The organism is Betaproteobacteria bacterium, assembly GCA_016713305.1.
Classification (GTDB): domain Bacteria; phylum Pseudomonadota; class Gammaproteobacteria; order Burkholderiales.
This window is the reverse complement of sequence record JADJPK010000010.1, coordinates 115,344-173,014: the sequence shown is the minus strand read 5'-3', so window position 1 is coordinate 173,014 and position 57,671 is coordinate 115,344. Positions and strand designations below refer to the sequence as shown.

Sequence of the window (57,671 nt, the reverse complement as noted above, 5' to 3'; positions counted from 1 at the left end):
GAACAATGGATCCATCGATTCGGATTCATGGAAAAGGCCGGCGATCGCTGGTGGCCCTTCGCGGGCGGTGTCTATTTTCTGCATGGCATCAAGCGAGTGCAGGGGGCCAAGCTCATCACACCGAAGTGGCGCATGGCGTCGGCCAAGCGCAAGGTGCTGGCGGCCGTGCCACGCCGGCTGGCACATGTGCAACGGGCCCGGCGGGTGGTGGGGCCCTCGACGAAGAATCAGGATGACGAATGACGGAAAGCGTTGAGATCTATACCGATGGGGCATGCAAGGGCAATCCGGGGATTGGTGGATGGGGTGCGCTCCTACGCTTTGCCGAAGCCGAGAAGGAGATCTTCGGCGGGGAGCCGATGACGACCAACAACCGCATGGAACTGCGTGCCGTGATCGAGGCCCTGACCCTCCTCAAGCGGCCAGTTCACGCACGCGTTCATACCGATTCCCAATATGTGCAGAAGGGCGTCAGTGAATGGATGGGTTCGTGGAAGCGTCGGGGTTGGCGAACGGCGGACAACAAGCCCGTGAAGAACGTCGACCTGTGGCAACAGTTGGACCGACTGGCGTCCGCCCATCACATCGACTGGCTTTGGGTGAAGGGCCACGCGGGGCATGACGGAAACGAACGTGCGGATGAGCTTGCCAACCGTGGCGTGCTTTCGGTGAACCGTTCCTGATCTCTCCTGACCATGCGACAGATCGTACTCGACACGGAAACCACCGGACTGGATCCTTCGCTCGGCCACAGGATCGTTGAAATCGCCTGTGTCGAAATCGTCAATCGGCGGATCACGGAGCGAACCTTCCATCAATATCTCAATCCGGGACGGGCGAGCGATCCCGGCGCATTGGAGGTCCACGGGCTGACCGAGGAATTTCTTCAGGACAAACCGCGTTTCGCCGAGGTCTGCGACGAGTTCCTCCATTTCGTGAAGGACGCACAGCTCGTCATACACAACGCGCCCTTCGATCTGGCCTTCCTCAATGCGGAACTGGGCCGACTGGATCTTCGGCCCGTCGATGCACTCGCACCGTCCGTGCTGGATACCTTGCGCCTTGCACGGGACATGCATCCGGGCAAGCGCAACAGTCTCGATTCCCTTTGCGAACGTTACGGCGTGGACAATTCTGCCCGGACTCTACACGGTGCGCTGCTTGATGCGCGCCTGCTTGCGGAAGTCTATCTGTCGATGACCCGGGGCCAGGAAAGTCTCGTGATCGACACGGGTGAATCGATGTCGGCGGTCGCTCACGTCACCCTGGACGTGCGGGATCTTCATTTCATCGTCCTTGACGCGGTGCAGGAAGAACTGGCCGAGCACGCGCGCTATCTGGAGCAGCTGGACCAGGCATCGAAGGGTTCGACGCTATGGCCACGTGCAGGGGAGGCGGAGCCAAATTGACCCGGCTACGGGCGGCGATCTGTGCATTGGCGCTGGGTGTTTCGGGTTGCGCTTCCGGAAAACCACCGGGCAGGGAATTCATCGACGAGTGCGAACGGCGGCTCCCTCCAGGCAGGGTGCAGGTGCGAACGGCCCCGGTGGAGCCTGTCGTCGACAAGACACTTTCGTATCACGAACTGACTCGCATGGCCGGGGAGGATGCAGGCTATCGCTGGGTCCTGGGGCTGACCCGGCCTGCGCTGCGTGTCGAGGCGAAGTGGGGCTTCACGAGCCTTCAGGACCGAAGAACCGGCCAATCGTGCATCCGCCCCGCATTGCAGATGACGCTTCGATATCAGCCGGTGCTCGTATACGTGGGACGCGAATTCGTGGAAGACGCGTGCGCGTTCGATTTCGTCTACGCCCACGAGATGAGGCACGTCGACGTACACGTGCGTCGTTTGCGCGAAGTGTCCCTGCAATTGCAGAGTGAGCTTCAGAACCGCCTGGCTGGCTCCACACACATCGGCCAACGGGACGATCTGGAACGCCGGTTGAAAGCGGAGATCGGCAACTACTGGGTACCTCGTGCCGAGCGCGATCTCAAGGACGTCCGGCGGCAGCACGCCGCGATCGACACACCGGAGGAATACGCACGCGCCCAGACTGCCTGCGACGGGCGTGTCGCGCGTTACCTTCCCCGGCTTCGGCAGGCGGTGGAAGCTCGCTGAGGGATCGAACTGGCGGACGCCATGCCGTGATTCGGATCAATAGACCTGTCTTTGAAGCTGCGCCTGATGCAGGATCGTCGTCGCGAGTTCCTCGATCGAACGGTTCGTGGCATCGATGTAGGGTATCCCTTCCTGGCGCATGAGCAGTTCCGCTCTGTCGATCTCGTACTGGCAGTTCTCGATCTGGGCGTAGTTGCTGTTGGGCCTGCGCTCGTTCCGGATCTGAGCGAGGCGGTCGGCCTGGATGGTCAGGCCGAACAACTTGCGACGGAACTTCTGCAGTTTCGCGGGGAGATTCATGTCCCGGAAATCTTCGGGGATGAGCGGGTAATTCGCGGCCCGGATGCCGTACTGGAGGCCGAGGTACAAACAGGTAGGCGTCTTGCCGCAGCGGGACACTCCGACGAGTACGACATCGGCGTGAGTGAGCTCCTTGGTCGAGACGCCATCGTCGTGCGACAGGACGAAATTCACCGCTTCGATGCGCGCGTGGTACTCATCCAGATTGCGCACGCGGTGCGCTCGACCGATCTCCCGCGTGTGCTGCACTCCCAGTTCCTGCTCCATCGGCAGGATGAATCGCTGGAAGCAGTCGAGATACAGCGCATCGGCCGTTGCGATGACGGAACTCAGATCCGGGTCGACCAGGGTGCTGAAGACCAGAGGACGAATGCCATCTTCTTCGCGCGCCCGCTCGATCTGGCGGACGGCCTGCTGGGCTCGTTCGACCGAATCCACGAAGGGCAGGGTGACTTCCTTGAAGGGCATCCCCTCGAACTGGGACAGAAGACTGTGACCCAGCATCTCGGCCGTGATGCCGGTCCGGTCCGACACGAAAAAGGCTCGTCGGCTTGGCGATTCGCTCATGATAAGGTGCGATGCTGCGCTGCAATACCCGATCCGGTACCATAGCACTTTTTTTGCATTCGGCCAGCGAATTCGTCACGGAGAAAACCCAAAATGACCTCTCATCTTCCCTACGTGCTGGACTTCGAGGAATTGCGAATGACCGACGTGGAACGCGTCGGCGGCAAGAATGCCTCGTTGGGGGAGATGATCAGCCACTTGACCAAGGTGGGTGTGCGGGTTCCCGGTGGCTTCGCCACGACGGCTGACGCATTCCGGGACTTCCTGACCGAAACCGGACTGGTGTCCCGCATCGACCAGGAACTGGCATCGCTCGACGTCGAGGACGTCACCCAGCTGGCGGCCACGGGCAAGCGGATCCGCGCGATGATTTCGGATGCCCCGCTGCCTGCGCGACTGTTGTCCGATATCGCCGAGCATTACCGTCGATTGTCGGCAACAGGGGACGCCACGGTGGCGGTCCGGTCTTCCGCGACGGCCGAAGATCTCCCCGACGCGTCCTTCGCCGGGCAGCAGGAAACCTTCCTGAATATTCGCGGGCTCGACAACGTCATCGAGGCCGTTCGCCACACCTTCGCTTCTCTCTACAACGATCGCGCCATTGCGTATCGCGTCCACAAGGGGTTTGCCCATGCCGGTGTCGCGCTGTCCTGCGGCATCCAGCGAATGGTGCGCAGCGACCTGGGGTCAAGCGGTGTCATGTTCACCATTGATACGGAGTCGGGCTTCGATCAGGTGGTGTTCATAACTTCGTCCTACGGGCTCGGCGAGACGGTCGTCCAGGGCGCAGTGAATCCAGACGAGTTCTACGTCTGGAAGCAAGGCGCCAGGGAGGGCAAGCCTGCCGTATTGCGCCGGGCGCTGGGAGCGAAAGCGATCAAGATGATCTTCGGCGCGTCGGCGACGGCGGGCAAGTCGGTCGTCACCGTACCCGTCCCGGAGGAAGACCGGCGGCGATACTCGATCTCCGATGCCGAAGTGCAGGAACTCGCCCGCTACGCCATGATCATCGAGCAGCATTACGCGCGACCGATGGATATCGAGTGGGGCAGGGACGGCGAGGACGGCAAGCTGTACATCCTTCAGGCTCGCCCGGAGACGGTCAAGTCGAACGCGACGCACGACACCCAGCAGAGCTTCCGTCTGAAGACCCGTTCGGAGATCCTGGTTTCCGGACGCGCGATCGGCAACCGCGCGGGCGTGGGCGTGGTGAGGCTCATCAAGGACCCGGAGGAAATGCACCGGGTCCAGCCGGGAGACGTGCTCGTCACCGACATGACCGATCCGGACTGGGAGCCGGTCATGAAGCGCGCCGCGGCCATCGTCACCAATCGTGGCGGCCGCACCTGTCATGCGGCGATCATCGCGCGCGAGTTGGGCATCCCGGCCGTCGTGGGTTGCAACGATGCGACCAAGGTCCTGAAGGACGGCATGGAAGTCACGGTGTCCTGCACCGAGGGAGATACCGGCTTCGTGTACAGGGGCCGGCTGGAGGTCGAGGTCACGGACCTGTCGGTCCAGACCCTTCCCGATCCTCCCGTGAAGATCTACATGAACGTCGGCAATCCGGAACTGGCGTTCGAGTTCTCCCGTTTGCCCAATGCCGGCGTCGGCCTGGCGCGACTCGAGTTCATCATCGCGCGGATGATCGGCGTTCATCCCAAGGCCGTGCTCGCCTACCCTGATGTTCCCGTGGATGTCCGGCACGTCATCGAATCCCACTCTGCCGCGTACGGCGATCCTGTCTCCTTCTACGTGGAGAAGCTCACCGAGGGCATTGCCACGCTGGCTGCTGCGTTCTATCCCAAACCGGTCATCGTCCGCCTGTCGGACTTCAAGTCGAACGAGTACTCGAGCCTCGTGGGCGGCAAACGCTATGAACCCGACGAGGAGAATCCCATGCTGGGTTTCCGCGGGGCATCGCGCTATGTGTCGTCCAGTTTCCGCGACTGCTTCGAGCTGGAATGCCGGGCACTTCGCAAGGTCCGGGACGAGATGGGGCTGACCAATGTCGAGATCATGGTGCCGTTCGTCCGCAATGTGGAAGAGGGGCGGCGCGTAGTGTCGTTGTTGAGTGACAATGGACTCAAGCGGGGCGTCAACGGACTCAAGGTCGTCATGATGTGCGAAATTCCCTCCAACGCCTTGCTGGCCGAGCAGTTCCTGCAGCACTTCGACGGATTCTCGATAGGCTCCAACGACCTGACGCAGCTCACTCTCGGACTGGACCGCGACTCCGGCATCGTTGCGGACGCTTTCGACGAGCGCGATCCTGCGGTGAAGGCGTTGCTCCGGCTGGCGATTCAGGCCTGCCGAAAGCAAGGCAAGTACGTCGGCATCTGCGGGCAAGGTCCATCGGATCACCCCGATCTGGCCCTGTGGCTGGTGGAGCAGGGGATCGACACCATCTCGCTCAATCCCGACACGGTGGTCGACACGTGGCTCTTCCTGGCCAATTCGCCCCGGAAGCCTGAACTGGCGACGGTCTGACCCGCGCCTCCCGATCTTTCCATCGGGTGCGGCGTGAGGTCTCCAGCCGGGACTCCCGGCGATTCGCCGGCGGTTTGCCGGCCCCGCTCTCACGCCGCGCGCACACGACGTCCGCGAGCGATGCGATCTGGATTATCATGCGAAGGGATATGACGGTGATCGGCGAATGACCAAGTACATCTTTGTGACAGGTGGTGTGGTCTCCTCCCTGGGCAAAGGTATCGCCGCCGCCTCTCTGGCCGCGATTCTCGAATCGCGCGGCATCAAGCTCATGCTCCTCAAGCTCGACCCGTACATCAACGTGGATCCGGGAACGATGAGTCCCTTTCAGCACGGCGAGGTCTTCGTGACCCACGACGGAGCCGAAACGGACCTCGATCTTGGTCACTACGAGCGCTTCGTCCGCACCCGGATGAGCAAGCGCAACAATTTCACGACGGGTCAGATCTACGAAAGCGTGATCAAGAAGGAGAGGCGCGGGGACTACCTGGGCGGCACGGTGCAGGTGATTCCGCACATCACGGACGAAATCAAGCATTTCATCAGGCTGGGCGCGGGCGACGCGGACGTGGCCATCGTCGAGATCGGCGGCACCGTGGGCGACATAGAATCGCTTCCGTTCCTGGAAGCGATCCGGCAGATGAGCCTGCAACTCGGACGCAACAACACCTGCTTCATCCATCTCACGCTGGTGCCGTTCATCGCGTCGGCGGGCGAGATCAAGACGAAGCCCACACAGCATTCGGTGAAGGAATTGCGCGAGATCGGTATCCAGCCCGACATCGTGCTTTGCCGGGCCGACCGACGTCTGCCCGACGACGAACGCCGCAAGATCGCCCTGTTCACCAACGTCGAGGAACGGGCCGTCATCTCGGCGATGGACGTGGACTGCATCTACAAGATCCCGGCGATTCTTCACAACCAGGGGCTGGATGACATCGTCTGCCGCAAGCTCGAATTGACTCCCCCTCCCGCCAGTCTCGTGGAGTGGGAACAACTGGTTTACAGGCTCGAGCATCCTCAGCATGAAGTGGACATCGCGCTGGTGGGCAAGTACGTGGACCTCACGGAGTCCTACAAGTCATTGTCCGAGGCGCTCACGCATGCCGGCATCCATACCGGCGCCAAGATCAACATCCACTACATCGATTCGGAGAAGATCGAAGCGCAAGGCACCGATATCCTGAACGGCATGGATGCGATCCTCGTCCCCGGCGGATTCGGCAAACGGGGAGTGGAAGGGAAGATCCGCGCCATCCGGTACGCTCGCGAAAACGCCATGCCGTATCTGGGCATATGTCTGGGCATGCAGCTGGCCGTCATCGAGTACGCTCGCCACAAGGCAGGCATGGCGGAAGCGCACAGCACCGAGTTCGACCGGAATACCCCGTATCCCGTCGTCGCGCTGATCGAGGAGTGGCTGGACCGTGAGGGCAAAGTGGAGACCCGTTCGGAAAAGTCCGATCTCGGTGGCACCATGCGTCTGGGCGGGCAGGAGGCGGCGCTTGCATCCGGGTCACTGGCGAGACAGGTCTACGGAGCGGATCGCGTGTCCGAGCGGCATCGCCATCGCTACGAGGTGAACAACAGCCACCTTCAGCGGCTGACCGATGCAGGACTCCGAGTGAGCGCCTGGTCGGTGGGGGCCGAGAAGCTCGTGGAGATGATCGAGCTGCCCGAGCATCCCTGGTTCATCGGCTGCCAGTTCCATCCGGAGTTCACTTCCACGCCCCGCGCGGGTCATCCTCTGTTCAAGGCCTACATCGAGGCCGCGATCAGGCGGAAGTCGAATACCACTGGAGCCGGCCGGCCAGCCGTCAGTTCAGCCGCATGAGCATGCGCGGAGCGACTGACGACAGGAACGGGGGCATGGCGCACGGATTCCGGGCAATGGAGGAGCGTCCGTGAGACTGTGCGGATTCGAGGCCGGGCTGGACAAGCCGATGTTCCTGATTGCGGGGCCCTGCGTCGTGGAGTCCCGGCAGTCGGTCATGGATATTGCCGGGCATCTGAAGGAAGTCTGCGCTCGCCTGGGTGTGCCCTTCATCTTCAAGGCTTCCTACGACAAGGCCAACCGAAGCTCATCGAAGTCGTATCGTGGTCCCGGGCGGGAACAGGGGCTGGAGATCCTGGCCGACGTCAAGCGCTCGCTGTCGGTTCCCGTCCTCACCGACGTGCATGGCATGGACGAGCTCGCCGAAGTGGCAGCGGTGGTGGATGTCCTGCAGACACCCGCCTTCCTGTGCAGACAGACCGATTTCATTCGTGCGGCCGCATCGGCGGGCAAGCCCGTGAACATCAAGAAGGGCCAGTTCCTCTCTCCCTGGGAGATGAAGAACGTCGTCGACAAGGCCAGGGAAGCAAGTGGCGGCGACAACGTCCTCGTCTGCGAGCGCGGGTTCAGTTTCGGCTACAACAATCTCGTCTCCGACATGCGCAGCCTGATGGTCATGCGCGAAACCGGCTGTCCGGTCGTATTTGACGCGACGCATTCCGTTCAGCTTCCAGGGGGCCAGGGCAATGCGAGCGGAGGTCAGCGTGAATTCGTACCGGTGCTTGCGCGAGCCGCCGTCGCTGCAGGCGTGGCCGGTGTGTTCATGGAAACTCATCCGGATCCGGCGAAGGCGCTGTCGGACGGGCCGAACGCCTGGCCGCTCGAGCACATGGCCGGATTGCTGGAAACTCTGAAGCAGCTCGACGAACTCGTGAAACGCAGCGGGTTCGCGGAAGACTGGATCACTCACCCTGCCGCGGTTCGCACGTAGAACGGTCGCGGCAGACCCAACACGGAATCAGACAAGATGAGCTCGATCGTAGATGTCGTCGCCCGGGAAATTCTCGATTCGCGCGGCAATCCCACAGTGGAAGCGGACGTGTTGCTCGAGTCCGGCGTCAGCGGACGTGCAGCGGTGCCTTCGGGTGCATCGACGGGCACGCGCGAAGCCATCGAACTTCGCGACGGCGACAAGAGCCGGTTCGGCGGCAAGGGCGTCCTCAAGGCCGTGGAGAACGTCAACACCGAGATCTGCGAGGCCATCATCGGTCTCGATGCGACGGAACAGGCGTTCATCGACAAGACGATGATCGATCTGGACGGGACCGAGAACAAATCGAGGCTTGGTGCCAATGCGCTGCTGGCCGTGTCGCTTGCGGTGGCCAAGGCGGCCGCGGAGGAAGCGGGATTGCCTCTATATCGGTATCTCGGGGGAGCCGGAGGAATGCAGCTTCCGGTGCCCATGATGAACGTGATCAATGGCGGTGCGCACGCAAACAACAGTCTCGATCTGCAGGAGTTCATGATCCTGCCGGCGGGATTGCCGACGTTCCGGGACGCCTTGAGATGCGGTGCCGAAGTGTTCCAGACGCTCAAGAAGCTGATCGACAAGCGCGGCATGCCGACGACGGTGGGAGACGAAGGCGGCTTCGCGCCGAACCTTTCCAGCAACGAATCTGCCCTCGAACTCATTCTCGAGGCCATCGATGCCGCCGGATACACGGCCGGGGACCAGGTGCTGATCGGCCTTGACTGCGCCAGTTCGGAGTTCTATCGCGACGGCCGCTATCACATCGAATCCGAAGGGCTTCAGCTCACGTCGGCGGAATTCGCCGACTATCTGGGCGCGTGGACCGAGAAGTATCCGATCGTCACGATCGAGGATGGCATGGCGGAGGATGACTGGGATGGCTGGAAGATCCTCACCGAACGTCTCGGCAAGAAAGTGCAACTGGTCGGTGACGACGTATTCGTGACCAATACCAGGATCCTCAAAGAAGGGATCCGACGCGGAATCGCCAATTCGATTCTCATCAAGATCAACCAGATCGGAACGTTGTCCGAGACGTTTGCAGCCATCGAAATGGCCAAGCGCGCTTCCTACACCAGCGTCGTGTCTCACCGGTCCGGGGAGACGGAGGACACCATCATCGCGGACATCGCCGTGGCAACGAATGCCCTGCAGATCAAGACGGGGTCCCTGTCGCGCTCCGACCGGCTCGCCAAGTACAATCAATTGTTGCGCATCGAAGAGGACCTCGGTGATTCGGCTTCCTATGCAGGCCGGGACGCCTTCTATCACATCGGATGAGGACATGCGCCTTCTGACCGTCGCACTGATCGGGGTCATCGTCTTGCTGCAGAACCCGCTGTGGTTCGGCAAGGGCGGCTGGCTGCGTGTGCACGATCTGGAGACGCAAGTGGCTGCGCAGCGCGAGGTCAACAGCGGTCTGCGCAGCCGCAACGATGCCCTCATGGCCGAAGTGCGTGACCTGAAGCAGGGATACGACGCCATCGAGGAGCGAGCCCGCGCCGAACTGGGCATGATCCGGAACGACGAAGTCTTCTTTCAGGTGCTCGATACGTCGCCTCAGGTAACAGCCGCCACTGCTCACGAGACGGCGCCTGCATCGAGCGGAACCCCTCAGCCCGTCACTCCTCGCTGAGCCGGCGGCGAAGCCGGCAGTCGTTTCACTCCGACGCGCCGCAACCCGATTCCAGGTCTTCCGGTGTATTCACGTTTCTGAACGCCTCTGGCTCGTCGTCGAAGTCGACGCATACCACTCCGAGCGTGGTCAGCCATTCCTCCATGCGCCGTCCGCCATTCTCCAGATAGCGTTGCAGATTCCCGGCGGTGCTGCGCCGGCAGATGCAGAAGACGGGATGCACGCGGCCGGCCGCACGGGCCATGGCCGCATCTGCCTCGTTCACCTGGACCGCTCGCCGAAGCCTCGACACCAGGTCGCGAGGCAGGTCTGGCGCATCGCACGGCACGCAGGCAAGCCATTCGAAGCGCGCTGCGCGCATGGCGGAATGCAAACCGGCGAGGGGGCCGGCGAAGCCGGAAACTTCGTCGCTGACGACGCGGTAGCCATACGCGGCGTACCGGTCCAGATGACGATTGGCATTCACCAGCAGTTCGTCCACCTGGGGCGAGAATCGCGCGAGGACTCGAGCGACCAGCGGTTGCCCCTCCAGCAGGACGAGTCCTTTGTCCCTGTTTCCCATTCGCCGGCCCAGTCCGCCCGCCAGCACGACACCCGTGATGCCGTCCGGGTGAGGCGCCGCTCCGCCGTTCGAGCCCTCGGTCATGGATTGGCGCAACTGCCGAACTGCGTGACGGAATCGCCGGAAATCCTCGCCCTGACGGGCATTTCTCCGCCTTGTTCGTGCCAAGCGAACACCGGTATCATCTTTCGCCGTCGCACGGCGCAGATCCCATGAGAGGAGGAGCGCCCATTGCGGTGCAACGCGCGGCGTGCGGCCATTGGGGCCGGAAACGAAACGTAAAACAAAGGGAGGGACCGGCCCATGGCTGGCATACTGGACAAGGAACGGATCATCGCACAGCCGGGATTCAATCGCTGGCTCGTGCCTCCGGCCGCGTTGTGCATCCACTTGTGCATCGGCATGGCCTACGGCTACACCGTGTTCTGGCTGCCGCTCACCAAGGCACTGGGCATCACCAAACCGATCGCCTGCCCTCCCGACATGTCGTGGGTAGAGATGCTCTTCACGACGACGTGCGACTGGGACAAGCCCATGCTGGGCTGGATGTACACCCTGTTCTTCGTGTTCCTCGGTTCCAGTGCCGCCATCTGGGGAGGGTGGCTTGAGCACGTCGGGCCTCGCAAGGTGGGGGTGGTCAGTGCCTTGTGCTGGTGTGGCGGTCTCGTGCTGTCGGCCATCGGCGTATACAACCACCAACTATGGCTGATGTGGCTCGGCTCCGGCGTCATCGGAGGAATCGGGCTGGGGCTCGGCTACATCTCGCCGGTATCGACCCTGATCAAGTGGTTTCCGGACCGGCGGGGCATGGCGACAGGCATGGCCATCATGGGGTTCGGCGGCGGAGCGATGATCGGTTCGCCGCTGGCAGACCGGCTGATGAAGGTGTTCGCCACCGAAACGTCCGTGGGCGTGTGGCAGACCTTCCTCACGATGGCGGCGATCTACTTCGTGTTCATGCTGATCGGAGCGTTCGCGTACCGGGTCCCGCCCACAGGCTGGACGCCCGCCGGGTGGACGCCGCCATCCAACCAGAACCAGAAGAGCATGATGACAACGCGTCACGTGCACTTGAACAAGGCGTGGCGCACGCCGCAGTTCTGGCTGCTCTGGGGAATCCTTTGCCTCAACGTGTCCGCCGGCATCGGCGTGATCGGCATGGCTTCGCCCATGCTGCAGGAGGTCTTCGGTGGGCGGCTCATCGGCCTCGACCTCAAGTTCGACCAGTTGAGCAAGGATCAATTGGGTCAGATCGCCGCGATCGCCGCGGGCTTCACCGGGCTGTTGAGCCTGTTCAACATCGCGGGCCGGATCCTCTGGGCGTCCTTCTCGGACTACATCGGACGCAAGGTCACGTATTTCACGTTCTTCGTCCTCGGATGCCTCCTGTATGCGTACGCGCCGTCGGCGGGGCACTCTGGCAGCGTGGCGCTCTTCGTGGGTCTGTTCTGCTTCATCCTGACCATGTACGGCGGCGGCTTCGCGACGATTCCCGCTTACCTGGCCGACATGTTCGGAACCCAGATGGTCGGTGCCATTCATGGCCGGCTAGTCGGCCGCAGGAATTCTTGGTCCGGTGCTGGTGAACTACATCAACGATGCGCAGATCAAGTCGGGCGTGCCCAAGAGCGATGCCTACGACACGACCATGTACGTGCTTGCCGCGCTGCTGGTGGGCGGCTTCATCTGCAATCTGCTGGTACGGCCGGTCGCGGACAAGTGGTTCATGACGGACGAAGAACTGGCGGCGGAACGCAAACTGTCGCACGAGCGTTCGGCGGCCGCCGCGGCATCGACGCGAGCAGCCGGTGACGCTGGCGCCCCGGCCACGGGAGGACAGGGCATTCTGGTTCCGCTGTTCTGGCTGCTGGTTGGGATACCCTTGGCGTGGGGCGTCTGGATCACGATCACCAAGGCGATGATCCTGTTCCGCTGAACCCCACGGTGAACAGGCGAATGCGCTGACCGCCCCGCTGACCGCCCCGCTGACCACCATTGGGTCGGTCGTCATTGCGTCGCGGTACGAAGAAGCCCTGCTGCACACGAAGCGAACGACGGAACGGGGGACTCGCCGCTCCGGCGTCACATGCCTCGTCTTCCTGCGGAGCAAGTCGTGGCCCCGTCCGCCTCGAATGCCCCGGAGGGGTTCCCCGTCGGTCCGCCCCGATCGTCCGGCGTGCGCTTCCCAGGCTCTGCCTGATCCAGCACCCAGATCGACGCGGGCATGCCTGGTCATCGCTCCCTAGTGGTTCTGAGTCTCGGCGAGTCCGCTCCTTTCCTCGAACCGGTGCCTGACTTCCTGCTTCGACCAGTACCGGACCCCATCCAGCGCCGTCTGGGCCCAACCGGATTCGCCAGCGAGCAGGGACGTGGCGCAGGCGTGACCGATCATGTCGGCGAGATCGAAGAGAACACCATGGGCGTACGCGTTCCGGTCACCGTCTTCGGCCATCAGCACTTCGCATTCGTGCTCCTGGGGGCCGAGTTCCCCGCCGGCGGGAACGGCAAAGCATGCGTTGCGTAGCACTCGTCCGACTTCTCCCCAGGCCTTCTGTCCTTCGGTGCTTTCGTCCAGGTCCAAGGGGTACGCCGAGAGATCGATGTACGCGTAGCGCAGCATTCCCGGCACGGAATTGAACGTCTCGATCATGTGCGCGAGGCGCTGCCGGGCCTCCTCGATGCCCGCCGGAGCCAAGGGATCCGCACCGGGTTGCAGCGCCCGGGAATCGAATCGCACCGTGTGCGGCGCGCCCAATGCCGTACGCGCCTTGATGAATGCCTTGCGGGCTCGCGTCACGTCGCGCCGGTGAAAGATGGCGAATGCGGTGACCCCCGACGTGCCGCGCCGGACGCTCGTTCCGTAACACACGAAGGGGGTGGCCCCCCGGGATGCTGCGCTAGTCATGCCGATTCTCCGTTCTCGTTGTCGTGCCGAACCTCCGCATCGTGCGAAGGAGCGTGGCACCGATGGCTGCAGACCCTGCAGCCAACTGCAGTGGAAATGCTTCGGGATAACCGGTCTTGAGTCCCGCGACGAGCGCGATCCCGCATCCGGCCCCGATGAGCGTGATGATCCAATGCGCCGTGGCGCTTCGTCCGCCAAGCCAGCGGCCCGAACCCCACACACCGAATGCCGCACAGGCCCAGCCTCCCGCGCCGCCGACCAGCACGTCCAGTGGCCAGTGCACACCCACCACGATTCGAGACAGGCCCACCAGGATCGCCAAGGCGACGACGGCAATCCGGAGGGTCGCGGACCGGAAGTGAAGACAAAGGAGCGCCGCCGCAAAGAAGATCGTCGTCGTATGCCCTGAAGGAAAAGAGTTGGCCCGATAGCCGGGGCCGATCAGGTGAAATTGCGACGGGTCGAACACTGCCGGCGGGCGCGCCACGTTGAGAAAGGGCTTGAATCCATGCACGAACAACGTGGCGGCGATACCGCCGATGGCGAGAGCCCAGGCGAGATCGGGCCGTCTTGCCATCACCGGCGTGAGCAGGGCGATGGCCACGGCGGTATCTCCCAGTATGGTGATGTAAGGCCAGGGAGCGGATCCCGTCACCTCGCTCCAGCCGTTCACCGCAAGAAACACGGCTCGATCGGTCCCCGTCGCGAACACCCATGCGGCCAGCGACAGCGCAATGAGTGGTACGGAGAGCACGTCGCGCCATGCGAGATGATCGTCAGCCATCGGATGCTCTTCCCGTCACGCGCACCAGCGCGATTCCATGCTTGCGGAACAGGATCTCGTAGCCTGGCAGTTCATGCAGCCGCTTGACCTTGGCCAACGCGATCTCGCCAGGGCGGGGATCGCGCTTCTCCACCAGAGCGCCCGAATAGACGATGAAGCTGGGCGTGTCCAGACCCCACATCACGACCCGATAGCCGCGCTCCCTGGCGATCATCGCCGCTTCCTTGATGGGACTCTGCTGCGCATCGCCTGCCACCGGCAACACGAACAGCGCCATGATCGCCGCCAACCCGGCGCCCGCCAGAAGGAGCTTGGTCTCGATGTCGATGCGCCGCATCGACAGCATGGATAGCAGTGTCGACAGCGCCAGCGCCACGGCGATCACCATGAAGGGACTGCCGAGCTTGCCGGGAATCGCGGCCAGAGCTTCCCGATAGTAGGGGTCCTGCACGCCAGGCGACAGGGTATCGATGAGGGTGGGGATCCCGAGCAATCCGAGGAACAGCAGCAATGCCGGCAGCAGTGACAGAACCGGCGAGCGCAGCCCCGAAGACGTCAGTGCCATCGCCACGAATACGCCGGTGTAGCCGTAGAACGCGTAGTGGGGCAGCTTGGTGCCGGAAAGGGAGAAGAACAGGAACACGAAGAGGAACCACAGCAGGCAGAACCGGCCCGCCTGGTCGCGCCACAAGCTGCCGGCATTTCGCAATGCATGCAGCAGCGGGCTCAGGAAGGGCAGGGTCGCGACAAAGAGCCAGGGCACATAGAAGAAGACACTTCCGCGGAATCCGTGCATCGGAGCACTGAAGCGGTCGACGTTGTGCTTGAAGAGGAACCCGCGGATGAACGCGTCGCCTTCCTTCCAGTATTGGGCGGCATACCAGGGGGCGGCAATCGCCAGCATGAGGCCGATCCCGACCGGATCGAACACCGCGCGCACCCAGACGCCCAGTTCGCGGCGCGTCAGGCTGTAAAGGAACGTTGTCGCGAGCGGTATCAGCACGGCCACCGGTCCTTTCGCCAGAAGACGGAACCCAATCGCCACGAACGCGGCGCGGAGCCATCGCCGGTCCCGCTCCGCGAAGTAGAGATACGCCGATGTGCAGGCCGCCACCAGCAGCATGTTCAGCAGCGCGTCGGCAATCGCGGCTCTGCCGATCACGGTGATCCCAGCGGCCGTGGCGGTGAAGCCCGCCGCCACAAGCCCGGTTCGCGTATCGCGGACTCGCCGCACGAACAGAAACACGAACACGACCCATAGCGTGGCGCACAGCGCTGACGGCAGCCGGAAGGCGAACTCGTTGATGCCGAAGACGATGACCGAGACGGCTTGCAGCCAGTAGATGAGGACCGGCTTGTCGTAGCGGGGCTGGCCGTTGAGGAAGGTCGAGATGTAGTCCCCGCGTTCGAGCATCTCGCGTGTCGCTTCGGAGAATGCGCCTTCATCCAGATCGAACAGCGGAACGCTGCCCAGACCCACGAAAAACGAGAACAGCACTCCGGTGCAGACGATCGCCACGAGCGCGCGATGGCTTGCAATGTCCTGGAGGAGGGAGGTGCGGGGCGGGTGGATCATGAGGGGGGCGAGTGTACGACAGCGCCGCGAGCGCAGGCATTGCGCCCGAAGCGCGTCCGGTCAGCGGCGCACGAGGAACAGGGGCGCGGCAAGCACCCCCTGGATGACGCCCAGCACTCCGTAGAGGAGCCCCGTGGCCACCGCCTGATCCGTCCCCACGCCTGCAGCACCCAGAACGGCAGCCGCGGCGAGTTCCCGTGTTCCGAATCCCGCGACGCCCACCGGCAGTGCCGCCGTGACGAAGATGGGAGCCGCGGCAGCGACGAGGAGCAGCCAGGGGACCTGCACGTCGAGGGAACGCGCACAGCAGGCCAGCGCGGAAGCGGAAAGGATCTGTACCAGAAGCGAAGGACCGAGCGACCGCGCGAGACGGCGTCGCAGCCCGGTGGCCGGATCCCGGAACCGGTCCCAGAGGTCGGCGAGCCTCGCTCCGGCCTTGATGGGGAGATGCCGGAGGATGCCCGCCGGCCACGGGACGAACGGTCCGGCGACAATGGCGGCGAGCAGGGCGCCATAGGTCGCGAGAACCTCGCGTCCGTGAGCCCCGGTGGCGAGCGCGAATCCGGCGAACCACGCGGCAGAAGAGGCCGCGAAGGACAACACGCAGAGCGTCCACAAGCCGCTGAAGCGGTCGAAGGCGACGGACACGGACGATTCCAGCAGCGGATTGCCGAGGCGCGACAGCTCATAGGCGCGCAGCATGTCTCCCGAGAGCGTCGCACCGGGTAGAAGGATGTTGCTGGTGATTCCCCGCGCGTACATGGGAACGAGCCGGTTACCGGGCGCGTCGAGTCCCAGGGCCCGCGCAATCATCGCCCACCGGTGTGCGGACGCGATGTTGGAACAGATGGAAAGCGCGAGCGCTGCGGCGAGCACCTGAGCGTCCACGCGTGTGACCGCATCGAGGAGCTTGCGCGGGCCGACCATCCACACGGTGCCGGCAAGCAGCGCCAGCCCCGCGACGATCCGCAGAAGGAGGCGTGCCGTCGACGCCGCGTTCACCCGGGCGGCGCGTCGCCGGGAACGCCGGCCGCGCGCGGCGAAACCGGACGCGGCGACGCCCGGGTCTGATACTGCCGCCGGCCTTGCGGCTCGTGATAGATGCGCGTGAGCAGTTCCCCCAGCACACCCGTCGCCACCAGTTGCACACCGATCAGCACCAGCAGCACGCCCAGCAGAAGCAGTGGACGCCCACCGATGGAGTGGCCCAGCAGGAGCTTCTCGGCGCCGAGCCAGGCCAGAATGGCTCCGCCCACGGAGCCGAGCCCAAGCCCCAGGCCTCCGAAGGCGTGAATGGGGCGGTGCAGGAATCGCAGCAGGAACTTGATCCAGAGGAGGTCAAGCAGCACGCGGAACGTGCGATCGATGCCGTACTTGGGACTTGCCGCGCGTGCGTGCGTGATGCATCACCGGCACTTCCATGATCCTGCCGCCGACTTCCGCGGCCAGCGCCGGAATGAAGCGGTGCTGCTCCCCGTACAGCCGCAGATCGTGGATGACCTGGCTGCGGTAGAGTTTCAGCGCGCAGCCGTAATCGTGCAGGCGCACGCCGGTCACCTTGGAGATGAGGCCATTGGCGAGCATGGAGGGCAGCTTGCGCGAGATCGCCGCATCCTGCCTGGCCTTGCGCCACCCGGAGATCACGTCGACGTCCGCATGGTGATCGAGCAGATCGAGCAGCCGCGGAATGTCGGCGGGATCGTTCTGCAGGTCACCGTCCAGGGTCACGATGATCTCGCCTTGGGCAATGTCAAAGCCGGCCTGCATCGCGGTGGACTGGCCGTAGTTCCGGATCAGGTAGACCGGTCTCAGCCAGGCGCGCGTCCGGGCAAGTTCCTGGAGGATCCGGGCCGAGGCATCCCGCGATCCGTCGTCGACGCAGATGAGTTCGAAGCTTCGTCCCGTCGGAGCCACGGCGTCGTGCACACGAGCGACGAGATCGGGAAGATTCTCCGCTTCGTTGTAGACCGGAATCACCACGGAAACGGCAACCGGGGGCGCCTCCGCAGGAGGCGCTCCGGCGGGGGCAGTCTCCCGGGAGATCATGGCCGATCTCCTGGACGTTCGCCGCCTTCCGGACCGTAGAAGACGACCCAGACTAGCAGATCGTCCGAGAAATCCTCGAAACGATGCTCCGTGCCCGCCGGGACGAACAGCACATCCCCAGGCCGGAATGGATGCCTCTCGGTTCCATTGGAGAACATGCCCGACCCGGTGGCGACCACATAGAGTTCGTCGCGGACGTGGGGCGTCTGCCGGTCCTGCCCCCGCGGCATGTACAGCTTCACTTGAAGTGAGCCGTGTTCGAAGACGGCAGCCGATGGAAGGGCTCCGGTCTTGCCGGCCGCGATGAGCGGCAGGGCGTCGGAAAGCGCGACTCTGCGGGGAAAGGGGGATCGGGTGAGGTTTCGCTCTGGCGTCATGTTCGACGGCGATGGTGGGCGGCGCCGGCGTCTCCGTCCCTGCCGGAGCGCGCCGTTCTGCTGCGGTGGCAGGCCCCCTGCGGGGGGCAATCCGCGGACGCGGAGGGTAGCCGATCCGGTCCGGTCTGTCGATCAAGCGCCCGGCCGTCCTCCGCCGCGAGCGCGTACTCTAGTCAGATCCTCCCTGGACCTCGCGCCAGCGAAAACAGTCTGTCGTGTGATCGTTGACCAGGCCCACCGCCTGCATATAGGCGTACACGATGGTGGTGCCGACAAACCGGAAGCCCCGTTTGGCGAGATCCTTCGACAGGCGGTCGGATACCGGTGTGCTCCCCGGTACTTCCGCCAGGGTGCGCCGGTGATTCACGATCGGTCTGCCGTCCACGAACTGCCACAGATAGGCATCGAAGCTGCCGAATTGCGCTGCGACGTCGAGCCAGGCGCGGGCATTGGTGACGGTCGATTGCACCTTCAGCCGGTTGCGCACGATGCCGGGATCGGCCAGCAACTCATTCACGTGTTCGTCGGTGAAGCCGGCCACGTCTCGTGGGTTGAACCCGGCAAAGGCCCGCCGGTAGTTTTCCCGCTTCTTGAGGATCGTGGTCCAGGACAACCCCGCCTGGGCGCCTTCGAGCACCAGAAATTCGAACAGGGTGCGCTCATCGTGGACCGGGACGCCCCATTCGCGGTCGTGGTACTCGACGTCCAACGGACCTCCCTTGAGACACCACGCACAACGCACGGGTGTGGCTTCGCCGTCACTCATGAGCGCTTCATCGCCTCGGACCGGCAACGGCGCTCCCGGGGGCATGCATCAATCTTCGGTCTCCATGAGGTTGGACACTTCGATCAGATTGCCGTCGGGGTCGCGGAAGTACACCGACAGGATGGGACCCGTCGCACCGGTGCGTTTCACCGGACCCTCCAGAATGTCGACGCCCTCGGAGCGCAGATGAGCGATGACCCGTTCGAGCGGTGTCGCGGCGATGAAACACAGATCCATCGCACCCGGGGGTAGGCCTGTGGGCCTTGGGGTCGAACTCGGCACCGGCCTGATGGAGATTGATCTTCTGATGTCCGAACACGAGTGCCTTGCGCCCGGCGCCGAACGTCGCGATCTGCATTCCCAGCACCCTGCCGTAGAAGTCGCAGGTGGCGGCGAGGTCCCGGGCCGTGATGACGACATGGTCCAGCCGGTCGATGATGATCATGCCGGTCATCCTCCAATGCGAAAGTTCTTGAACTGCCACGGGTCGGCTTCGTCCAGTTCCTCGGGAAACGGATGCCCTCGTCCCGCCAGCGGCGTCCAGTCGGAATACGTGCCGGCCACGTGCCCGAGATAGGGGGCGCACATCTCCAGGATCTGCTCGTGGGGCAGATCTTCGGGTTCGTGGATTCCGCGATCCGGATGATTGAGCGTCCAGGCCGCTGCGGCCATCAGCGAAGCGGAGCAAAGGAGCGCGCCGGGGCTTGCCCGTGCACAGAGCGATCGCGCTTCGCCCGCCTCCAGCCGGCAGCCGAACCAGTAGGAGCCACGTGAGTGTCCCATCAGCAGAACGCCCAGTTCGACCCGCCCCTCGATTCCTTCGCTCGCCGCGGTTCGCAGCCTGGCGGGAGCGCGGTAATGCAGATCCCGGAACTCGCGCATGGACAACCACGCGTCGTCGCAGGGCCGCACCACGGCGTGACAGGTCGGCCGATACGCCGTCCGTCCGGATTCCCGGATCGTCAACAGATCGGCCACACTCGTCGCCGACGCTCGAGACAGCAGCACCCCGCTAACGTTGCCCAGCGCTGGAGTCCACGATCGTATGGATGTGGACAGGCCGGTTCGTGCCATGCGAATGGCGGCACCGCATCCGTAACCGAAGTCCCGCCCCTCGAGAGGCCAATGGCGTTCGTGCGTTCCCCATCCCAGCTCGGGCGCCATGACGGAGGACGAGGCAAGGGCGCCCGGGGCGGCAGTGTCCACGAACTCGTTCGGCCCGCGCCCCTCTGTGGTGGTCTGCTCGTCGATTTCTGTGAAATGAATGGCCCGGATGCCCAGCGATGCGCAGAGCGTTGCCCAATCGGCTCGCGTTGCGGGTTCCTCTTCCTGGGAACCGGTATCGGACGCCACCTTGATCAGCGCCAGCTTGGCAAAGTGGCTCACCAAGCCCGGATTGCCGCCGTGACCGAAGACAGCGGTCGGGCCCTCCCGGGTAGCGTCGCGCCGGGCAAGCGCCGAATTGCGCATGGCATACGCGCTGCGCCCGTCGAGGGACACCGCCGGTGTGTCGAACGCGTGACTCCATGAGGTCAGCCGGCCGTCACAGTAGAGCACAGCGCGATCCTGACAGAGTGACAGCGCATCGAGCGTGCCCAGAGTGGCTTCGTCGCTGATGAACAGGTCGCCCCCTTGCAGGTGCCGGTCGAACAGGGGAACGAGTTCGTCACGAGTGACCGCATGTCGTTCGAATCGGACGCCCAGATCGGCGGCCTCGCGGCCCGCCTCCGCGTCGGGAGAGACGAGGGAGATCTGTCCCGGCTCGCACTCGATGTGTCTGAGGATCAGGCGCAGCAGTGGACCTGCCGTGGGTGACGATGCCGCCAGAACGATTCGACCGGCACAGGCCGCGAATTTCGGGGCCGGCGCCATGGGTCAGCTCCCAGTGTCGCGGGCGAGACGAATGCCTGTGAAGTGCCAGCGGGCGTTGGGTGAAAGATAGTTGCGGTAGCTCGCGCGAATGTGCGACTGCGGCGTTGCGCAGGAGCCTCCGCGCAGCACGAACTGGTTCACCATGAAGCGGCTGTTGTATTCACCCAGCGCGCCGGCGGTGGGCCGGTATCCGGGATACGGCTGGTGCGCGCTCGTGGTCCACTCCCACGCGTCGCCGAACAGCTGGGCGGCGCCCCAGTCGGCACGCAGTGCCATCAGTGGCGAGGGGTGCAGGCGACCCGACTCGGCGAAGTTTCCGCCCTGAGTCGCGTCGAGCGCCGCGACCTCCCACTCCGCCTCGGTGGGCAGGCGCACGCCGGCCCAGCGCGCATAGGCGTCCGCCTCGTACCAGCTCACGTGGCACACCGGTTCATCGGGCTCGACTTCCCGCATGCCGGACAACGTGAACTGAATCATCTTGCGGCCCTGACGCTCCCAGTAGAGGGGCATCGACCACCCCAGGCGTTTGACGTGCGTCCAGCCGTCGGCCATCCACAACTCGGGGCGCAGGTAGCCACCGTCGTCCATGAAATCCTGGAACTCGCCACTGGTCACCAGGCGCGATGCGATCTCGAAGCCGTTGAGGAATTGCCGGTGCCTGGGCCGTTCGTTGTCGAAGCAGAAACCGTCACCTGGATATCCGATCTCGCGCACGCCCTCCGCGCAGGGAAACCATACGAGCGGCTTCAACGCTGTCGCGGCCTGAAGCGGCAGGGGCCGGAATGCTGGCCGCATCGGGTTGGACCAGAACAGATGCTTGAGATCGGCAACCATCTGTTCCTGATGCTGCTGCTCGTGCTGCAGCGCGAGTTCCAGCGCATCCCTTGCCCCGTCCGGCAACGGCCAGCGCGCGGTCAGGAATTCGGCGAGCGCTTCGTTGACGTGTCCGCGATACGACAGCACGTCGTCCAGGGAAGGGCGCGAAAGCAGTCCCCGCGTTTCCTTGGGAAGCCGCGGACCGAGCGCTTCGAAATGCGAATTGAAGATGGCATCGTAGCTCTCGTTCGCCGAGCGGTAACGCCGGGCGTGGGGAACCAGAACGAAGGTCTCGAGGAACCACGTGCAGTGGCCGAGGTGCCATTTGATCGGGCTCGCCTTGGGCATCGACTGCAACGCACAGTCTTCAGCACTGAGGCCGGCCACCAGAGCCTCGGTCGCCGACCGGATTCCCAGGATGCGGGAGAGAAGTGCGCGGGCCTTGGGATCGGGGGCGGTCACATTGGCGCCTGCAGGGCGTCCGATGCCGGGGGGGAGAACGCCTTCCAGAGGCCGGAGCTGTTCCTCGGCGCTCAGCGGAGCATTCATGTCGGACGATCGCAGGCGCGGAAGCGCATGTGCGGCCCAGTGCAGTGGTTGTCGCCGATCCTGAGTGTCCCCGAGGGGACCGGTCTCCGGACTGTTCTCGTTGTGCCGTCTCGAATCGACCGGTTTGCCGCGGTTACTTGCAGGACCCTCTATCCACCCAGCAAGCCCCCGGACGCGGCAACGGTTCGCGCTCGGTCAGACAGCGCAATGTTAGGTGCTGCGGCCTCCGCGCTCAACACCTGGAGCCATCTTTTTGCCGTTCGAAATGGGAATGTCATAAATCGGCCGGAAATCTGGGGTGGAAAAAACCGACGATCTGGCGATCCTTCCACATGCCGGCGTTGATCCGGGCTCAACTGCGCCCCGTCCTTCGTGCCAGCAGGGCGAGGGCGCCTCCCACGGGAACGGCGAGAAGCGCCAGGAGGCCTGCCGTGCTGTCCTCGAATCGCAACGCGTGCCACCCTGCGAAGGCAGCGATGCCGAAGAATGCCACTGCGCCGATGGTGAAGGCGGTCTGGCGCAGCGCCGTGCGAAATGCCCTGCGGCGGCGGGCCGCGCGTTCCGCCGCGTGAGGCGAGAAGTGCCGCTGAAACCAGCTGATCGCGATCAGGACGGCAGCGGTGAGGAGGAGGAGGCGCAGGATCATGATGTCGTCCACTCTTCCCAGGACACGTCGCGGCCGGGGAATGCGATGCGCCGGAAGGGCCACTCGGTCGAGATCCACCTTCTTACGGATCTATCGATGAGGCGGCCCAGCGGCGTGTTCGCAATGCTGTCCCTGACCCAGTAGAAGGCTTCCGCCTCGTGGCTCGCATGCCGGCTCGGAAAGAGATAGACGCATCCCAGTGCGCGCGACTCCCCGGCATCGACGATGGTGTAGGCAAATGTGGATCGCAGTTCGAACTCCTTCTGATGCCAGGCAATATCGATGAGGTCCTGCTCCAGTGAGAGATCTTCCCCGGGCCAGCCGGAACCGGGTCCGAACAAGCCCCGCAATGTGCGGCGGCTGCTCATCACCGCGTCGTAGTCCTTCACCACGTCGTGGATCGTCAGCGGTCGCACGACGAAGCCTTCTTCCCGAAACCCGGATGGAATATCCGTAGGTGAACGCAGCCACGGCTCTCTCATGGGCGGTTCCATGTGGCGTGATACCACTGCCGGGCCTGACGCTCGAGCAGGACCAGGTCTTCGGCGAGCATGAGTCGGTCGTCGATCAGGCGCCGGGCGGCGGCCAGGACCCTTGCCACGTACTCGTCATCGCCGGCATAGAGATCTTCGCGAGCGGGGCGCGGATCACCCCCTTCTCTGCCCGCCGCGCGGGATCCCGCCAACGGAATGGCCGAACCTAACAGATCGCAAAGATCGCCTTCGCCGAACTCGCGTCGCCGAATGTTCCAGCCTGAATAGGTTGCCAACGGCACTTCCACCAGAGGATGGCGAATGCCCGCGATGTCGTGACCCAGGGAGTCGACCTGGGGCACGAGAATCCGGTGCGGGTAGACGATGTCCGGATAGAGACGGCCGATCACCCCGGCGTTGCCGCGCACGCCCGGACCGAAATCCCGCTCCCCCGACCCGTTCACGATTCCCTCGTAGCGCGTGCCGGGGATGGCCGGCCAGGCCAGTTCCTCGGGAGGCACCAGCGTGCCGTCGGCGATTCGCGGCACTCGGGAAGGGGGCGGTGCCTCGCCGTTGCGGACCCATCGTTCCAGACTCGCCAGGAGAGCTCGCAGCATCGGCCCCGGATGAACCGGGTTGTGCAATTGTTCGCATTGCCTGCCGCCGATCCCGAACCCCGGCGGATCGCCAAGATGGCCGCCGTGCTGGAGACTGGACAGCAGGTAGCGCCTTACTCTGGGATGTTCCGTGAGGTCGATGCGGCCCCCTTCCGTCGTGCCCGCGAGCGACGCCCGGAACTGCCAGTATTCGTTGGACGTGTCGGTATGCACGATCTTCGGGTCGGACATGGGGCGTTTCAGGATGCCGTCCGGCACGCGATCCCGCGGATTGCCGCGGACGCCGTACTGCTGGGGAAAATTGGTGTCCGGCACGTAGCGTTCGCGATGCTGCTGGGAGAAGGGGTTGGGCTGGGCGAAACGGTAGTTCAGGAAAAGCTTGTGGACACCTGCGACATGGATGTGCATGCCGTCGCACACCCGCTTGCCATCCTCGTCTTCGTTGAACCCCTGGTAGAGGAAGTCGCGCAGGTACATTCCGCTCGAGGAGATGCCCAGGCAGAGTGTGGTGTCCAATCCGGGCACGGGATTCGCGCCGCCTGCCTCGTCGCTGCTGGCGCGCCGCAGGAAGGACACGAAGTCCCGCGTCGTGAGATAACCGAGCCCCATCACCGGGGAGCCGGTGGCCCGGTACATCAGGTGATAGTTGCGGTCGTTGCGAAATCCGGTGCGCAGGCAGATGTCGGTCGTGCTTGGCGTGCCCGGCCAGCCATCGGGGCACGAGGCGAACGCCCAGTCCTTGTCCGCCACGCGTTCGCCTCGCGGAATATCCGGTCCGGAAGGACGCGGCGAGTCGCTGTGCGTCACCCGCAATTCCGCCTCGGCGATCCTCTTGTTCGAGGATACGGCCGGAAAGCTGTGAAAGGCGCTTCCTCCGGACAACGGCAGTGTCGTCGGGTTCCGCCGTTGAAATTGCGGTCGCCGAATTCGGTGAGGATCAACTGGGTGACCGGTGCTCCGTCTTCTTCCGTCCTGGGGAAATCGACCGTGAGCCGGTTGTCGCCCGGCGCAATGTCCGCCCCCCAGCCTACCCATGCGATGACATGTCCCTGACGCATGAGGAATCCGTTGCCGAAATCTGCCGGACTCGAAGGATCGTTCATGTCGGCGGAGGAGGGCGTATCGTGAAACCGCATGAATGCGATCTTTCTGCCGCGGTTGTTCACTTCGAACAACAGGGTGCGGCTGGCCCGCGCCATGTCGACCGGTTTGAGAAGATAGAACTCTGCGGAGAATTGCACATGTCCGCGCCCGTCGACCGGCGCGTTCCCGATATCGAAGACGCGGGCGTTTCGGGTGTCCGCCGGATCGGCCTCGAAGTACGCGCGTCCTGCCAGCTTTTCGTACGGCCCGGTGTCTCCGAACGCCAGACCGCCGGCGACGACCTCCCGCTTGCCGATTTCGAGGCGGACGAGCCGGGCGTCGGACGGGGCCGCTGCAGGATCAGGAAGGTCAGGGCGGCGAGGACGGACAGGTGCTTCATGGCGGGCTCCGGGTCTTGCATCGGGTCAGTGTGCCCGCTGCGGTCTTCCGGGGCAACGGCGCGCCGGAACCGGTCGAGGCTGACGCCACTCTGTGGTGAAATACGTCTTTGCAGTCGGAGAGTGCATCATGGAAACCGCCGCCGGAGTCGCCAGACACCTCGAAACGAAAGTCGTCAAGGTGACGTGCCCTCACGATTGCCCGGATGCCTGCTCCATGCGGGTCACGGTCGACACGCGCAGCGAGCGCGCGATCAAGGTCGAGGGAGATCCGACGCATCCCGTCACCCGCGGCTATCTCTGCAACAAGGTCAACAACTACCTCGAACTCGTCTACAACGGCAACCGCGTGCTGTATCCCTGGAGGCGGGTGGGCCCGAAAGGCAAGGGGGCGCGGTTCGAACGCATCACCTGGGAAGAGGCGCTCGCCGAAACCGCGGCGCGTCTGAAGGATGTCGTCGCAGGCTACGGCCCGGAGGCGGTCCAGCCGTACTCGTATTCGGGCACGCTCGGATTCCTCGGCTTCCTCGGGATGGGCGAGCGTTTCTTCAACAAGATGGGCGCGGCCCGACTGGACAGAACCATCTGCACGGCGGCGGGACGGGCCGCCAGTCTCTTCACGACCGGTCAGGTGCACGAGGCGAACATCGAGGACATGCCCGGCATGGATCTCATCGTCCTGTGGGGAACCAACCTCGTGAGCACCGGCGTGCACGCGATGCCGTTCATCGTCGAGGCGAAGGAGCGGGGGCGAAGGTGGTGGCGGTCGATCCACGCGTGACCCGCACCACCGCGTTCGCCGACTGGCATCTCCAGCCGCGGCCCGGCACGGATGCCGCACTCGCGCTCGGGATGATGAAGATCATCGTGGAGCACGGGCTGCACGACGAGGACTTTCTGAAAACCCAGACAGTGGGTTGGGAGCAGTTGCTGGCGCGCCTTCCCGAGTATCCCGTGGAGCGTGTCGCGCAGATCACGGGTCTGGCCCCTGCCGACATCGAGCGATTCGCTCTGCTTTACGCGAGCACCCAGCGCTCGTTCATCCGCCTCAACTGGGGCATCCAGCGGCACGACAACGGGGGGGCCATGACCCGTGCCGTGAAATTGCTGCCCGCCGTGACCGGCGCGATGCGCACGCGCGGCGGCGTGTGCGTCGGAACCGGCACCGAGATACGCAACGTCGATCTGCGGAAGCTGCAACGCACCGACTTCCTGGGGGATCGCCAGCCCCGCACGATCAACATGATCCAGATCGGCAAGGCACTGGAGGACTCCACGCTGGATCCTCCCATCAAGGCGTTGTTCGTGTGGAATTCGGATCCGGCCAATTGCGTGCCCGACACGGTGAGCGCAAGGCGGGGAATGATGCGGGACGATCTTTTCGTGGTGGTGCATGACACGTTCTTCACCGACACGTGCGACTACGCCGACATCATCCTGCCCGCGGACACCGCCCTCGAGCGCACGGATCTCCTGTGCGCGTACTGGAAACTACTTCTATTCGCTGTCGCAGCAGGCCATTCCGAGAAGCTCGGCGAGAGCCTGGACAACAATGAACTGTTTCGCCGGCTCGCCCGGCACATGGGTTACGACGATCCGTGCTTCTCGGACACCGACGAAGCCATGATCCGCGACATCCTCGATCCGCAGTTCAATCCCCTGCTCGAAGGCATCACCTACGAACTGCTCGAAGAGCAGGGCTGGGCGAGGGCCGCGGTGGATTCCCCGCGCCGCCCCGGCATGAACAGCGGGCGCTGGTCCACGCCCTCCGGGAAGATAGAGATCTACAGCGAGAGCATGACGAAGCTCGGTCTCGATCCGCTCCCCGGGCACGTGCCCGAAAGGGAAGGCTGGTTCAGCGAGGAACGGCGCAAGCACTATCCGTTGCAGGTGCTCAGTCCGGCGACGCATTACTTCATCGGAGCGAGTTTTCAGCACGTTCCGAGGTTGCAGGAGATGATGTCGCGGCAGACGTTCGAAGTGAGCGCGGAAGATGCAGCCGAACGCGGCATCGCCGATGGCGACCTGTGCCGGCTCTTCAACGATCGGGGCGAGGTCTACGGCCATGCGCTCATCGTGCCGGGCACCCTGCCGGGCGTTCTCAGTGCGCCCAAGCAGCTTCAGGGTTCCAAGCAGCGCAATGGGGTGAACATCAATGCGCTCGTGAGCCAGGAAGAGGCGGACATGGGGCGGGGACCGGTCTTCTATTCCACGCTTGCCCAGTTGGAAAAGGTGATCGATCCGTCGTCGATCCGGCTGCCGGACGGCATCGAATCGGCCGCCGCGTCGAGCGCCCGGAGCGGCGCCGGAACAAGTTGAACTCTGACGCAGATACCACCAGGAGAGAAATGACTGCCACCCTCATGGACGGCCTGGCCGTCGCCAAGGCCACCCGCGCACGCTGGAAGGAGCGCGCCGACGCTCTCAAGGCAAAGGGCGTGACCCCGGGACTCGCCGTGATCATCGTCGGCGACAATCCGGCATCCAAGGTCTACGTGCGCAACAAGGCCAAGGCCTGCACGGAAATCGGACTGCATTCCGAGATCCACGAGTACCCGGGTGATGCGACGCCGGAGGAAGTCATCGCGCGCATCGTGGCGCTCAATGCGGATCCCCGGATTCACGGCATCCTCGTCCAGCTGCCGCTGCCACCACAGTTCGACGTTGCGGACGTCCTCGAAACCATTTCGGTGGACAAGGATGCCGATGGCTTTCATCTTTACAACCTGGGCGGTCTCATTGCCGGAGAGTCCGTGTTTCCGCCCTGCACGCCCTATGGCGTGATGGCCTTGCTGGATCACTATGGCATTCCGCTGCGCGGCGCCGACGCCGTGGTGGTGGGACGGAGCAACATCGTGGGCAAGCCGCAGGCGCTGATGCTGCTCGCGCGCGATGCAACTGTGACTATCTGCACGTCCAAGACGCGGGATCTCGCCCGCTACACGCGCATGGCCGATGTCCTGGTCGTTGCCGTGGGCCGGGCGAAGATGATCACCGGTGACATGGTCAAGCCAGGGGCCGCGGTGATCGACGTGGGCATCAATCGGCTCCCCGATGGAAAACTCGCAGGCGACGTCGATTTCGACAGCGTCAAGGAAGTCGCGGGCCACCTCACCCCAGTACCCGGGGGGGTCGGACCCATGACCATCACCATGCTTCTCGCCAACACGATCCAGGCCGCGGAGCGGTTCGCCGCAGGGGTTTCGCACGCGCGCCAGACCGCATAGGAAACGGCCTCAACGGAGTTCCATCGGAGGAACACGGCTCGCCGCCACCGCGCCCAGGAGGGCGATGACGGCGATCACCAGGAACGCCGTGTGAAAGGCAGGCAGCAGTGCCTCGGCAGGAAGAAGGGTCGCGTCCTGCGAAAGCCGCGCCGTGTCGGTTTGCGGCATCAGCGTGAACACGAGAGCGCCAAAGAGGGCTGTTCCCGAGGCGGCGCCGAGCGAACGCGACAGCGAGACGATGGACGTGGCGGCACCGAGACGGTCGCGTCCTGCGGCCGTCTGCACCGTCACCTGCATGGTGGGCATCACGGTACCGAACCCGATGCCCACCATCGCCCCGAGCGCGGTGGTACCGTGGGGGCCGGCCTGCAGCAGGCCCAGCATGGCAAGACCTGATGCGGCGATCGTCATTCCGCAGACGGGAATCCAGTGCGGCTTTCCCGTTCGCGCCAGAATCCGGCCGCTGCCCATGGAGCCGGCCGCCATGCCGATCGTCAGCGGGAGAAGCATCGCGCCGGACGCGGCCGCTCCCGTCCGGTGACCCAGCTGCAGATAGATCGGCAGGAAGAAGATCATCGCGAACATGCTCGCGGCGAACAGCGCGGTGGTGAGCGCGCAGAAGCCGATGGCCGGCCGTCGCAGCAGTTCGAGCGGCAGGAACGGATCCGGAAGACGCCGTTCGTGGTACAGCAGCACCATCGCCAGAGTCAGCGAACCGGCGATCCAGGCCATGCTCTCGGCAGACGCCCATGCGAACCGATGACCCGCCGACGTGAGCCAGTACAGCGTGCTCACGATCGCTCCGGAGAAGAGCACGATGCCGGTCAGGTCCTGATCGCGCCGTTCGATCTTTCCGCGAGCTGACGGAAGCGCGTACAACCGCCAGGCGGCCACGGCGCCCAGGGGCAAGTTGGCGAGGAACAGCCATCGCCAGCTCGCGTGGCTCACCACGAAACCGCCGATCACGGGGCCGCCGATGCTCGCGAGACTGAACATCGCGGCGAAGTATCCCTGGAATCTCGCGCGTTCCCTGGGTGTGACCAGTTCCCCGATCAACGCCTGGGAGAGCGTCATCAGGCCCCCCGCTCCCAGGCCTTGCACGACGCGCGCGGCGACGAGCATGGTCAGCGTCTGTGCCGCTGCGCATGCGACAGAGCCCACCGTGAAGACGCTCAAGGCGACGAGCAGCATCTCCCGCCGGCCGAAGCGATCGCCGAGCCGGCCGTAAAGAGGGGTCGTGGCAGCTGCGGCAAGAAGGTATGCCACGGCGATCCACGACGTGTCGCGAAGCCCGCCGAGTTCCTGTGCAATGCGCGGTGTGGCCGTGGCGAGAAGCGTCTGATCCACCGCCGCGAGGAACATGGGCAGCATCACCGAGGTGAAAAGACGCAGGAACTGACGGGTACCCGCGGGTCCCGCGGAAAGCTGCGGAGGATTCATCGTCGTTTCGGGATATTTGTTGTCAGGGCAGCGGAGCCGCGATGGGCGGTTCCCGACCTGCGGACGTCATTGTGGTCCACCCGCCGACGCCGTGGAATCGGTCGCCGCTGCGGCAGCCATCCTTCCCTCTCCGCGGCGATGACTCAGGCGGGCCTGCGCAGGGCCAGCATCGTGATGTCATCCGATTGATTCGTGCCCTGGCTGAACGCACGCACGTCCTCGCTTACAGCCCGGACAACGCTCTCGGCGCAGGTTCCCGCAAGGCGTTCGAGCACGCCGGTGAGGCGTTCGTCCCCATAGCAGGACAACACGGTGTCCAGCGCCTCCGTGACTCCGTCCGTATACAGGAGCAGACCTTCCCCGGGCGCCAGTCGCCCCTGCAATTCCCTGTAGGGCGCGCCAGCCACCAGTCACGCCACCAGGCCCTTTGGCATGGGGAGAAACCCGGTCTCGTGTTGCCGCATGACGACCGGCGGATTGTGGCCCGCGTTGGAGTAGACGAACGTGCCGTCCCTCACGTCCAGAACGAGGACCAGCAACGTCACGAACATGCCGGCATCGTTGTGTTCGCAAAGGAGGCCGTTCAACCGGGACAGGACGGCGGCAGGAGAGGTCTCGGAAATCGCCACCAGACGCAGTTGGGCAATCACTCTCGCCATGAACAGCGCAGCCGGAATTCCCTTGCCGGACACATCGCCGATGACCGCGACCAGACGATCGGGGCCCACGAAGAACGAGTCGTACAGGTCTCCGCCGATGTCGTGGGCAGGATCCATCAAGCCATAGACGTCCACGTCTTCGCGGCTGCCGAACAGGCGGCCCCGTCCGGGCAGCATTCCGGCCTGATGCTGCGCGCGATGTGCAGTTCCTTGTGCAGGTGCTCCAATGCGAAGTGATCCCGGATCCGCGCGATGATGCGTTCGTTGTTGGCGCGCATCCGGGCCGACAGCACCCCGGCAAGGTTGCGTGCGAAGCGTGGACTGCCGGACAACGTATTCCAGAAGACGTCGGCGGGAATCGCCAGCACGCGAGAGGCCTCGCTGGCGGACACGAAGGCAGATACGGGCTTCCCATCGATGATGGATAGTTCACCCAGCGTTCCGCCCGGCCCGATGGGAATGGAGTCGGGCGAACCTTCCTCACCCAGGCGGACGAGGAGGCGGCCCGCCAGGACGAGGAACATCCGGTCGTTCAAGAGGCCTGGCTCGAGCAGCGTTTCGCCGGCATCCAGTTCCCTCGCCGGACACCGTTCGATGAGGTCCTCGAGGAAATGGAAGGGAAGGCCCGAGAAGAGCGGTGACCGGGCGAGATGGCCAAGACTCCTGCGATCCGGAGTGCGCCGGCGCTCTTCTTCGGCGGGCAATGCCGACGCGCGCTCGCGGCGGTCCGGTCCTCTGGCCGTCGGCTCCGCAGCCGGATCGGAGTGCACGCGAGCGGAAAAATCAGTGTCAGCACGTTGCGATTTCCCCGGCGTTCGTAATGCGAGTTCGGCACCAGGCGCCGGATCAGCTTGATTCCCAGCCCCCCCACGCAAGCATCGTCGAGCGAGGCGGGCGGCGCGTGTTCGGGATGGGCGAGGGGATTGAAGGGGCTTCCCTCATCCTCGATGGCCAACTGCAACTCATTGGGCGCGCGGGCGATGCTCAGGAGAATCTCGTGGGGGCCGTCGCCGTCGAATGCGTGGCTGATCACGTTCATCACCGCTTCGTTCGCGCAGACGTCGAGATCCTGCCGGACGGTCTCGGGGAGCCCCAGCGTGGACGTTTCCCGAGCGAGCCACCTGCTCATGCGCCGGAGTTCCGAAATCTCGCTCGCAATCGACAATTCGGACACGTCGTGTCAGCTTCCCAGGGCGGCCTTGGCTTCCGAAAGCGAGTCCCCCAAGGGGATCAACTGGTCCACGCCAGAGGTTTCGAGAACCTTGCGTACGGCATCCTGCGGACACATGAGCGCCATGGCGCCACCCCGCTGGCGCAGCGCCTTGGCAACCAGCATGAGCGCGCGTATTCCATAGGAAGAGAGGAAATCCACGCCTGCCATGTCCAGTACGACCGCTGCTCCGTCGGAGACGGCGTGCGCCGTGAACCGGGTTTCGATGGCCGAGGTGCCTTCCACGTCCATCCGTCCGGCCAGCCGGATCAGGGTGATGCCGCCTTGGATCTTTGTTGCGTCGATGTTCATGAAAGCCTCCGGAAACGCTGCAAAGGTATTGCTGCCTCATTGCCGTGGCATGACAGACAGGGACCGCCGCAGAAGATCCTGCAAACCGGCGCACACGGGCGTTCCTGGAAGTTAACGATGTGATAGATTCGTCATGCGCACTTTCTCGCGAGAAGAGAGGCGGCAGCGTGGTTCCGGATGTCCGGACAAACTTCAGAAGGAGACCAAGAAGATGCCAGGTTTTCGCAGGACTTCGCTCGTCACTGCCCTTGCCGCTGTACTTTGCATCACCGCTTCCACCGCGGAGGCCATCAAGTTCGAGATGCTCGACGCTGACGGCGGAGTCGTAGGCGAGTACGCTCCCCTCGCGACGGACTGGGTGACGGCCCCGGGAAGCGCAAGCGGCGACGTCTCGGCGTTGAACGGCGGGGGTTACAGGATCGACCTCGACCCCGGCAGCTTCGGCCTGTCGGAGAACGGAACCCAGGGGTCGGCCATCTATGGTGCGGGCCTCGTGCTGCCTGCTGCCGAATACGGTTACCGGGTGAGCTTCTCGGCGAACCTCCGATCGTGGGACTCCTACAACGATGGCACAGCCGTGGCCGCCTTCCCGAACGGCTCGCTGGGGTTCTGGGATCTCTTCTCCGTGAATGCCAATTCTTCGGGCTTCTACTGGAATCTCGTGGACACGACGGGCAGCGGAGGCGATGGGGAAACCGAGGCCGCCGCTGTCTCTGCTGCCGGGTTGCTGACGGACTCGCTCGTCCCGAACCAGCCGGCCGGCTCTGTCGTCAAGTACGTCAACTCCGGGTCCGACACGGCGGCACTGCCGGGGACGACTTGGGCCTGGGGAGGCCGGGACTACGCGGCGGGGTACTTCGAATCGGCCTCGACGACGGATTCGATCGAGTTCCGGAACAACGGCAATGTGTATGTGAGTTTCGTGCTCGACACGGCGACCGTGCGCGACGCCGACACGGACTACCCCTCCTGGGGGGCGTTCGGCAGTCCGGGACAACTCGTGGACGTTCCGGACGGAGAGGCGGGCCTGCCGCCCGGATACGTCCCGGGCAATCCTCTGCTGCCGGTGGACGGGGAAGTGTCGGATGGAGAATTCGCGTTCGCTCCCTTCGAAATCGCCGAGGGAGGTCCCGGCATGGAGTCGTTCCTCTACATCGATCCCGTGATCGCCGTCGGCTACCAGTACACCGTGACCGGCGGTCCCAGTTTCATCGAGGTTCTTCTGCCGGCGCTGGGGGATGCCGACGGGTATCTGATCCAACTGGAAGAAGATGGCGATTGGGTGACCGTCGGGCACGTGAATGACGGCGGCACCTTCGGCTTTTCCACGGGCGTGCACCGCTTCCGCGTGATGGGTATCGACGCTTCGCTAAACCTGGATCCGGGCAATCCGATCGCCTTCGTGACCGGACTCAAGTTCGACGGTACGGGAACGGTGCAGTTGGAGATGGAGGCGGTGACGGTGGCGGTACCCGAACCCGGTACGTGGGCGCTTGTGCTGGCCGGCATCGGCGGTATCGCGGCGGTGCAGTGCGCCCGACGTCGTCGAACGGCCTGGATCCCTTGAGCGAGTGAACCGGTCCGTTCCCGGTTTCCGGATGCTCAGTGGCGTTCCAGGCTGTCCAGGGTGGGAGTCTGCGGAACCCGGGGCCTGCTGACAGGCCGGGGTCGGACAAGGGGGTTGTAGCCCGACCCATCCGGATCGACAGACGGCGGGCTGCGGCCGGTCAGGGGTATGGGGAAGTCTCGATGCGGCTGTTTCAACGCGCCTAACGCGCCGTCCCCGACAGCCCCTGGGAACAGACGTCCCGCCCGTCCGCGGGAATCTCCTTGGCGACCAGCTTCTGGATGGGCGCCCAGAAAATCGAGGAGGCGAACCGGCCGATCGTGCCCAGAACGTCGCCGGCCGATACGCCGATACTGAAATCGCCGAAGGTGCCTTTGACTTCGATCGGCGTGGCGAGGCTCAGGAACTGCGGAACCTTGGCCACGGGCTTGAGGCGCAGGTTCATCTTCTCGTCGTGAAAGTCGGCGCTGCCCTTGCCCGTGACGCGCATGCGGGTGGTGTCCAGCACGATCGTGCGGTCGCGCAGCCGGCCGTCACGCAGTTCGAACCGGCCCACAGCGCAGTTGATCTTCGATGCTGTCGACGGATCCACCGCCGGCACCAGCGCCACCAGCACGTTGACGGCCCACAGATCGAAGATTCCCGAGCGCATGTTCCGCGGCCACACGGCGAAGTCGATGTGCCCGTTGCCGGACTCGAGGATGTCGGATAGATAGCGCGTGCGTGAATTCACGTCCACGTCGAGACTGAAGGTGCCTTCCAGGTCGGTTCCCGGTTTGAGGCGACGCGCCAGCACCCCGTAATCGAAACGGTCGACCTTCATCCGCGTCTCCACCTTCACGTCCCGGTCGGTGGGTTCGTACCCGAGCCAGAGCCGTGCCGAGCCGCCGGGCACGTTCACTTCCACCGGACCGACGTCCGCGCGGCCGTTTTCGAGTCTTGCTTCCAGCCGGCCGCTGCCAAGCCTGTCAGACCCCGAAAGCACTTCGTCCACCTGCACGCCGATGAAGACATCCTGGCGTCCGAGGACGGCCGGACTCAGCAGTTTCTGCGCCTCGTCGCTCGCCGTGGCCGCCTTTGCCTTCAGCTCTTCGGCGGTCATCGGCGTGGACGACTCGGGCTTCTTTTCGACGGGAGTCCAGTCGCCGAAACGGAAGTCGTCGAGTTGCACCGAAGGCGCCTTGAGTGCGACGTCGAGGCGCGGTCTGGCTCCAGTCGTGTCGAGCGATCCCCGTCCTTGCAGCGAACTGCTTCCGACGCGCACCGTGAGATCGTCTACCTCGTATCCGCGTGCGGACATGCGGAACAGTCCCGACAGCGCGTAGGGACCCCACGGGGGTAGGGACGCCCGCGCCAGCCCGTTCAACCGGTCGAACCGGCTTCCGCGCACCTCCAGGCCCAGTACGATGTCGCGCGTGCCGACAGGCTTGGCGACGGTACCGTGCAGCCGCACGTCGAGATCCGGCACGCGGGCGGTGAGATCGAAGGGGATACGACCTTCCGGGCGGATCAGGTCGACGGCCTTCGCGGTCTTCAGCCCCAGGCGGATGGGCGTCGCATCGATGCGGCCTTCAAGATCGAGCCGCAACGGCTGCCCGGGCCTGGCGCTCAGTTCTCCCGATTCAAGCTCGATGGTCGCCTGAGCCCTGGTATTGCGGTCGCGCAGCGTGACCGACGCGTCGTCGATGTTGCCGATCAGTTCGGACTTGGCGAGCAGATCCCCCAGCAGACTCGAGCGTGCCGTCAGTGCGAGGCGCACTGCACCCACGCGGGCATCGAGATCAGAGGCAAGACCGAGGCGCTTCAGCAGCTTCCCGACGTCGATGTCGCCCGCGCTCAACCAGAGGCTGCTTTGCGGTTCCGCACCGCGCATGTCCAGGGACACGGCGCCGCGGAACGGAATCCCGGCAATGACGGCGCCGAAGGACGAGGGTTGCATCGCGCCATCGCGTATGCGGCCATCGAAGGCAATGTCGCGCGGGTCCAGCGCCGTTCCGCCGATCCTGGCCACGCGAATCTGCACGTCGGCATCACCCAGGTCGATCCCCTTGGGGAGGATGGGGATCTCCAGCACCGGCCGACCGTGGCCGGCAGCGGCTGCGGGCTTGCCAGGCTTCTGGGGGACGAGCGACTGCAGCTCGCCCGCATCGATGTGCTCCGCGTCCACGCGAAGCCGGAGGGGGGGCGTCTGCGCCGCGATGGACGATGCATCGACACGCACGGTCGACTTCCCGACACGAAGCAGCAGACCCTGCAGTGCCCAGTCGTTCGCCGTCATCGAGGCCTTGCCACGCAGCGCCACGCGGGCCGAGGCACCGGCGGGAATTCCGAGCCAGCGCGCGACATCGTCGGTGCGATCGGCCGAGATGTCGAACGAGACTTCCGGTCCGGAAGTGTCAGTGGGCGCGGCGGCGATGCCCGACAATGCGGCCCGCACCGAGCCGGAACGGATGCGAAGGTCCACGGGCGAGCGCTCGTCCTGCATCACGTGTTCCAGGGTTCCGCCCGACAGCGACATGACGAAAGGCTGACGCAGCAGCGTCCCCCGCGCCGAACCCCGCAGAGGTTTGTGGGCAGGCAGAGCCACTTCGAACTGGTCGAGACCGAATTCCACCGGACGTCCGCCATCGACATTGCCGTAGGTGAGGCGGCCGCCGGCGAGCGCCAGACGCACGTCGAGGCTCGTCATCAGTTCGCTGCCCTGATCGCCTTCCGCCGAAAGCTCCAGCGAGAATCTGCCCAGATGGCCCTGCATGCCGCGTGCGCCCGCCAGCAGTTCGCCAGAGGGGAATCGCGTGTCCCAAGCGCAACACGAAAGCGCGGCGTCTCCAGCGATCCATCCACGAGCAGGTTTCCCGACATCGCCACGCCTGCCATGTTCGCTTCGATGGGCACTTCCAGCCTGCCGTCGGTCAGCCGCAGGTGCAGTTTCACGTCGTGAACGTCACCCGGCAGGCTCAGCCAGCGGTCCACCGCCAACCGGAGGTCGACGTCCGCCGCGCGCAGCGACCGCAGCGAGAAAGTCGCCTTCGAAAGTTCGCGGTAGGTGTCTCTCAGGCTGCGAGGCGGCTCCTCGTCCTCGTCCGGCGCATCCGTGAGAAACGGCCGCAGATCCAGTGTCGGCAGAGAAAGCGATCCGCTGATCCGCGGGCGCTTGCCCGAACGGTCGGCGGTGACCGAGCCGGTCAGCGACGTCCTGCCCATCACGCCGGTGATCCCCGTCACGTCCACGCGTTGCGGTGTGAACGCAACATGCCCCGCCAAGGCGGTGGCGCCCACCTTCGGAAAGGTCGTCTGCAGCAGGCGCTCCAGCTCGCCGAGATTCTCCGTCCCGACTGCGAACTGCACGTCGCCCGAGGTGCCCTGCACACGCCCCTCCAGATTGAGAGCAGTGCTGAGGAACTCCACTCGAAGGTTGAAGGGCCAGGGCTTCTCCGATCCCACGAGGTCGGAAAGAGGGCCGCCTGCAAGGCGGACCTCGTAGGGAAAGGACTTCTCCACGTTGCCCTGCATCGCCAGCGTCAGCGGCTTGCCGAAGGGCGAGCTTCCCTCTAGCCGGGCAAGATCGAAGAAGTGGCTCCTCCGGTCCTGGCCGGCGTACTCGACGCGGATGCGCTGGAGCGAGATGCTCCCGATGTCCAGCATGAGCGCCACGTCCTTGCCGCCGCCACGGCTCTCCGGCGGCGGGTTTGCCGGAGAGGCTGCGGCAGGAAACTGGAATGTCCAGTTGTTCGAGCCATCCGCACGCGCTGAAAGCCGGATCGCTGCGTCCTGCCCCGAAAGTTCCCGGATGTGCAGCTGGTGGTTGAGCAGGGGCCAGAGATCCATGGCGAGCCGCACTTCGCCCAGGGTCGCGAGCGTGCCCTCGCCGAATCCGCCGGGATCGCTCACGTGCAGGCCACCCACTCGAAGCCATGGCCTCGCCGAGATCTCCAGCATCGCCGGTCCGTCGAACCGGACCTCCCGATGCAGCGATTCGGAAAACGCCCGCGCAAGACGCTCCCGCACCGGCGAGGCGTCGATCGTCACGCCGACGAAGACGATGTAAGCAGCGGCTGCAACCAGCAGCGCGATCAGGCCCGCGGCGCCGAGCGCGAGACGGCGCAGCACGCGGCCCGTTCGCCGCTTCCAGGTGCGGCGCTGGGGCGAAAGATCAGGGTTCTCGGATGCCGATGGGGTGTCGGGCATGGTGGTCGTTGCTTGGCAGTTGCTCCCGGCACGCCCATCGTGTCACAGTGAACGAGCCGCACGCAACGATGGCGCGGGACCCGGGTCCGGTGCGTTCGGACCTCTCGGGCGCGTGTGCATCGCGTGGCCCGGCCGTGGCACGGACCGACTGCCGGTCGACCAGGCGTGGTCTGCCCGCGGCGCGGCAGAATCCACTGAAGGAGACACCATGAGAACGATCCTGGGGAGCGTCGCGGCCTCCTGCATCTTCCTGCTGTCCGGCCCGCACGCACGTGCGGCCGAATGGGTGCCTGTCGGAAGCGACGGCGACGTCGTTCATTACGTGGATGCGCAGTCGATCGAGCGCACCGGCGAAGTCGTGCGGGTCACCAAGCGGGCGGTGTATCGCGAACCTCATCCGATTGGCGACGTACCCGGCATGCCTCTCATGAAGGAAACCTCGGGCGTGGTGGAGTGCGATTGCAGGCGGATGCAGCATCGGGCGATGTCGGTGTCGATCGTCGGAGCGGATGGCCAGGTTCTCTACACGTCCGGCGAAATGAAGCGGGTGTGGGAATCCATCGACGAGAATTCTCCGGGGCGCGCCACGCTCGACTATGCGTGCGCGCACGAGCGGCAGTGATCGAACGGGGTGGGAACTCCATCGGGGGAAATGGCTCCCGGAAGCGTGCACGCCCCGGGAGGGCGCTGGCCCCGCCAAGTTCGATCCGCCCTTGCCGGGGATCAGGTCCGACGGTTCATCCTGACCGGAACACGTCTTGGACCGAAAGCGCCGCGGAACCGTTCGAACCTTCCGGCCACTTCCGTGGCGCAGTGAGGGCAGTGGCCTCCCGGGGTGAGGTGATATTCCCGGATGTCGTGCCAGTCCCGCACGATCAGCGACTCGCGGCAATGCGGGCAGTGCGTGGCACCGCCGGCCGGATCGTGGACATTGCCCGTGTAGACGTAGCGCAGACCTTCGGCCAAGGCGATCGCTCGTGCGCGCCTGACGGTCTCGAGCGGCGTTCGCGGTAGATCGGTCATCTTGTAGTCCGGGTGGAAGGCCGTGAAATGCAGCGGCACGTGCGTGCCCAGCTCCCTGGCGATCCACGACGAAAGCGCGGCGAGTTCCGTGTCGGCGTCGTTCCTGCCGGGGATGAGCAGCGTGGTGATCTCCACCCAGACGTCGGTCTCGTGGACGAGGTATCGCAGCGTGTCCAGCACCGGCGCGAGACGCGAGCCGGTGAGCCGGACGTAGAAGTCCTCCGTGAACGCCTTCAGGTCCACGTTGGCCGCATCCATTCTCGAATAGAACTCGCGCCTGGGCTGGGCGTGCATGTAACCGGCGGTGACCGCAACCGTCTTCACGCCGCGGTCACGGCAGGCGTCGGCCACGTCCATGGCGTATTCGGCGAAGATGACGGGGTCGTTGTACGTGAACGCGACGCTCTTGCAGCCCGAGCGCGCGGCGGCGTCGGCGATCGCCTCGGGGCCGGCCTGGTCCATCAGCCGGTCCATGTCCTTCGATTTTGATATATCCCAGTTCTGGCAGAACTTGCAGGCGAGGTTACAGCCAGCGGTGCCGAAGGAGAGCACCGATGAACCAGGATAGAAGTGGTTGAGCGGCTTCTTCTCGATGGGGTCGATGCAGAAGCCGGAGCTGCGGCCATAGGTGGTGAGCACCATGCCGTCGCCTTCCCGCATGCGCACGAAGCAGGCGCCGCGTTGCCCATCCTTCAGCTTGCAGTCGCGCGGGCACAGATCGCATTGCAGACGCCCGTCGGGCAGCGCGTGCCACCAACGCGCGGGGTAGGCGGTCTCGTGCGCCTCGCGCCCGAGTGCCGGAGAGTCGCAGGTATCGGTATCGGTCGTGCTCATGGGCGGCCTTTGCGGCTGGAAATCGATGCGTTCAGCCTTCTGGAAATGGGGGCTTCCGGACGCCTGCTCAATCGCTCTCCGACCATTTCTGCACGCCGTAGCGCGATACGGTGATGTCCGCGGCCCAGAAGTCCGCCGGAAGGCCGGCCTTCTGCTTGAGATGCCTCAGGAAGCTGGCCGGTTCCGGCAGGCTCTCCCACACCTGGGGAAGGAACGTCGCGCGATGACTGCCATGGCGCAGGATCACGCCGTCCTCGCGAGGATTCAGCTGGGAAAGCAGATCGTCCTCGCTGCCGAAGCGCATCGGCACGGGTGGAGTGAGCAGGCTCACCTCCACCTTCACCTGATGCAGTTCCCGCAGGGACAGCGGGCTGAAGCGTGGATCCAGGAACGCGGCCGAACGCGCGTTCTTCTTCACGTCTTCCAGCAGACTGCGATGCGCTTCCAGCGAGCCGATGCAGCCGCGCAGTTCCCCGTTCTTCGTGAGGGTCACGAACGTCGCGCCGTGCTCCTGCAGAAATCCGGCATCCTCGGAAGCCGGAACGGCAACCCCCAGTTGACGCGAGATCGCGGCGCGAGCGAGGCGCAGCAGGACCGCTCCCCGCTCGCCCGCATCGGGGGTGGCCCCGCGAGGCTGTCCCTGGTGAAATGCGATCGATGCGTAACCGACCACGCGAGACTTGTCGCCCGCCGTGTCACCGGAGTTGCGCAGGTCCAGCAGCTTCGGCACGAGCCCCTTGCGCTGTGCCACGAGGAGCAGGCCGTTGACGGGCGTCGCACCGCACGCGTGCATGTGATCGATGTCCGTCCGGCAGGCTAGCATGCCGCGGACGGTCGACTGATCCTCTCGGCGCGCGGTCTCATAAGGCAGATAGTGAGACAGATCCGAACTCACCACGATGAGCGTCTCGTCGCCGCCCCAGAGTCTCTCGAGGACCTCGGCGACCTGCGACGCGGTGGCGTCACCCACCGCCAGGGGCAGGAGGTTGAACTGGTCCAGCACCTCCTGCAGAAAGGGAAGGTGCACCTCGAGCGAATGCTCCAGCGCGTGTGCCGCCGGGCTCACCACCACCTGGGGCAGCCCCCCGAGCGCCGCGACACCGGACGCGTCGATGGCAATGGTCCCCAGCGGCGTCGCGAACGCGTCGGCTCCCGGCAGCGCCAGTCCTTTGACAGCCACCCGATGCGTCGGGCCCAGAAGAACGACCTTGCGGATCCGTGACTTCAGCGGAGCCAGCCGTGCGTACGCCGATGCCGCGACCGGGCCGGAGTAGACATAGCCCGCATGGGGCACGATGAGCGCCTTGGGGGGAGGAAGCGCCCCGGCAGGCTCGGCTTCGTCGAGATAGTTCCGCACTGCCTGATGCAGCGACGCGGGATCGGCGGGATAGAAGGTCCCCGCCACGGCGGCGGGGCGGACAGTGCTTTGCATCGAAGCGACTCCTCGGGAACTGGTCCCCATATGCGGACGATACTCCCGAACCCCAAGCGCTCTTCCCGGTCCCGCCCATGGTTTCGCGGGGTCATTCAGTTCGGCCCGCCCAGTCCGTCACGCTGCCCGGACGGGGATGGCAATGCATGGCGAGACAGGCCGGACGTCCGAATCCGCCGGCGGCCGCTGCATGCGCACATTCCAGGCACAGGGACATACGGGCAAAGGCACGTGTTGCCCGGACAATTCGGGGCCCGGCCTCCGCCTCTGTCGCAACCGCCGATCGGACAGCTCCCCGGGGATTGACCGGCAAGGCGGGGGCACCGTACATTACTGACTGGTCAGTTACTTACTCCATTGTGTCTTCCACTCTCCACCCGGGCGGAAACGCGCTGGACGCGTCGCAAGGAAGCCCGACCGGCGGAGCTTCTGTCGGCGGCGCTCGACATCTTCGTGGAGAAGGGATATGCCGCGACGCGCCTGGACGACGTCGCCAAACGGGCCGGCGTCAGCAAGGGCACGCTGTACCTCTACTACGATTCCAAGGAGAGCCTCTTCAAGGCCGTCATCCGCGGCGGATTGATTCCGGCGATCCAGCGAGGGGAGAAGACGGTCGAGGAACACACCGGCCCCATGGCCGAGCTCATCGAGAAGATCGTCTTCGGGTGGTGGTCCGAGGTGGGTACTTCGCAGCTGGGCGGCATTCCCAAGCTGATGTTCGCCGAGGCCAAGAATTTCCCCGATCTGGCTCAGTTCTATTACACCGAAGTGATCAGTCGCGGATACGCGCTCGTGCAGGGTGTGCTGGAGACGGGCATCGTGCGGGGCGAATTCACTCCTGTGGATCCGGTGTACGGCACGCGGCTCATCCTCGCTCCCCTCGTCTTCCTGCTTCTGTGGCGTCACTCGTTCGGTGCTTGCGACCGCCAGCCGATCGAGCCCGAGAAATACCTGACCATCCACCTTTCCATGGTCCTCGACGGCATGAGAGCGCGCGCGGGCGTGCCGCAGCGGGCTTCACAACGGAGAATCGGCGTCGCGAACTGACTCTTGCGCCGGGGAGCGCGATCTCCGGAACGTACCGCGATCGGGCGCCGCCAGGGTTCGGGCGCCGGTGATCGCGTGCAAAGGCCGGACAGGCCGGACGAAACGGCCGTCACCCGTGGCAGGGCGGCGGCATGAACGATAGAAGAAATGGAGTGCGTCATGAGTACTCGCCCACGGGCAGGCCGCAATGCCTGCGCCGCAGTCGCATTGGTCCTGGCCGGCGGGATCGCCGGCTGCAAGGGGCCTGACAAGGTTCCCGAACCGCCCAGGGCGGTGAATGTGGTCCGAATCGAGCCCGGCAACGGCACGACCAGTGCCGCCTATACCGGTGATGTCCGGGCCCGCTTCGAGACGGCCGCGGCGTTCCGGATCGGCGGCAAGATGACCGAACGCCTGGTGGATGTGGGCGATGCCGTCAAGCGCGGCCAGGTGCTCGCCCGCCTGGATCCGGCGGATCAGCGTCTCGGCGTCGAAGCCGCGCAGCAGGGGCTGACGGCCGCGCGAGCGAATCATGTGCAGGCCAAGGCCGACTTCGCGCGGTTCACCGATCTGTTCCGCCAGGGTTTCATCAGCGCGGCCGAGTTCGACCGTCACAAGGCGGCGCTCGACGTCGCCTCGGCGCAGTTCGAGCAGGCGAAGGCGCAGGTCGAACTCAACCGCAACCAGGCCGACTACACGACACTGCGCGCGACCGAAGACAGCGTGGTGACGGCTCTGCTCGCGGAGGCGGGGCAGGTCGTGGACAAGGCCCAGCCCGTCTACCGGCTGGCGCGTCCCGGCCAGAAGGAAGTCGCCGTCAACATCCCCGAGAACCGCCTGAGCGAGTTTCGCAAGTCGCAACGGCTGCGGATAGGCCTGTGGGCGAATCCGTCGAAGCTCTACAACGGGAAACTGCGTGAACTCGCGCCCAACGCCGACGCGGTGACGCGCACCTACACGGCGAAGATCTCCATCGTCGACGCCGATGACGACGTGCAGCTGGGGATGACCGCCAACCTGTTCCTGGACGGCACCGCCGATGCGTCCGCCATCCACATTCCTTCGACCGCGCTGTTCCAGAAGGGCAACGACACGGCCGTGTGGGTCGTCGATGCGGCGACGTCCACGGTCAACCTGCGTCCGGTCAAGGTGGGCGCGTTCGCCGATGATCACGTGGTGGTGACCCAGGGCCTCAACCCCGGCGACACGATCGTCCGCGCCGGCGTGCAGAAGCTCTTCGCCAACGAGAAGATCCGCATCCTCGCCGCGCGGGCGCCATGATCCCCACCCGGCCCAATCTCTCGAAGTGGGCGCTCGAGCACCAGGTGCTCGTGCTCTATTTCATCGTGGCGCTGGCCGTGGCCGGTGCGTTGTCCTATCTCAAGCTGGGTCAGGCGGAAGATCCGGACTTCACCTTCAAGATCATGATCGTCCGCACCTTCTGGCCCGGCGCCACGGCACGCGAGGTGGAACAGGAGGTCACCGAGCGGATCGAGAAGAAGCTGCAGGAGACACCCTATCTCGACTACACCCGCAGCTTTTCCCGCCCTGGCGAATCGCTGATCTTCGTGTACCTCAAGGACGAGACTCCGCCGAAGGAGGTGCCCAACGCGTGGTACCAGGTACGCAAGAAGATCTTCGACATCCGACAGACCATGCCGGCCAGCGCGCGCGGGCCGTTCTTCAATGACGAGTTCGGCGACACTTTCGGCAACATCTACGCGTTCACCTCGGACGGCTATTCCTTCGCGGAGATGCGCGACCACGTGGAGGACGTCCGGCGCGACCTGCTGCAGGTGAAGGACGTCGGCAAGGTGGAGATGCTCGGCGAGCAGCAGGAGAAGATCTGGATCGAGATGTCGCACCGCAAGCTCGCGACGCTGGGCATCGATCCCATGACGATCTTCTCGGTGCTGAGATCGCAGAACGAGATGACGCCGGCGGGGAGCTTCGAGACCCGGGACGACCGCGTGTACGTGCGGGTGTCGGGCGATTTCAAGTCGGTGGAGAGCATCCGCGAGATCGGCATCCAGGCGAACGGACGCCTGTTCCGGCTGGGCGATATCGCGAAGGTCCGGCGCGGCTACGTGGACCCGCCGGAGATCGTGATGCACTACAACGGCAAGCCTGCGATGGGCCTCGCCGTCTCCATGCGCAAGGGCGGGGACATCATCGCGATGGGCAAGGCGCTGGACGAGACCATGGGACGCCTCAAGCGCGAGCTGCCGGTCGGCATCGAAGTGCATCAGGTGTCGGATCAGCCCACGGTCGTGTCGCGCTCCATCAACGAGTTCATGCAGACTCTGGGCGAGGCGATCGTGATCGTGCTGGCCGTGAGCTTTCTTTCGCTGGGCTGGCGCACCGGCATCGTGGTGGCGCTGTCCATTCCGCTGGTGCTGGCCGTGACGTTCCTGTGCATGCGCGTGGCCGGCATCGATCTGCAGCGGATCTCGCTCGGCGCGCTGATCATCGCGCTGGGTCTGCTCGTGGACGATGCCATCATCGCGGTGGAGATGATGGCCATCAAGATGGAGCAGGGATGGGACCGGCTTCGGGCAGGCGCCTATGCGTATACGTCGACGGCGCCGTCCATGCTCACGGGCACCCTGATCACGGCGGCCGGATTTCTCCCGGTGGGCCTCGCGAAATCCGATGCCGGCGAGTACACGTTCTCCATCTTCGCGGTCGTGTGCATCGCGCTGGTGGTGTCGTGGGTGGTGGCGGTGCTGTTCATTCCGTACATGGGTTATCACCTGTTGCCGGACTACGCCAAGACCGGGCACGCCCCGGGCCTGGGCAAGCGGATCGCGAGCCGCCTGTTCCGGCGCGCCGGGTCCGCACCCTCGGCCTCGGCGGATCACGACCCGGACGTCTATCAGCGTCCGTTCTACCGGGGCTTCCGCCGGCTGGTGACGTGGTGCGTGACCTATCGCAAGACCGTGATGGCCCTCACCGGGCTCGCGTTCGTTCTGGCCGTGGCGGGGTTCGGTCTTGTCCAGCAGCAGTTCTTCCCATCCGCCAACCGTCCCGAACTGATCGTCGACATCTGGCTGCCGGAAGGGGCGTCGGTCTCGGCGACGGCGGCGGAGGCAAAGCGTCTGGAAGCGGTTCTGGCGCGCGACGGGGATGTGGAGAAATACGTCACCTACATCGGCGCAGGCAGTCCGCGGTTCTATCTCCCGCTCGATCAGCAGCTCGCCAGTTCCAACATCGCCGAGTTCGTCATCACGGCGCGGGACGCCCACGTGCGCGACGCCTTGCAGGCGAGGCTCGTGACCCTGCTCGAGAACGAGTACACGGGTGTGCGCTTCCGCGTCATGCCGTTGCAGAACGGACCGCCCGTGGCCTATCCCGTGGCCTTCCGGGTGATGGGCACGGACTTCGCGGAACTGCGGCGCATCGCTCAGGAAGTGGCAACCGTGATCCGCGGCAACGTCCACATGCGGGGCGTGCACCTGGACTGGAACCAGAAGGTGAAGACGGTCAAGCTGGAGATCGACCAGAACAAGGCGTCTCATCGGCGTGAGCACGCAGGATCTGTCCAGTGTCCTGCACTCGGTGCTGTCCGGCTTCTACATCACGGATTTCCGCGAGCGCGACAAGCTGATCGAGGTACTGGCGCGCGCGGAGGAGAACGAACGCAAGAGCCTGGATTCCATCGGCGACATCAACGTCCCGACGCAGAGCAACCGCTGGATTCCGCTGTCGCAGATCGCGAAGGTTCACTACGAACTGGAAGAAGGCGTGATCTGGCGGCGCCAGCGCCTGCCCACCATCACGGTGCAGGGCGACGTCGCCGGATCGATTCAGGCGGCCGAGGTCTCCGAGAAGATCAATCCTCAACTCGATGCGATCCGCGCGAAGCTGCCTCCGGGCTACCGGATCGAGATGGGCGGCATCATCGAGGAGAGTGCCAACGGGCAGGCGTCGGTGAACGCGGTGCTTCCGCTCATGCTGCTGGTGGTCACGACACTGCTCATGATCCACCTGCAGAACGTGCGCAAGTCGCTGCTGGTGCTCGTGACGGCGCCCCTGGGCATCATCGGGGTGAGCCTCTTCCTCCTGGTGAGCCGGATGCCCTTCGGTTTCGTGGCCATGCTGGGCTTCATCGCGCTATCGGGCATGATCATGCGCAACTCGATCATCCTGGTGGATCAGATCGACCAGGACATCGCCGAGGGCGCGCGGCCGTGGGATGCCATCGTCGAGGCGACGGTAAGGCGGTTCCGTCCGATCATGCTGACGGCGGCCGCCGCGATCCTCGCGATGATCCCGCTGTCGCGTTCGAACTTCTGGGGACCCATGGCGGTCGCGATCATGGGCGGGCTGTTCGTGGCGACCGTCCTGACGCTGCTGTTCCTGCCCGCACTCTATGCGGCCGCATTCCGGGTGAGAAAGGAGACCGCGGCGGCTTGAACGGCATTCCTGAGAGCCCGAGGCGGCGAATGCCGGTGGGCGCGCATGGTGGAGAGGCATTCATGACATTCGATCGAAGACAGTTCCTGCGCGCCCTGGGCGGGCTCGCGCTCTTCCTCCTGGCGGGAACTCAGGCGATCGCCGCGCAGCGCGACGGCGTCGCGTCCGCGCATCCGCTTGCCACGCAGGCCGGCGAGGCGGTGCTGGCCAAGGGCGGGAACGCCTTCGACGCTGCGGTGACGGTCGCCGCGACGCTCGCGGTGGTCGAACCGTTCTCCTCCGGGTTCGGTGGTGGCGGGTTCTTCCTGATCCACCGCGCCTCCGACGGTCGGGACATCATGATCGATGCCCGCGAGACCGCTCCCTCCGCAGCCACTCGCGACATGTACCTGCGGGAGAACGGTGAAGTGGACGCCAGGGCCTCCCTCGATGGCGCGCGCGCAGCCGCCATTCCGGGGTTGCCCGCCGGCATTGCACATCTGGCCCGAAAGTACGGGTCCCGGCCGCTTGCCGACCTGATCGCGCCTGCGATCACGCATGCGGAGCAGGGCTATCAGGCGGACGGGCGCTATGCGAGCGCCGCCCAGTGGCGCGAATCCGTGCTGCGCGTCGACCCCGTCGCGGCCGCGACGTTCCTCGACGCCGGCAAGGCGCCTTCGAAAGGTTTCATGGTCCGGCAGCCCCTCCTTGCACAAACACTTCGCGCGTTCGCGCGCAGCGCGGAGGACGGGTTCTATGCCGGCAGCGTCGCTCGCGAGCTGGTACGCGCAGTGCGTTCCGCAGGAGGCATCTGGACCGAGGCGGATCTCGCGAACTACCGGGTGCTGGAGCGCGAGCCGCATCGCATCCGGTATCGCGGTGCCGCGATCGTCACGGCGTCGCTGCCCTCGAGCGGCGGCCTGACGCTGTCCCAGACCTTGCATATCCTCGAGCGCTACGATCTTGCGGCCTGCAGCGAGTCGGACCGCGTCCACCTGGTCGTGGAGGCGCTGCGGAGGGCATACCAGGATCGCGGACGGTATCTCGGCGACGTCGACTTCGCGACCGTTCCGCACGCACTGCTGGACAGCCGTTCCTACGCCGAACGCCGGGCCGCGGACATCGACCCTGCCCGCGCGACTCCCAGTGCGGCGCTGGACGCCGGCAGCCGGTCACGGGAGGGCGACAACACGACGCACTTCTCGGTCGTCGACCGCTGGGGGAATCGCGTTGCCGCCACACTGAGCGTCAATGCGCCGTTCGGTGCCGGCATGGTTGCCGGCGAAACGGGCGTGCTGCTCAACAACGAGATGAACGACTTCGCCATCTCGCCCGCAGGCGGCAATCTCTACGGTCTGACGGGAATGGCCGCGAACAGCATTGCGCCGGGCAAGCGGCCGCTGTCGAGCATGTCCCCGACCTTCGTGGAGGACGACCGCGGCGTGCTGGTGTTCGGCACCCCAGGCGGATCCCGCATCATCACCATGGTGCTGCTCGGTATTCTCGAGCATCTGTCGAGGCCGGAGGTCGATCTCGCGCGCGTGGTGGGCATTCCGCGGTACCACCATCAGTTCCTGCCGGATCGGATCGAGATCGAGCCGGGGCAGTTTCCCGCAGCGTGGGTGCAATCGCTTGCCGCGAAGGGACACACCGTGCAGGAGGGCAAGCGCCGCTGGGGAAACATGCAGGCCGTGTTCGTCGACCGGATCACGGGCGAGGTGACCGCCGAAGGCGATCCGAGGGGCAAGACCGGAACCCTTTTCTAGGGAATCCTCGCGGATCGGTCGCGAGCTTTCCGGTTGGAACGATCGGAGTCCCCAGCCGCCGCGTGAATCCGCTCGGAACTATCGAGCCGGGGGCGGGCGTCGGCGGCGCGCTTCGTTCCCTGATCCGGGGAAAGATGTCAGAATCCTTCGCATGACAGACGGTTCCGGACATACTCCCGCACGTTCCCTGCGCCGCCGCTTGCTGCGGGCTGCGGCGGGCTTGGGTGCGCTGGCCGTGGCCCCCTCGGCCCGGGCACAGGCGCCTGCCGGACCGGGCGCACTGCCTGCGGGCGCTCGCGACTCGGCCCTGTTCGACACGCTTCCCGGCAAGGCGCCTCTCATCAAGCGCAGCTACCGTCCGCCGAACTTCGAGACGCCCACCCGCGCCTTCAGCGAGCCGTTCACACCGAACGACGCCTTCTTCGTCCGCTATCACCTGTCCAACATTCCGCAGGTCGAGGCCGCGCAGTGGCGCCTCGCGGTGGGAGGCGATGGCCTGGACAAGGCGGAGGAGTACACGCTCGATCGCCTGCGCGCCGAATTCGACCTGGTGGAGATCGCGGCGCTCTGCGCCTGCTCCGGCAATCGCCGCGGCATGTCCAGTCCGCATGTTCCAGGCGTCCAGTGGGGCAATGGCGCCATGGGCAACGCGAGCTGGAAGGGCGTGCGCCTGAAGGATGTGCTGGCCCGATCGGGCGTCAGGGCCGGTGCGCTCGAAGTGGCTTTCGACGGCGCCGACACCGGCGTGGCCGAGAAGACGCCCGACTTCGTGAAGAGCGTTCCGCTCTGGAAAGCGATCGACGAGAACACGCTCATCGCGCTGGAGATGAACGGCGAGGCGCTTCCGCACTGGAACGGCTTCCCCGCCCGCGTGGTGGTGCCGGGCTGGACGGCCACCTACTGGATGAAGCATCTCACGCGGGTGGAAGTGCGCATGCAGCCGTTGCAGGGGTTCTGGATGAATCCCGCCTACCGGATCCCCAAGGGCAGGTTCCCCATCGTGGACCGGTTCCTGTCCCAGGAGACCGATGCGAACACGCCGATCACGGAAATGGTCGTGAACTCCCTCATCGTGAACATCCGCGACCAGATGATGTACCGGGCGAACACTCCGTTGTTCGTGCGCGGGGTGGCCTGGGATGGTGGCTATGGCATCTCGCGCGTGGACGTCTCGACGGACGCGGGGAGGACCTGGTCCGCCGCGGAACTGGGAACGGACCTTGGCCGTTTCTCTGGCGACAGTGGACCTACCCCTTCACGCCCGCGCCGGGAGAACACGTGATCATGGCGCGCGACCAACCGGATCGGCGCGACGCAGACATTCGATCTCGTGTTCAATCCTGCCGGTTATCACAACAACGTCGTGCAGCCCGTGACCATCCGCTGTGCGTGAGGGCATGAACATGCGTCTGCGGTTCGCGCTCGCTGCCCTGGCCGCCTGGTCCGGCATGGCGGCGGCAGGCGAGGATCTCCTGGAACTGAAGGACGCGCCCGGCCGGGAGAAGGTTGAGGCAGGCTGCGTGCAGTGCCACAGCCTGGACTACATCCAGATGAATTCCCCGTTTCTCGATCGCAAGGGTTGGGAGGCGGCGGTCAACAAGATGATCAGGGTCATGGGAGCGGACATCGCTCCGGACGATGCGAAGCTCATCGTCGAGTACCTGACCACGAATTACGGCAAGTGAGACGAACATGGCCAACAGCCCCGCTCCGGCAATGAAGACCACGTTCCTCGATTTCGAGCAGCCCATCGCGGAGCTGGAGCAGAAGGTCGAGGAACTGCGTTACGTGCAGGACGATTCGGCGCTCGACATCTCCGAGGAGATCTCGAGGCTGCAGAAGAAGAGCAACACGCTCACCAAGGAGATCTATGCCAAGCTCAGCTCGTGGCAGATTTCCCAGGTGGCGCGGCACCCTCAGCGTCCTTATACGCTCGACTATGTGCAGAACCTCTTCACCGATTTCGAGGAACTTCACGGCGACCGGAGCTTCGCCGAGGATCCGTCGATCGTGGGCGGACTGGCGCGGTTCGGCGGACAGTCCGTGATGGTGATCGGTCATCAGAAGGGACGCGACACCAAGGAGAAGATCTATCGCAATTTCGGCATGCCCAAGCCGGAGGGCTACCGCAAGGCCCTGCGGCTCATGAAGCTCGCCGAGAAATTCCAGATGCCCGTGATCACCTTCGTGGACACGCCCGGCGCCTATCCGGGCGTTGGCGCCGAGGAACGCGGCCAGTCCGAGGCCATCGGGCGCAATCTTTACGTGATGGCGGAATTGCGCGTTCCCGTCATCTGCACTGTCATCGGCGAAGGAGGCTCGGGTGGAGCGCTGGCCATCGCCGTGGGCGATTCCGTGATGATGTTGCAGTACGCCATCTACTCCGTGATCTCGCCCGAAGGCTGTGCCTCCATCCTGTGGAAGAGCGCCGATAAGGCCCCCGAGGCAGCCGAGACGCTGGGCATCACGGCAAACCGCCTCAAGACGCTGGGCCTCATCGACCGCGTCATCCCGGAACCCCTGGGTGGGGCGCATCGCGACCACGGCGCGACCATGCACGCTGTCCGCAAGGCGCTTGTCGAGGCTCTCAAGGAACAGCAGGCGAAGTCCGTGGACGATCTCGTGGAATCCCGTTTCGAGAAACTTCTGGGATACGGCAAGTTCAAGGAAGTCATGCCCGCGCGCTGAGCGTGCGCCCAGGGGCACGGTTTCCCACGCCGATGTGCAGCCGGCCGCATCACCGCTGGCCCGGATGCCAGGCCCGACTCTCCCCATGAAGCCTGACCAGCGCGCACGCTCCGGTGCCGGCACCCTTGGACGGCGCATTGCGGCGCGCCTGCGATCGTGGTCTCTCGACGGAGGCAGGGTGGCGGTGGGTCTGAGTGGCGGAATGGATTCCGTTGTGCTCCTGGATCTGCTGGCCGGCGTTCGCTCGGAACTCGCTCTCGAACTGTCCGCGGTCCACGTGCATCACGGGCTGAGTCCCGACGCCGACCGATGGACGGAGCGGTGCGAGTGCCTTGCGTCGGAACTCGACGTTCCTCTCGCTGTGCACCGGGTCACGATCCGGCGCAATGATCCGCGCGGAATCGAAGCGGCGGCCCGTGCCGAGCGTTACCGGTGCTACGGCGAGACGCGAGTCGACGCCGTGGCCCTCGCGCATCACGCCGACGATCAGGCCGAAACGGTGTTGTTGCAGTTGTTGCGCGGCGCGGGTCCGCAGGGTCTCGCCGCCATGCCTGAGGTGAGGTTCCTTTCCGGAGGGGTCAGGCTGGTGCGTCCGATTCTGGACGTACCGCGTGCCGTCCTGCTCCGTCATGCGCTCGACCGCGGGCTTCAGTGGGTGGACGACGAATCCAACCAGGACGAGCGGTACGCCCGGAATTTTCTTCGCCACTCGGTCGTGCCCGTCATCGCTCAACGATATCCCGCCTGGGACATTGCGTTGGCACGGGCTGCCGTGAATGCCGCGGAAGCGGCCGGATTGCTGGATCGATTGGCCGGCATGGATCTGCAGCGCTGCGCCACGGGAGCGGATCTTCATCTCGAGCCGCTGCGGATGCTCGACGCCTCCAGCCAGGCGAATGTCCTGCGCTTCTGGTTGAAGCGTTCCGGCGCACCGGTGCCGTCCCGGGCCCGGCTCGGGGACATGGTGAGCCAGCTGATTTCGTCCACGTCTTCGGCCGAACTGCGTGTGCCCCTGGGGAACTGCGCCATCGTCCGGCGTCATGGCGTGATCTCAGTAAGGCCCGATGACGGGGAAGCGTGCCGCTCGGACTGGTCGGTGCGCTGGCACGGAGAGTCCGCGATCACGCTGCCGGACGGAAGAGTCCTGCTCGTGGAGCGGACGCTGGGGACCGGCCCGGGCGAGCGGTTGCTCCGCGATGCCGGGGTGACGATTCGAAACAGGCGCGGCGGAGAGCGGATGCGGGTCGCCACGAACCGGCCGCGCCGGACGCTCAAGAATCTGCTGCAGGAGTCGGACGTCGCAGTCTGGGAACGCCGCCGGCTTCCGCTCGTGTTCGCCGGCGAGACGCTCGTCCACGTACCGGGCGTCGCCACTGCGCCGGAGGTCGCCGCGTCGCCCGATGAAGCGGGTCTGTCGTTCCGCATCCTTCACCACGGGCAGTCTCGGGAATGATCCACCTGCATGCTAAGCTTCCCGCCCTTTCCAGGGCCCGCTGCACCATGCGCCGATATCTCCCTTCGCTCTTCCTGTTCCTGATCGCGGCATCGCAAGTGCCGGCAGCGCTTGCCCAGACGATCGTCGTGAAGTTCAGTCACGTGGTCGCGCCGGATACGCCCAAGGGAAAGGCCGCGGAAAAGTTCAAGCAACTCGCCGAAGCGGCGACCAAGGGCCGCGTCAAGGTCGAGATCTACCCGAACAGCCAAGTGTCGGACTTCCGCGCCCTGAAGATGAGGGTGCAGTCGTCCAAGGTCCTGGCGGCCACCTTCCGCAGACTGGGGGCCATTCCCCAGGTGATGGCCTTCAGCGAGGTCTACACCGCCCTGCAGCAAGGCGTGGTGGACGGCGCCGAGAACCCTGTCTCCAATCTCTATACGCAGAAGATGCACGAGGTGCAGAAGCACCTCACGCTGTCGGACCACGGCTGCCTCGTGTATGCGGTCATCACCAACAAGAAGTTCTGGGACGGCCTGCCCGCGGACGTGCGCACTGCTCTGGAACAGGCTATGAAGGAGGCGACCCGCTACGAGCGCGCGATCGCGGCGAAGGAAAACCTGGATGCGCTTGCCCAGGTGCGGGCCAGCGGCAAGACGGAGGTGTACGTGCTGACGGATGAGGAGCGGACGCAGTGGCGTCAGACGCTCTTGCCCGTCCAGCAGGAATTCGAGTCGGTCATCGGCAAGGATCTCATCGCGTCCGTTCGCGCTGTCGCCGCGCAGGTCGCGGACGAACGACGCAAGCGCTGACCGGGGCGGCCTTTCCATGGGCTCGGTGGCGAACCGTATCCTCGACCGGATCGAGGAGTGGCTGATCGCGACGCTGATCGCCACCGCCACACTCATCATCTTTCTTTCCGTCCTGCACCGGTTCTCGGCCAGGATCGATTGGGTCTGGGAGCACACCAGCCAGTACGACCTCACGTGGGCCCAGGAACTGTGCATCATCCTCTTCATCTGGATGGCCAAGTTCGGCGCCGCGTATGGCGTGCGCACCGGCATTCACATCGGCGTGGATCTGCTCGTCAGCCGATCCGGGCCGGTCTGGCAGCGGCGGCTCGTGACGCTCGCCTTGCTCCTGGGCGCCGTGTTCACCTCGACCATCGCCGTGCTGGGCGCCCGCTGGGTCATGTTCATGCACGAGACGGGGCAGGTCACCCCGGACCTCGAGTGGCCCCGCTGGGCGGTCTACCTGTGCATCCCCCTGGGGTCGGGACTCATGTGCTTCCGGTTCCTGCAGGTCCTGTACCGCTACCGGCGTGACGGCTCGCTGCCTTCCCACTCGTCGTTCTCGCAAGGGGCCGGGGAGGAGACCGCCGCATGACGGCCGTCGCCATCATCACAATCCTTCTGGTGCTGCTCGCCACGGGCACCCCGATCTCGATCGCGCTCGGCCTGACGGTGCTGGTCTACCTCGTCGGGTTCTCCTCTTTCTCGATGGAGACGGTCGACATCATCTCGCAGCGCCTGTTCACCGGCCTGGAGAACTTCGCCATCATGGCGATCCCGTTCTTCATTCTCGCGGGAGCGTTTCTTACCGAGGGGGGAATCGCGGCCCGCATCATCCGGTTCGCCACCGCGCTCGTGGGCTGGATGCCCGGTGGCCTTGCCATGGCGGCGATTCTGGCCTGCGCCTTCTTCGCCACCATTTCCGGGTCGAGCCCCGCGACGGTCGCGGCCATCGGATCGATCATGCTGCCGGCGATGGTGAAGCAGGGCTATCCCAAGCGGTTCGCGGTGGGGGTCATCACGACGTCCGGATCGCTCGGCATCCTGATCCCCCCTTCGATCGTGATGATCATCTACGCCGTAAGCACGAGCACGAGCGCGGGCAAGCTCTTCATCGCCGGGGTCGTCCCGGGCATCCTGCTGGCGCTGGTCCTGATGGGCGTGACGTTCGTGACCGCGAAGCGGCGGGGATTTCCGACGCTGCCCAGGGCGACCTTCGGAGAGATCTGGACGTCGTTCCGGGAGGCCTTCTGGGGACTGATGCTCGTGGCCGTCGTCATGGGCGGCATCTACGGCGGAATCTTCACGCCGACGGAAGCAGCAGCCGTGAGTGCGGTGTACTCGTTCGTGGCTGCGGTGTTCATCTACCGTGACCTGCGGCTGCGCGACACTTTCCGTGTCCTGCTTCTCGCGGCCAACACCAGCGCGATGCTGCTGTACATCGTCACCAACGCGGTGCTGTTCTCGTATCTCCTCACGTCCGAACAGATTCCGCAGGCAATATCGGACTGGGTGACGGCGCGCGAATTCGCGCCCTGGATGTTCCTCATCGTCGTGAACGTCGCTCTGCTCGCAGCCGGGCAGTTCATGGAGCCCAGTTCCATCGTTCTGATCCTGGCCCCCCTGTTCCTGCCGATCGCGCAGAACCTGGGCATCGACCCCATCCATCTGGGCGTGATCATGACCGTGAACATGGAGATCGGCATGATCCATCCCCCGGTGGGCCTCAATCTGTTCGTGGCGAGTCACCTGGCGCGAATGGGGATGACGGAGGTCTCCATCGCCTGTCTGCCCTGGGTGGGGGTGATGCTGCTGTATCTCGTGCTGGTGACGTACGTTCCGTCCGTCTCGCTTTGGCTGCCCCGGATGCTGGGGATGTGAAGCGGGTGCTGCCGGCGTGGTAGGTCGGGGGAAGGGCCCGGGAGCTCTTGTTGGCGGGAGCGTCGCCGATTGGCGGCGGGGGCCGCTGGCATCGCATGCGGAAGCTTCGCGACTGGCAGCAATGGAAATGCATCCCGCCGCCCCGGATTCACCGCTGAGGCTGCCCTTGCAAGTGTCGGTCTCGGACGACGGGGGAGGACCCGATGGCCCGGCAGCGATGGCGCTGGTTGACCAAAAATCCTCCCGGATTCACCGATTTGGCGAGCGCGCCGGGGAACTGCACCGACGTTGTGCGATGCGGGAACGCAGTTTGCCCGTCCTGGCCCGCCTGATCGGTCGCAACGAACGAACAATCGTCATATTAATCATCTACTTTTGGAAATGTCTCCAGGCGCCTGCGGAGGTGGCATTGGGAATGCTTGCACTCGCCTCTGAAGTTGCTATCGTCCGGGGACATCGCTTCGGGGGCAGCGATTGTGGTGATCGGGCAATCGGGCGGCAAAAGTCAAAAGCGAGTGTGTTCTTTTGTGAGAATCTGCAAGAAATACCTTGTTTGCGGCGACGGGCCGAGGTACTCTCAACATCATAAGTGGGAAAACGGGGGCGGGTGGGGCATTGCCTCATTCTCCGGTGGAGTAGCGGGAAGGCTTCGTCGGAACCCTTAATGAGATTTTTTCTGGAGCAGGAGACTATGAACTTCAAACGCTATCTGGCAGGAATCGCTCTCGCTGCGAGCGTTCCGTTGAGCGCTTCCGCAGCAATAGTCACGCTGGACGGTGATTATTTCGATGTCTCTTACGACGACGCTCTGGTGGGCCTGTTCGGGACCCCCATGATCGTGGGAGATGCCATCAAGTTCTTCCCCTCGGGATCCCCTGGATTCACGGCGAAGACCACCACCAGCGACACCACGATCATCACCAACAGCACGATCGCCCTCAGCATCACTGCAGACGCGGGCTGGACGCTGACGGGCGGTTCCCTGTGGGAAGCCGGTGATTACCTCGTGTTCGGCGGCGGCAGTGTCGTGGCGGCCACCGGCCAGTTGCGCATGACCCCCCTGGATCCGAGCGGCTCGACCCTAATCGATCCGATTACCGCCTCCAACGCGTTCGTTCCGGCGACGTTCCCCAACCTGGCCACGACCAATTGGGAAGCGACCGCAGGCGTGATGCTGGATGACGCTGCAAACAGCGCCAACGTGTCCATCCAGAACATCCTGGTGGCGTACGCAGGCGGCGATGCGGGCCCCAAGGGTGCCTTCATCGAGAAGAAAGAAGTCGTGCTGACGGTCGGTGTGGCTCCGATTCCGGAACCCGCGACTTGGGCGACGATGGCCACGGGAGCGATCCTGTTGGGCTTCGCACTGCGCCGCAGCCGCGCCTGATAGCGGTAGCCGAAGCGTCGCTCGAACTTGAGCGACGCCTTCGAGTAGAAGGCCTCACCTCATGGTGAGGCCTTTTTCATTCGCGGCTCTCGTCGAGTGTGTGGCAGTGCGGGTCCACGCCCTGCAGCGCTAACCGGCATCGGGAAGAGGTCTTGCAGGAACCCGGCATTGCTCGATGCCAGGAAGGAAGAGCCCTAATTGAGCGGGAAACCGAGCGCCAGCAACTGGCGATAGATCTCGTCGCGCTTTCCTATGACGTCTGCAGGTCGCGACTCGCGATAGCGCTTCGCTTCATCCGCAGAGTATGGCTGGAAGTGAGCAGGGAGCGATGCTCCCCCGTACTGCCGTACAAGCCAAGTCGTCACCGCCGCCGCGCGCTCGTCCGACAGTCGGGCGCTCAGCAGCCCGGGCACCTGCATGATGAACGCGCGGCCTTCCGCCAGTTGCTGGAAGTAGCCGATCTGGCCTGCGAATCGAGGAATGCCCCTTTCCGGTTTTCCCATCCCGTCCATGCCATGGCATCCCGAGCAATGGAGCATGTAATCGACACGCGCCCGGTCTGACAAGGCCTCCCCTGCCCAGGCTGAGACGGCGGGAAGCCAGAGAGCGGCAATCCACCAGCACGAGCGCCTTGTCATCGCCGAATTCCTCCCACAGGAAACCGGATGAAGAGCCGTCGCCGTCCTACCGCCTTTTCGTCAGCCGTTCGCGACACCGACGATGACGGACACGGTGCAGTGATACATGGTCTGCTTGTCGGCCATGCACCAGTTGATGTCGTTGTGCACACCCATGCGGTAAGCCGGACGTTCGCGTTCGTTGAAATTGCACAGGCATCGTCCGCACGCCACCTTGCCGCAGCAATCGTTGTAGCTCACCAGATAGTCGCGACCGTCCTTGGGGTTCTTGCAGGTCCCGACCCAGGTGACCTTCGATGCCTCCGCGCCGGGTGGGCAGGACGTCACGCTGCCACCGCAGCAGGTGCACAGGAATCCATCCAGCGCACAGTTGCGCCAGTATTCGCACT

Annotated in this window: 49 protein-coding genes and 5 pseudogenes (2 of these 54 cut by a window edge); 27 read left to right on the top strand and 27 right to left on the bottom strand. The window is 64.9% G+C overall.

All coding sequences use genetic code 11. The features are described 5' to 3' along the window. The 4 genes in view from IPK20_14820 to IPK20_14805 are tightly spaced (at most 12 nt apart) and all read left to right on the top strand, a layout consistent with a single transcriptional unit that may run on beyond the window. On the top strand, positions 1-243 hold the 3' portion of the coding sequence (locus tag IPK20_14820; protein MBK8017865.1) for a class I SAM-dependent methyltransferase. It extends 522 nt beyond the left edge of the window; 243 of the gene's 765 nt are visible here — the last part of the coding sequence; its start codon lies beyond the left edge, outside the window; its stop codon occupies positions 241-243. Further along, entirely contained in the window at positions 240-683 is a 444-nt protein-coding gene (gene rnhA, locus IPK20_14815) for a ribonuclease HI (protein MBK8017864.1), read from the top strand. The genes IPK20_14820 and rnhA overlap by 4 nt, the downstream gene beginning before the upstream one ends. A 12-nt stretch (positions 684-695) precedes the next feature. Beyond that, positions 696-1,409 carry a DNA polymerase III subunit epsilon gene (dnaQ, locus tag IPK20_14810; protein ID MBK8017863.1) on the top strand — a complete coding sequence of 238 codons (714 nt, stop codon included), beginning with the start codon at positions 696-698 and terminating at the stop codon, positions 1,407-1,409. After that, on the top strand, positions 1,406-2,119 hold the full coding sequence (locus IPK20_14805) for a hypothetical protein (GenBank protein MBK8017862.1): 714 nt from the start codon (positions 1,406-1,408) through the stop codon (positions 2,117-2,119). The genes dnaQ and IPK20_14805 overlap by 4 nt, the downstream gene beginning before the upstream one ends. A 36-nt stretch (positions 2,120-2,155) precedes the next feature. Here the strand turns inward: IPK20_14805 and IPK20_14800 are convergent, their stop codons facing one another. Beyond that, complete coding sequence (locus tag IPK20_14800) at positions 2,156-2,986, bottom strand: kinase/pyrophosphorylase (GenBank protein MBK8017861.1); 831 nt, start codon at positions 2,984-2,986, stop codon at positions 2,156-2,158. Positions 2,987-3,079: 93 nt separating this feature from the next. Here IPK20_14800 and ppsA point away from each other — a divergent pair, with 93 nt between their 5' ends. The 5 genes from ppsA to ftsB all read left to right on the top strand — a co-directional run bounded on the left by ppsA (position 3,080) and on the right by ftsB (position 9,916). Next, a complete protein-coding gene (ppsA, locus tag IPK20_14795) occupies positions 3,080-5,476 on the top strand; it encodes a phosphoenolpyruvate synthase (GenBank protein MBK8017860.1) in 2,397 nt (798 codons plus the stop codon). Positions 5,477-5,642: 166 nt separating this feature from the next. Next, positions 5,643-7,310 (top strand): CTP synthase, encoded by a 1,668-nt coding sequence (locus IPK20_14790; GenBank protein ID MBK8017859.1) that lies wholly within the window; start codon positions 5,643-5,645, stop codon positions 7,308-7,310. 70 nt (positions 7,311-7,380) lie between these two features. After that, complete coding sequence (gene kdsA, locus IPK20_14785; GenBank protein MBK8017858.1) at positions 7,381-8,241, top strand: 3-deoxy-8-phosphooctulonate synthase; 861 nt, start codon at positions 7,381-7,383, stop codon at positions 8,239-8,241. 36 nt (positions 8,242-8,277) lie between these two features. Beyond that, on the top strand, positions 8,278-9,561 hold the full coding sequence (eno, locus tag IPK20_14780) for a phosphopyruvate hydratase (protein ID MBK8017857.1): 1,284 nt from the start codon (positions 8,278-8,280) through the stop codon (positions 9,559-9,561). 4 nt (positions 9,562-9,565) lie between these two features. After that, positions 9,566-9,916: a cell division protein FtsB gene (ftsB, locus tag IPK20_14775; GenBank protein MBK8017856.1), complete on the top strand. Its 351-nt coding sequence runs from the start codon at positions 9,566-9,568 to the stop codon at positions 9,914-9,916. 25 nt (positions 9,917-9,941) lie between these two features. Here ftsB and mobA read toward each other — a convergent pair whose 3' ends face one another. After that, positions 9,942-10,562, bottom strand: a complete 621-nt coding sequence (mobA, locus tag IPK20_14770) for a molybdenum cofactor guanylyltransferase (protein MBK8017855.1) — start codon at positions 10,560-10,562, stop codon at positions 9,942-9,944. Positions 10,563-10,781: 219 nt separating this feature from the next. Between mobA and IPK20_14765 the strand changes: the two are divergent. Further along, a pseudogene (locus IPK20_14765) lies at positions 10,782-12,414 on the top strand (OFA family MFS transporter). A 306-nt stretch (positions 12,415-12,720) separates the two neighbouring features. On the opposite strand, the gene IPK20_14760 reads toward IPK20_14765, so the two are convergent. The 14 genes and pseudogenes from IPK20_14760 to IPK20_14695 all read right to left on the bottom strand — a co-directional run bounded on the left by IPK20_14760 (position 12,721) and on the right by IPK20_14695 (position 25,146). Then, on the bottom strand, positions 12,721-13,383 hold the full coding sequence (locus IPK20_14760) for a hypothetical protein (GenBank protein MBK8017854.1): 663 nt from the start codon (positions 13,381-13,383) through the stop codon (positions 12,721-12,723). Further along, on the bottom strand, positions 13,376-14,167 hold the full coding sequence (locus IPK20_14755; protein MBK8017853.1) for a phosphatase PAP2 family protein: 792 nt from the start codon (positions 14,165-14,167) through the stop codon (positions 13,376-13,378). The genes IPK20_14760 and IPK20_14755 overlap by 8 nt, the downstream gene beginning before the upstream one ends. Continuing rightward, the gene (locus tag IPK20_14750) at positions 14,160-15,743 is read right to left on the bottom strand and encodes a glycosyltransferase family 39 protein (protein MBK8017852.1); all 1,584 of its coding nucleotides are present in this window, start codon (positions 15,741-15,743) and stop codon (positions 14,160-14,162) included. The genes IPK20_14755 and IPK20_14750 overlap by 8 nt, the downstream gene beginning before the upstream one ends. Before the next feature lie 60 nt (positions 15,744-15,803). Further along, positions 15,804-16,745, bottom strand: coding sequence for a flippase-like domain-containing protein (locus IPK20_14745; protein ID MBK8017851.1), 942 nt, complete (start codon positions 16,743-16,745; stop codon positions 15,804-15,806). After that, positions 16,742-17,789: pseudogene (locus IPK20_14740) on the bottom strand (glycosyltransferase family 2 protein). The gene IPK20_14745 and the pseudogene IPK20_14740 overlap by 4 nt, the downstream one beginning before the upstream one ends. Further along, a complete protein-coding gene (locus IPK20_14735; GenBank protein ID MBK8017850.1) occupies positions 17,786-18,166 on the bottom strand; it encodes a cupin domain-containing protein in 381 nt (126 codons plus the stop codon). The pseudogene IPK20_14740 and the gene IPK20_14735 overlap by 4 nt, the downstream one beginning before the upstream one ends. Before the next feature lie 169 nt (positions 18,167-18,335). Beyond that, entirely contained in the window at positions 18,336-18,932 is a 597-nt protein-coding gene (locus IPK20_14730) for a DNA-3-methyladenine glycosylase I (protein MBK8017849.1), read from the bottom strand. Between the two features lie 48 nt (positions 18,933-18,980). Continuing rightward, a pseudogene (locus IPK20_14725) lies at positions 18,981-19,377 on the bottom strand (VOC family protein). Positions 19,378-19,382: 5 nt separating this feature from the next. Beyond that, positions 19,383-20,804 (bottom strand): saccharopine dehydrogenase NADP-binding domain-containing protein, encoded by a 1,422-nt coding sequence (locus tag IPK20_14720; GenBank protein MBK8017848.1) that lies wholly within the window; start codon positions 20,802-20,804, stop codon positions 19,383-19,385. 3 nt (positions 20,805-20,807) lie between these two features. Beyond that, complete coding sequence (locus tag IPK20_14715) at positions 20,808-22,169, bottom strand: ergothioneine biosynthesis protein EgtB (GenBank protein MBK8017847.1); 1,362 nt, start codon at positions 22,167-22,169, stop codon at positions 20,808-20,810. A gap of 352 nt (positions 22,170-22,521) precedes the next feature. Next, the gene (locus tag IPK20_14710) at positions 22,522-22,815 is read right to left on the bottom strand and encodes a hypothetical protein (GenBank protein MBK8017846.1); all 294 of its coding nucleotides are present in this window, start codon (positions 22,813-22,815) and stop codon (positions 22,522-22,524) included. Continuing rightward, positions 22,812-23,297 carry a GNAT family N-acetyltransferase gene (locus tag IPK20_14705; GenBank protein MBK8017845.1) on the bottom strand — a complete coding sequence of 162 codons (486 nt, stop codon included), beginning with the start codon at positions 23,295-23,297 and terminating at the stop codon, positions 22,812-22,814. The genes IPK20_14710 and IPK20_14705 overlap by 4 nt, the downstream gene beginning before the upstream one ends. Beyond that, positions 23,294-24,712 (bottom strand): hypothetical protein, encoded by a 1,419-nt coding sequence (locus IPK20_14700; protein ID MBK8017844.1) that lies wholly within the window; start codon positions 24,710-24,712, stop codon positions 23,294-23,296. The genes IPK20_14705 and IPK20_14700 overlap by 4 nt, the downstream gene beginning before the upstream one ends. Next, positions 24,709-25,146: a hypothetical protein gene (locus tag IPK20_14695; GenBank protein MBK8017843.1), complete on the bottom strand. Its 438-nt coding sequence runs from the start codon at positions 25,144-25,146 to the stop codon at positions 24,709-24,711. The genes IPK20_14700 and IPK20_14695 overlap by 4 nt, the downstream gene beginning before the upstream one ends. 370 nt (positions 25,147-25,516) lie before the next feature. Here IPK20_14695 and IPK20_14690 point away from each other — a divergent pair, with 370 nt between their 5' ends. The 3 genes from IPK20_14690 to folD are packed head-to-tail and all read left to right on the top strand — an operon-like array spanning position 25,517 to position 28,613. After that, complete coding sequence (locus tag IPK20_14690; GenBank protein MBK8017842.1) at positions 25,517-26,167, top strand: molybdopterin-dependent oxidoreductase; 651 nt, start codon at positions 25,517-25,519, stop codon at positions 26,165-26,167. Continuing rightward, on the top strand, positions 26,068-27,705 hold the full coding sequence (locus tag IPK20_14685) for a molybdopterin-dependent oxidoreductase (protein MBK8017841.1): 1,638 nt from the start codon (positions 26,068-26,070) through the stop codon (positions 27,703-27,705). The genes IPK20_14690 and IPK20_14685 overlap by 100 nt, the downstream gene beginning before the upstream one ends. Before the next feature lie 29 nt (positions 27,706-27,734). Continuing rightward, on the top strand, positions 27,735-28,613 hold the full coding sequence (gene folD / locus IPK20_14680) for a bifunctional methylenetetrahydrofolate dehydrogenase/methenyltetrahydrofolate cyclohydrolase FolD (GenBank protein ID MBK8017840.1): 879 nt from the start codon (positions 27,735-27,737) through the stop codon (positions 28,611-28,613). Between the two features lie 9 nt (positions 28,614-28,622). Here folD and IPK20_14675 read toward each other — a convergent pair whose 3' ends face one another. From IPK20_14675 to IPK20_14655, 5 genes are all read right to left on the bottom strand, one after another. Then, on the bottom strand, positions 28,623-30,053 hold the full coding sequence (locus IPK20_14675; GenBank protein ID MBK8017839.1) for an MFS transporter: 1,431 nt from the start codon (positions 30,051-30,053) through the stop codon (positions 28,623-28,625). A gap of 143 nt (positions 30,054-30,196) precedes the next feature. After that, on the bottom strand, positions 30,197-30,460 hold the full coding sequence (locus tag IPK20_14670) for a SpoIIE family protein phosphatase (GenBank protein ID MBK8017838.1): 264 nt from the start codon (positions 30,458-30,460) through the stop codon (positions 30,197-30,199). A 3-nt stretch (positions 30,461-30,463) separates the two neighbouring features. Next, on the bottom strand, positions 30,464-30,832 hold the full coding sequence (locus IPK20_14665; protein MBK8017837.1) for a serine/threonine-protein phosphatase: 369 nt from the start codon (positions 30,830-30,832) through the stop codon (positions 30,464-30,466). Then, positions 30,829-31,482 (bottom strand): Crp/Fnr family transcriptional regulator, encoded by a 654-nt coding sequence (locus IPK20_14660; protein MBK8017836.1) that lies wholly within the window; start codon positions 31,480-31,482, stop codon positions 30,829-30,831. The genes IPK20_14665 and IPK20_14660 overlap by 4 nt, the downstream gene beginning before the upstream one ends. 410 nt (positions 31,483-31,892) lie before the next feature. Further along, positions 31,893-32,234, bottom strand: coding sequence for an STAS domain-containing protein (locus IPK20_14655; protein MBK8017835.1), 342 nt, complete (start codon positions 32,232-32,234; stop codon positions 31,893-31,895). Positions 32,235-32,445: 211 nt separating this feature from the next. Between IPK20_14655 and IPK20_14650 the strand changes: the two genes are divergently transcribed. Continuing rightward, positions 32,446-33,801 carry a PEP-CTERM sorting domain-containing protein gene (locus IPK20_14650; protein ID MBK8017834.1) on the top strand — a complete coding sequence of 452 codons (1,356 nt, stop codon included), beginning with the start codon at positions 32,446-32,448 and terminating at the stop codon, positions 33,799-33,801. A 202-nt stretch (positions 33,802-34,003) separates the two neighbouring features. Here the strand turns inward: IPK20_14650 and IPK20_14645 are convergent, their stop codons facing one another. Together IPK20_14645 and IPK20_14640 are read right to left on the bottom strand one after the other, a co-directional pair. Beyond that, the gene (locus IPK20_14645; protein ID MBK8017833.1) at positions 34,004-36,556 is read right to left on the bottom strand and encodes a hypothetical protein; all 2,553 of its coding nucleotides are present in this window, start codon (positions 36,554-36,556) and stop codon (positions 34,004-34,006) included. Further along, complete coding sequence (locus IPK20_14640; protein ID MBK8017832.1) at positions 36,490-37,989, bottom strand: AsmA family protein; 1,500 nt, start codon at positions 37,987-37,989, stop codon at positions 36,490-36,492. The genes IPK20_14645 and IPK20_14640 overlap by 67 nt, the downstream gene beginning before the upstream one ends. A 208-nt stretch (positions 37,990-38,197) precedes the next feature. On the opposite strand from IPK20_14640, the gene IPK20_14635 reads away from it, so the two are divergent. Next, positions 38,198-38,611, top strand: coding sequence for a hypothetical protein (locus tag IPK20_14635; protein MBK8017831.1), 414 nt, complete (start codon positions 38,198-38,200; stop codon positions 38,609-38,611). 101 nt (positions 38,612-38,712) lie between these two features. Here the strand turns inward: IPK20_14635 and amrS are convergent, their stop codons facing one another. Both amrS and amrB read right to left on the bottom strand, forming a co-directional pair. Continuing rightward, positions 38,713-39,846: an AmmeMemoRadiSam system radical SAM enzyme gene (gene amrS / locus IPK20_14630; GenBank protein ID MBK8017830.1), complete on the bottom strand. Its 1,134-nt coding sequence runs from the start codon at positions 39,844-39,846 to the stop codon at positions 38,713-38,715. 67 nt (positions 39,847-39,913) lie between these two features. Then, entirely contained in the window at positions 39,914-41,278 is a 1,365-nt protein-coding gene (gene amrB / locus IPK20_14625) for an AmmeMemoRadiSam system protein B (GenBank protein ID MBK8017829.1), read from the bottom strand. 357 nt (positions 41,279-41,635) lie between these two features. Between amrB and IPK20_14620 the strand changes: the two genes are divergently transcribed. The 12 genes and pseudogenes from IPK20_14620 (at position 41,636) to IPK20_14565 (ending at position 56,644) form a co-directional block, all read left to right on the top strand. Further along, the gene (locus IPK20_14620; GenBank protein MBK8017828.1) at positions 41,636-42,325 is read left to right on the top strand and encodes a TetR/AcrR family transcriptional regulator; all 690 of its coding nucleotides are present in this window, start codon (positions 41,636-41,638) and stop codon (positions 42,323-42,325) included. A gap of 159 nt (positions 42,326-42,484) precedes the next feature. Beyond that, positions 42,485-43,585 (top strand): efflux RND transporter periplasmic adaptor subunit, encoded by a 1,101-nt coding sequence (locus IPK20_14615; protein ID MBK8017827.1) that lies wholly within the window; start codon positions 42,485-42,487, stop codon positions 43,583-43,585. Further along, positions 43,582-46,720, top strand: a pseudogene (locus IPK20_14610) (efflux RND transporter permease subunit). The gene IPK20_14615 and the pseudogene IPK20_14610 overlap by 4 nt, the downstream one beginning before the upstream one ends. 62 nt (positions 46,721-46,782) lie before the next feature. Beyond that, positions 46,783-48,465 carry a gamma-glutamyltransferase gene (gene ggt / locus IPK20_14605; GenBank protein MBK8017826.1) on the top strand — a complete coding sequence of 561 codons (1,683 nt, stop codon included), beginning with the start codon at positions 46,783-46,785 and terminating at the stop codon, positions 48,463-48,465. 151 nt (positions 48,466-48,616) lie between these two features. Beyond that, positions 48,617-49,858 (top strand): annotated as a pseudogene (locus IPK20_14600) (molybdopterin-dependent oxidoreductase). Between the two features lie 10 nt (positions 49,859-49,868). After that, positions 49,869-50,150, top strand: coding sequence for a cytochrome c (locus IPK20_14595; protein MBK8017825.1), 282 nt, complete (start codon positions 49,869-49,871; stop codon positions 50,148-50,150). A gap of 31 nt (positions 50,151-50,181) precedes the next feature. Next, positions 50,182-51,153: an acetyl-CoA carboxylase carboxyltransferase subunit alpha gene (locus IPK20_14590; GenBank protein ID MBK8017824.1), complete on the top strand. Its 972-nt coding sequence runs from the start codon at positions 50,182-50,184 to the stop codon at positions 51,151-51,153. A gap of 85 nt (positions 51,154-51,238) precedes the next feature. Continuing rightward, positions 51,239-52,606, top strand: a complete 1,368-nt coding sequence (tilS, locus tag IPK20_14585) for a tRNA lysidine(34) synthetase TilS (GenBank protein MBK8017823.1) — start codon at positions 51,239-51,241, stop codon at positions 52,604-52,606. Positions 52,607-52,653: 47 nt separating this feature from the next. After that, entirely contained in the window at positions 52,654-53,397 is a 744-nt protein-coding gene (gene dctP, locus IPK20_14580) for a TRAP transporter substrate-binding protein DctP (GenBank protein MBK8017822.1), read from the top strand. A gap of 16 nt (positions 53,398-53,413) precedes the next feature. Further along, positions 53,414-53,971, top strand: a complete 558-nt coding sequence (locus IPK20_14575; protein ID MBK8017821.1) for a TRAP transporter small permease — start codon at positions 53,414-53,416, stop codon at positions 53,969-53,971. Further along, the gene (locus IPK20_14570; protein ID MBK8017820.1) at positions 53,968-55,257 is read left to right on the top strand and encodes a TRAP transporter large permease subunit; all 1,290 of its coding nucleotides are present in this window, start codon (positions 53,968-53,970) and stop codon (positions 55,255-55,257) included. Before IPK20_14575 ends, IPK20_14570 begins: the two co-directional genes overlap by 4 nt. Positions 55,258-55,948: 691 nt before the next feature. Further along, positions 55,949-56,644, top strand: a complete 696-nt coding sequence (locus IPK20_14565) for a PEP-CTERM sorting domain-containing protein (protein ID MBK8017819.1) — start codon at positions 55,949-55,951, stop codon at positions 56,642-56,644. A 194-nt stretch (positions 56,645-56,838) separates the two neighbouring features. Here the strand turns inward: IPK20_14565 and IPK20_14560 are convergent, their stop codons facing one another. After that, complete coding sequence (locus IPK20_14560) at positions 56,839-57,156, bottom strand: hypothetical protein (protein ID MBK8017818.1); 318 nt, start codon at positions 57,154-57,156, stop codon at positions 56,839-56,841. A gap of 186 nt (positions 57,157-57,342) precedes the next feature. Next, positions 57,343-57,671, bottom strand: the 3' portion of a protein-coding gene (locus IPK20_14555) for an amine dehydrogenase (protein MBK8017817.1). The gene runs 199 nt beyond the window's last position; 329 of the gene's 528 nt are visible here — the last part of the coding sequence; its start codon lies off the right edge, out of view; it ends in the stop codon at positions 57,343-57,345.

Bases quoted from the DNA above. Each gene is read 5' to 3' on its own strand.
- IPK20_14560 (MBK8017818.1), bottom strand. From the start codon at position 57,156: ATGGACGGGATGGGAAAACCGGAAAGGGGCATTCCTCGATTCGCAGGC.
- IPK20_14575 (MBK8017821.1), top strand. From the start codon at position 53,414: ATGGGCTCGGTGGCGAACCGTATCCTCGACCGGATCGAGGAGTGGCTG.
- IPK20_14710 (MBK8017846.1), bottom strand. From the start codon at position 22,815: ATGATCCTGCGCCTCCTCCTCCTCACCGCTGCCGTCCTGATCGCGATC.
- IPK20_14590 (MBK8017824.1), top strand. From the start codon at position 50,182: ATGAAGACCACGTTCCTCGATTTCGAGCAGCCCATCGCGGAGCTGGAG.
- IPK20_14705 (MBK8017845.1), bottom strand. From the start codon at position 23,297: ATGAGAGAGCCGTGGCTGCGTTCACCTACGGATATTCCATCCGGGTTT.
- IPK20_14735 (MBK8017850.1), bottom strand. From the start codon at position 18,166: ATGACGCCAGAGCGAAACCTCACCCGATCCCCCTTTCCCCGCAGAGTC.
- IPK20_14645 (MBK8017833.1), bottom strand. From the start codon at position 36,556: ATGCAGGGCCATCTGGGCAGATTCTCGCTGGAGCTTTCGGCGGAAGGC.
- IPK20_14715 (MBK8017847.1), bottom strand. From the start codon at position 22,169: ATGAATGCTCCGCTGAGCGCCGAGGAACAGCTCCGGCCTCTGGAAGGC.
- folD (MBK8017840.1), top strand. From the start codon at position 27,735: ATGACTGCCACCCTCATGGACGGCCTGGCCGTCGCCAAGGCCACCCGC.
- IPK20_14790 (MBK8017859.1), top strand. From the start codon at position 5,643: ATGACCAAGTACATCTTTGTGACAGGTGGTGTGGTCTCCTCCCTGGGC.
- IPK20_14800 (MBK8017861.1), bottom strand. From the start codon at position 2,986: ATGAGCGAATCGCCAAGCCGACGAGCCTTTTTCGTGTCGGACCGGACC.
- IPK20_14570 (MBK8017820.1), top strand. From the start codon at position 53,968: ATGACGGCCGTCGCCATCATCACAATCCTTCTGGTGCTGCTCGCCACG.
- IPK20_14760 (MBK8017854.1), bottom strand. From the start codon at position 13,383: ATGACTAGCGCAGCATCCCGGGGGGCCACCCCCTTCGTGTGTTACGGA.
- IPK20_14720 (MBK8017848.1), bottom strand. From the start codon at position 20,804: ATGGCGCCGGCCCCGAAATTCGCGGCCTGTGCCGGTCGAATCGTTCTG.
- ggt (MBK8017826.1), top strand. From the start codon at position 46,783: ATGACATTCGATCGAAGACAGTTCCTGCGCGCCCTGGGCGGGCTCGCG.
- ftsB (MBK8017856.1), top strand. From the start codon at position 9,566: ATGCGCCTTCTGACCGTCGCACTGATCGGGGTCATCGTCTTGCTGCAG.
- IPK20_14640 (MBK8017832.1), bottom strand. From the start codon at position 37,989: ATGCCCGACACCCCATCGGCATCCGAGAACCCTGATCTTTCGCCCCAG.
- IPK20_14755 (MBK8017853.1), bottom strand. From the start codon at position 14,167: ATGGCTGACGATCATCTCGCATGGCGCGACGTGCTCTCCGTACCACTC.
- IPK20_14750 (MBK8017852.1), bottom strand. From the start codon at position 15,743: ATGATCCACCCGCCCCGCACCTCCCTCCTCCAGGACATTGCAAGCCAT.
- tilS (MBK8017823.1), top strand. From the start codon at position 51,239: ATGAAGCCTGACCAGCGCGCACGCTCCGGTGCCGGCACCCTTGGACGG.
- IPK20_14595 (MBK8017825.1), top strand. From the start codon at position 49,869: ATGCGTCTGCGGTTCGCGCTCGCTGCCCTGGCCGCCTGGTCCGGCATG.
- amrB (MBK8017829.1), bottom strand. From the start codon at position 41,278: ATGCAAAGCACTGTCCGCCCCGCCGCCGTGGCGGGGACCTTCTATCCC.
- dctP (MBK8017822.1), top strand. From the start codon at position 52,654: ATGCGCCGATATCTCCCTTCGCTCTTCCTGTTCCTGATCGCGGCATCG.
- ppsA (MBK8017860.1), top strand. From the start codon at position 3,080: ATGACCTCTCATCTTCCCTACGTGCTGGACTTCGAGGAATTGCGAATG.
- IPK20_14650 (MBK8017834.1), top strand. From the start codon at position 32,446: ATGCCAGGTTTTCGCAGGACTTCGCTCGTCACTGCCCTTGCCGCTGTA.
- amrS (MBK8017830.1), bottom strand. From the start codon at position 39,846: ATGAGCACGACCGATACCGATACCTGCGACTCTCCGGCACTCGGGCGC.
- rnhA (MBK8017864.1), top strand. From the start codon at position 240: ATGACGGAAAGCGTTGAGATCTATACCGATGGGGCATGCAAGGGCAAT.
- IPK20_14615 (MBK8017827.1), top strand. From the start codon at position 42,485: ATGAGTACTCGCCCACGGGCAGGCCGCAATGCCTGCGCCGCAGTCGCA.
- IPK20_14565 (MBK8017819.1), top strand. From the start codon at position 55,949: ATGAACTTCAAACGCTATCTGGCAGGAATCGCTCTCGCTGCGAGCGTT.
- IPK20_14675 (MBK8017839.1), bottom strand. From the start codon at position 30,053: ATGAATCCTCCGCAGCTTTCCGCGGGACCCGCGGGTACCCGTCAGTTC.
- mobA (MBK8017855.1), bottom strand. From the start codon at position 10,562: ATGACCGAGGGCTCGAACGGCGGAGCGGCGCCTCACCCGGACGGCATC.
- IPK20_14730 (MBK8017849.1), bottom strand. From the start codon at position 18,932: ATGAGTGACGGCGAAGCCACACCCGTGCGTTGTGCGTGGTGTCTCAAG.
- dnaQ (MBK8017863.1), top strand. From the start codon at position 696: ATGCGACAGATCGTACTCGACACGGAAACCACCGGACTGGATCCTTCG.
- IPK20_14655 (MBK8017835.1), bottom strand. From the start codon at position 32,234: ATGAACATCGACGCAACAAAGATCCAAGGCGGCATCACCCTGATCCGG.
- IPK20_14690 (MBK8017842.1), top strand. From the start codon at position 25,517: ATGGAAACCGCCGCCGGAGTCGCCAGACACCTCGAAACGAAAGTCGTC.
- IPK20_14635 (MBK8017831.1), top strand. From the start codon at position 38,198: ATGAGAACGATCCTGGGGAGCGTCGCGGCCTCCTGCATCTTCCTGCTG.
- eno (MBK8017857.1), top strand. From the start codon at position 8,278: ATGAGCTCGATCGTAGATGTCGTCGCCCGGGAAATTCTCGATTCGCGC.